Source organism: Streptomyces mesophilus, from assembly GCF_040300965.1.
Classification (GTDB): domain Bacteria; phylum Actinomycetota; class Actinomycetes; order Streptomycetales; family Streptomycetaceae; genus Streptomyces; species Streptomyces mesophilus_A.
This window is the reverse complement of sequence record NZ_JBEPEW010000061.1, coordinates 1-45,509: the sequence shown is the minus strand read 5'-3', so window position 1 is coordinate 45,509 and position 45,509 is coordinate 1. Positions and strand designations below refer to the sequence as shown.

Genomic DNA, 45,509 nt, shown 5'->3' with positions numbered 1-45,509 from the left:
GGGCCTGCCCTACTGGGCGGCGCTGCCGTGGGGGGTCTGCCCGTTGTCCGGGGGGGGCGGCCGCACCCCCGGGGGGGGGCGGGTGCCCACCCCCGGGCCCCGCCGCTCATGTATGTCTCGGCCCGCAGGCCCGTGTCCGGCCGCCTGGCTTGTGCCCCGGCCGACTCGCTCAGTTGCGCAGTGAGTGCTCGCCGACGCGCGACTCGATCCGCACCTCGGCCCCGGTGTGCATACGCGGCAACGGCACGCGCTCCGCGGGGACTTCAGGCGTGCGGGCGGCTGCCGGCGCCGGACGCGGCACGGGCACCGTCACCGCGACCAGGAGGCCGAGCCCCAGGGCTGCGACGGTGATGACGGCGACCCCGAGACCGGTACGGGTCTGGGAGAGCAGCAGCATGGCGAGCGTGGCGATCACGACCGTCACGGTTCCGTAGACGAGCTGTGCGGCAGTCGGACGCGGCATGGCGAACCGTCCTCTAAGAGGGTGCGGGGGTGTCGGTCGTGCGATCGGGCTGCTCGGGCAAAATCACCGTCAACTGACTCTATGACGACGGATTCCCTGCTGGAACGGCCAGTAAGCGTGACCTAACCCACGGTGCCGATGCATGGGGGGCGCACGGGCTCATTTCGTATCTCATGCGCTGAGATGGGCGCGCCGTACGGGCCCCGGGGAGTGTCCGGATAGTGCAACTCGCGCTGCAACTAACGTACTTGGGCATGTGAAGTCAAGGTCTGTCTTTTCTCCCGTAACTCCGGTCGAATGTCGTCACTTGTGACGCGACACTGCGCGCGGATCGTTCCGATTCCGGACCCCCCATCCGCAGACGCTGTCGCGGGGGAGGACAACACCCAAGTGAACAGTCAGACAGGCAGACGCCGTTCCATACGCGCGCTCGCCGTCGGTGTGGCCCTGGCCGCCACCGGAGCGATGTCGTACGGCACCGCTCAGGCCGAGGGCCATATGCCGAGCGCCCCGTCGGGCGTGGAGCGCCATGACCCGGCACCGGGCAAGGAGCATGTCGACCACGACCTCGAGGGCCCGTTCAGCGAGCAGCAGGCCGCCGAGCGCCAGGCCGCTCTGCAGGAGGTCGTCTCGGGCGAGGCCAAGGCCGAGACGCGCGGCGCCTCCAAGGTCGTGAAGCTGGACGACGGCAAGTACGTCGAGCTGGGCCGTCAGAAGACGGACAAGATCTTCACGATCCTGGTGGAGTTCGGCGACAAGGTCGACGACACCACGATGTTCGACCCGGACGGCGCGGGTCCCAAGCCGCCGGTCAAGAAGTTCGGCGGTACGCCGGGCCCGCAGCACAACGAGATCCCCGAGCCCGACCGTGGAGACGACAACTCCACGGACTGGATCGCGGACTTCAACCAGCAGCACTTCCAGGACCTGTACTTCGCGACCGACAAGGAGAAGGAGTCGGTCAAGAAGTACTACGAGAAGCAGTCCTCGGGCCGCTACTCGGTCGACGGCCAGGTGTCCGACTGGGTCAAGGTCGAGTACAACGAGGCCCGTTACGGCTCGAACTACTGCGGCTCCACCAACTGCGCCAACGTCTGGGACGTCGTCCGCGACGGCACCAACGCGTGGGCCGCGGACCAGAAGGCGGCCGGCAAGACCGACGCCGAGATCAAGGCCCTGCTCGCCGAGTACGACCAGTGGGACCGCTACGACTTCGACGCCGACGGCAACTTCAACGAGCGCGACGGCTACATCGACCACTTCCAGATCGTGCACGCCGGCGAGGACGAGTCCGCGGGCGGCGGCGCCGAGGGCACCAACGCCATCTGGGCGCACCGCTGGTACGCCTACGGCACGGACGCCGGCCGCACCGGCCCGTCCGAGAACAAGGCCGGCGGTACGCAGATCGGTGACACCGGGGTCTGGGTCGGCGACTACACCGTGCAGCCGGAGAACGGCGGACTCGGCGTCTTCGCCCACGAGTACGGCCACGACCTGGGCCTGCCGGACCTGTACGACACCTCCGGCGGCGGCGAGAACTCCACCGCGTACTGGTCGCTGATGTCGTCCGGTTCGTGGCTCGGCGAGGGCAAGGAGTCGATCGGCGATCTGCCGGGCGACATGACCGCCTGGGACAAGCTGCAGCTGGGCTGGCTGGACTACGACGTGGCCAAGGCCGGCACGAAGTCCACGCACAAGCTGGGGGTCGCGGAGTACAACACGGCCAACCCGCAGGCGCTGGTCGTCGAACTGCCGAAGAAGGAAGTCACGACCCCGGTCGTGAAGCCCGCCAACGGCGCCAAGCAGTGGTGGTCCGGTCGCGGTGACGACCTCAAGAACACCCTGACCCGTTCGGTCGACCTGACCGGCAAGTCCAAGGCGAGCCTGGAGCTTTCGGGCTGGTGGGACATCGAGCAGGACTACGACTACGCCTACGCCGAGGTCTCCACGGACGGCGGCACCAGCTACACGCCGATCGACGGCACCGCCGACGGCGCGGCGCTCCCGCGCGACGCCTCCGGCGCCCCGGCCCTGACCGGTGCTTCGGGTGCGTACAAGAAGCTGGTGTACTCGCTCGACGCGTACGCGGGCAAGAAGATCGACCTGCGCTTCCGCTACCAGACGGACGGCGGCGTCAACATGGTCGGCTTCGCGGCCGACGACATCTCCGTCGTGGCCGACGGCACCGCCCTGTTCACGGACGGCGCCGAGGGCGACGACAACGGCTGGACGCCCAAGGGCTTCTCGCGCGTCGGTGAGTCGATCACCAACGACTACGACCAGTTCTACATCGCCGAGAACCGCCAGTACGTGTCGTACGACAAGACCCTCAAGACCGGTCCGTACAACTTCGGCTGGCAGACCACCCGCGAGAACTGGGTCGAGCACTTCCCGTACCAGAAGGGCCTGTTGATCTGGAAGTGGGACACCTCGCAGCCGGACAACAACACCTCGGTGCACCCGGGTGAGGGTTTGATCCTGCCGGTGGACGCGCACCCGAAGGCCGAGCGGTGGACCGAGGACCTCGACACCACCCCGGGCAAGGACCTGATGCGCAACCGCATCCAGTCCTACGACTCGACCTTCAGCTGGCTCCCGACGCAGGGCTTCACGCTGCACCGCAACGGTGTCGCGGCGAAGATCAACTGGAAGCTGGGTGTCCCGGTCTTCGACGACGGGCGCCACTCGTACTACGACGAGGCGAACCCCTTCGGTGGCGTCAAGATCACTGACACCAACACGAAGATCACGATCGTCGACCAGCCGCTGAGCGGCACGACGATGACCGTGAAGGTTGGACCTTCCTCGAAGTAATCCGTTAAACCGCAGGTCACAGCATGTTCGGCCGTCGCCCTCTAGCGGGCGGCGGCCGAACGTGCTTATGTGCCTGCTGTGCGGTTCTTATTGACAGGGCGTCTCACGGGGGAGTGATTCTGGATGGCTGGTGGCGGATTCTGCAGACTTCCGGGCGGCGATGTGGTCGTGGCCCTGGACCTGCCGAACCCTTGTCCCAGCGGGGCTCCGGGGGTACGGGTCGTGGTCCACGCGGCGAACCGCGCCCGGGCCCTGACCCGGCTGCGCAACCTCGGGCTGCGCGCGATCTACCTGCGCGGGAACACCGCACCGCCCACGCCGGACGAGATCACGGCGGTCCTGCACCATCCGGACGGCCTGATATGGCGGGGCGCCCCCGACACGGCCGAGGAGCTGTGGCACCCGATCAGGGCGCTCCTGAGGACCATGACGCCGCAGACGACCCGGTACGTGGTCTAGCCGCGCGCCGGGCCCAGGGCCAGGTCCACGCCCGGCGGGCCGGCCCCGGGTCCACGCCCGGGCTCTAGACGACCGGCTTGCCCGACAGCTCCACACCGGCGGCGCGGAGCTCCTCCAGGGCCCGCTCCGTGCTGTCCTCCGCGACCCCGGCCGTGAGGTCGAGCAGGACGTGGGTGCGGAAGCCCTCGCGGGCGGCGTCGAGGGCCGTGGCCCGTACGCAGTGGTCCGTGGCGATCCCGACGACGTCGACCTCGGTGACCTCGCGGTCGCGCAGCCAGTCGGCGAGCGTCACACCGTTCTCGTCGGCACCTTCGAAGCCGCTGTACGCGGCCGCGTGGGCGCCCTTGTCGAAGACGGCGTCGACGGCGCCGGAGGCGACGGCCGGGGCGAAGTTCGGATGGAAGCCCACGCCCTCGGTGCCGGCCACGCAGTGCGCCGGCCAGGAGTCGCGGTAGTCGGGGTGCTCCGAGAAGTGGCCGCCCGGCTCGATGTGGTGGTCACGGGTGGCGACCACATGCTGGTAGCAGGGACCGCCGGTCTCGCCGATCAGGTCGGTGATCGCGGCGGCCACGTCCGCACCGCCGGCCACGGCGAGGCTGCCGCCCTCGCAGAAGTCGTTCTGCACATCCACGACGATCAAGGCGCGGCGCATGATCCCTGTCCTTCGTTTGTCGGCGGTCGTCGACTCGGCCGTTCTGACCGAGAGTAGAGACTTCAAGTCCGTTGCGGGAGAGGGCGTTTGGGGGTCCGTGCCCTCCGGGTCACCTGTCGGTCACACGTACTCGGTGGGAATGACCGCCTCGCCGCGCGACAGCTGGGTCGCGGACAGCGGCAGTCCCGCGCGGGCGGCCGTATGCCGGTCGCGTACGACATCGAGCGACTCGCGGCCGAGCACCTCGCCGCCCTTGACCAGCTCGACCTGCAGCTGCCGGCCGGCCAGTTCGGCGGGCACCGCACCCGTGCCGATCACCTCGGCCTCGGCGACACCGTCCTCGTCGACGCGGCGCGCGGCCCACTTGCGACCGCCCATCGAGGACTTGGCGCCGAGCGACTTCTTCGCGACGGGTACGAGCGGGGCGTTCGCGTCGGCGGACTCGGCGCGGGCGACCAGCTTGTAGACCATCGAGCAGGTGGGGTGCCCGGAGCCGGTGACGAGCTGGGTGCCGACCCCGTACGCGTCCACGGGCGCGGCGGCCAGCGAGGCGATCGCGTACTCGTCGAGGTCGCTGGTCACCACGATCTTCGTACGGGCGGCCCCGAGCTCGTCGAGCTGCTGGCGCACCCGGTGTGCGACGAGCAGCAGGTCGCCCGAGTCGATCCGGACGGCGCCGAGCTCGGGCCCGGCGATCTCCACCGCGAGCCGTACGGCCTCGGTCACGTCGTAGGTGTCGACGAGCAGCGTGGTGCCGCGCCCCAGCGAGTCCACCTGGGCGGTGAAGGCGTCGCGCTCGTTGTCGTGCAGGAGCGTGAAGGCGTGCGCGGAGGTGCCGACCGTGGGGATCCCGTAGCGGAAGCCGGCCGCGAGATCCGAGGTCGAGTTGAAGCCGCCGATGTACGCGGCCCGGGACGAGGCGACGGCGGCCAGCTCGTGCGTGCGGCGCGCGCCCATCTCGATCAGCGCCCGCTCACCGGCGGCCGCGGACATCCGCGAGGCTGCCGCGGCGATGGCGGAGTCGTGGTTGAGGATCGACAGGATCACGGTCTCGAGCAGCACGCACTCGGCGAAGGAGCCCTCGACCCGCAGGATGGGCGAGCCCGGGAAGTACACCTCGCCCTCGGGGTAGCCCCAGATGTCTCCGCGGAAGCGGTAGTCCGCGAGCCATTCGAGGGTCGGCCCGTCGACGATGTTCCGCTCCCGCAGGAAGTCCAGGACGCCCGCGTCGAACCGGAAGTTCTCCACGGCGTCAAGGACCCGCCCGGTCCCCGCGACGACGCCGTAGCGGCGCCCCTCGGGCAGCCTGCGCGTGAAGGCCTCGAAGACCGAGCGCCGCTCGGCCGTACCGGCCTTCAGCGCGGCCTGCAGCATCGTCAGCTCGTACTGGTCGGTGAAGAGTGCCGTCGAGGGAACATCCACCGGCAGCCCAAGGTCCGCTGTGTTCATGTGCGGGATCGTACTCCCATCTCGTCACTTTGACGATTTCGGCTGAGCCGTCGGTGGCCCTGCCCGGGTGGAGGGGCCCCTTTATGCACCGCGAGGCTCCAAGTGGCAGCATGGGACAAGTGAGTGTGGCTCCAGACGTGGCTCCAGCAGAGATCACCAACCCCGCCGACGAAAAGTCGGCGGTGGTCGAGCCCGACGTTCCCTGGGTGACGATCGTCCATAACGACCCCGTGAACCTGATGAGCTACGTCACGTACGTGTTCCAGGCCTACTTCGGCTACTCCAAGGACAAGGCCCACAAGCTGATGATGGACGTCCACCACAAGGGCCGCGCCGTCGTCTCCAGCGGTTCCCGCGAGGAGATGGAGCGCGATGTGCAGGCGATGCACGGCTACGGCCTGTGGGCGACGCTGAGCCAGGACCGCAACTGATGGCCGGCATGTTCGAACCCGTACCCGGCGGCGGCGCCGCCGTCGCGCTCGACGAGGTCGAGGTCTCCATTCTGCGCTCCCTCGCCGTGCAGCTCCTTGAGCTGATCGGCCCGGGCCCCGGTGGCGAGCAGGACCCCGACCCGCTGGCCGAGCTGTTCGCCGACGGCCCGAGCGAACCGCCGAGCGACCCCGTACTGCAACGGCTCTTCCCGGATGCGTACGGCGATCCCGAAGCCGTGCCGGACGATCAACTCAAGGCGTACTCCGCCGAGTTCCGGCGCTTCACCGAGAACGACCTGCGCGCCGGCAAGCGCGACAACGCCCTCGTGGTCGTCCGCGGCCTCGACGCGCTCTCCCTCGACGGCGAGGGCGGCGCGGTCCTCAAGCTCACCCCGGACGAGTCCAAGCAGTGGCTCGGCGCCCTGAACGATCTGCGGCTCGCGATCGCCTCGCGTCTCGACGTGATCAGCGAAGAGGACACCGACCTCCTCTACCGGCTCCCGGACAGCGATCCGCGCAAGCCGATGGTGATGGCGTATCTGTGGCTCGGGGGTCTGCAGGAGACGCTTGTCGAGACGTTGATGGCGTAAGGCCCACACTCCAGGGACAGTGCTGACGTCCGGATACCGGTGAGTGCTGTCCGAATAACGATCACGTCACGCCCGCTGCCGTTATGCCTGGTGGCGGGCGTCTTGGCACTTCAGGCCGTGATGCGCGTCACGTAAAGACCCCTTAAGGCCGTGGTAAAACTTCGGCACTTCGGTGGCGGCACCACCCCTCGCCGCCCTCGGAGACCTGGCGCACCGCCAGGCAGTCTGGCCCCAGCACGACCGCACGACCCGTACGACCAGGGCCGCGTGTTCCGCGTCCACGGACCGCCGCCCTCAAGTCGCCGACCGGACAACGGCGTTCGCTCCCTTCGTGCCCCCACCGCCCTGCCTGCCGCATCCCTCGCCGGATGCCGCCGTTCCGCACACCCCCCATGTGCCTGCCTTGAGGTGTCCGATGTCTCTTGAATCCCTGACGAACTCCATCGAGGAGAGCGTCAACAGCGTGGTCGACCCCGTGGCCGAATTCCTCACCAAGTGGGTCTTCTACGCCGTGCCCGTCGGCGACGCCGAGCTTCCGCTGATCGTCGCCTGGCTGGTCGTCGCCGGTCTGCTGTTCACCGGCCTCTTCGGCTTCATCCAGATACGCAAGTTCAAGCTCGCCCTCAAGGTCGTGCGCGGCAAGTACGACGAGAAGGGCGCGGTCGGCGAGGTCAACCACTTCGGCGCGCTGACCGCCGCCGTCTCCGCCACCGTCGGCCTCGGCAACATCGCCGGTGTCGCCGTCGCCATCACGATCGGTGGCGCGGGCGCCGCGTTCTGGATGGCGGTCTGCGGCCTGCTCGGCATGGCAACGAAGTTCGTCGAGGTCACCCTCGGTGTGAAGTACCGCAAGGTGCACGCCGACGGCACGGTCTCCGGCGGTCCCATGCAGTACCTGCCTGCCGGTCTCGCGGACCGCTTCGGCGCAGGTTCCGCCGGCCACAAGCTCGGCAAGGTGCTCGGCGTCTGTGCCGCGGTGTTCGTGCTGTTCTTCGGCCTCTTCGGAGGCAACCTGCTCCAGGTCAACCAGGCCTACAGCCAGCTCGCCAACACCACCGGCGGCGACAACGGCTTCATCGACTCCTCGGCCGGCGCGATGGTCTTCGGCGTCGTCGTCGCCCTGCTCATCGGTGTGGTGCTGATCGGCGGCATGAAGTCGATCGCCGGCGTGACCTCCAAGCTGGTCCCTGCCATGGCGATCATCTACATCCTCGGCTGCCTCGCGGTCCTCGCCGTCAACGCCGGCGCACTGCCGGGCGCCGTGACCGACATTTTCTCCTACGCGTTCAACCCGGAGGCCTTCGCCGGCGGCCTCATCGGCGCCCTGATCGCCGGCTTCCAGCGGGCCGCGTTCTCCAACGAGGCCGGCCTCGGCACCGCCCCGATCGCGCACTCCGCCGTGAAGACCAAGCACCCCGCGAGCGAGGGCCTGGTCGCGCTGCTCGAGCCGTTCATCGACACCGTCGTCATCTGCACCATGACCGCCCTGACGGTCGTGGTCGTCAGTCCGCCGTCTCTTGAGGCGGCGCGGACCGACCCGAACGCCCCCGGCGGTGTGGTCATCACCTCCGACGCCTTCGAGACGGTCCTGCCCTGGTTCCCGTACGTGCTGACCGTCGCGGTCATCCTGTTCGCGCTGTCGACCGCGCTGACCTACGGCTACTACGGCGAGAAGGCCTGGTCCCACCTCTTCGGCCGCTCGAAGCCCAGCCTCACGCTGTTCCGCGTCCTGTACACGGTGTGCGCCGCGGGCGGTTCGCTGCTCACGCTGACGGCGCTGTTCAGCCTGGCCGACGCGGTCCTGTTCATCCTCGCGGTGTTCAACATCATCGGTCTCTACCTGCTGTTCCCGGTGGTCAGGCGGGAGCTGAAGTCCTTCCTCGACTACGCGCAGCGCCGTGACAACGGCGAGCCGGAGCCGGAGGAGGAGAAGAAGGACCTCCTCAAGGTCTGACCGGACCCGTATCCGCCGACGGGCCCGCCCGCACCCTCAACGGTGCGGGCGGGCCCGTTCGTGTCTGCGGAACCGGGACGGCCGTACGAGGCACCGGAATCTGGGCGTCCGTTCGCTCAGAGGAGCCTCAATTCCGCATAAAGAACACTCAAAAACTGCCGCCTCACTTCGTCGCCTCGACGACTTATGTCCGCTTCTTCCTGTGGCGCCCGCCACATTGGCAGCGTTTCGCCCCACTTGTGCGCGTGATAAATGTTCACGACCACCTGCCGGGACGCCACCCATGTTCCGAGCAGGGGCGCCCCGCCGGCGGACCGCCGGTAGGCAACAGCTCCATCCACATCCGGGGGGATCGGGACCCGATCCGGGCACGTACACCGCACGTACTGCACGGGTCGGCATGGAGAAAGGCGCACCACCATGACCTCAGTGCAGGTCGACAAGCAGAACGACGGCAGTGAGGCCGGGGCGGACGGCGAGAGCACGTCCGCGGAGGGTTACCAGCGAGGTCTGGGAGCCCGGCAGATCCAGATGATCGCGATCGGCGGTGCCATCGGCACCGGCCTGTTCCTCGGCGCCGGCAAGGGCATCCACAAGGCGGGGCCCAGCCTGATCCTCGCGTACGCCATCGCGGGCCTGGTGATCTTCTTCATCATGCGCGCGCTCGGCGAGCTCCTCATGTACCGCCCGGTGTCGGGCTCCTTCTCGGAGTACGCACGCGAATTCATCGGCCCGTTCATGGGCTTCGTGACCGGCTGGACGTACTGGCTCTTCTGGGTCGTCACCGGTATCACCGAGGTGACCGCGGCCTCCGCGTATATGCAGTACTGGACCAAGAACACCGACGGCTGGCTCGATCAGCCGCAATGGGTGTTCGCGCTGCTGTTCACGGTCATCCTCTTCGGCGCGAACCTGATCTCGGTGAAGCTCTTCGGCGAGCTGGAGTTCTGGTTCTCGATGGTCAAGGTCACCGCCATCATCGGCATGATCCTGATCTGCGCCGGCATCCTCACCATCGGCTTCTCGGACGCCGGTGACACCGCTTCGGTCGGCATGCTCTGGAACCAGGGCGGCTTCTTCCCGAACGGCATCGGCTCCACCCTGATGACCCTGCAGATGGTCATGTTCGCCTTCCTCGCCGTCGAGCTGGTCGGTGTGACCGCGGGCGAGTCCAAGGACCCGAAGACCGTGCTGCCCAAGGCGATCAACACCGTGCCGTGGCGTATCGCCGTCTTCTACGTCGGCGCGCTGATCATGATCCTGTCGGTCGTGCCGTGGACCCACTTCCAGCCCGGAGTCAGCCCGTTCGTGGCCGCCTTCGAGAAGATGGGCCTGGGCGTCGGTGCCGCGATCGTGAACTTCGTGGTGCTCACCGCGGCCCTGTCCTCCTGCAACTCGGGCATGTACTCCACCGGCCGCATGCTGCGCGACCTCGCGCTCAACGGCCAGGGCCCGAAGTTCTTCACCAAGCTGACGAAGAACGGTCTGCCGCTCGCCGGCACCTCGTTCTCCGCCGCTCTGATGCTGGTCGGCGTCTACATCAACTACGAGTGGCCGGGCGAGGCGTTCAACTACGTCGTCTCCTTCGCGACCATCTCCGGCATGTGGGCCTGGATCATGATCCTGATCAGCCAGATCCGCTACCGCGCCAAGGCCGACCGCGGCGAGCTGCCGCAGTCCTCCTTCAAGGCCCCCGGCGCCCCGTACACCAGCTGGTTCGCGCTCGGCTTCATCTTCCTGGTGATCGTCCTGATGGGCATCGACAAGGACGCGCGGATCTCGCTGTACGCGGCTCCGCTCTGGGCGCTGATCCTCTTCATCGGCTACCAGTTCATCCAGCGCAAGAACGCCAAGCAGCTGGAGGACGTGAAGAGCTAGGCCCTTCCTGGGGACGGCCGTTTCCTGCCGGGCGGCCGTCCTCGGGCGGTGTCTTCCTCACGTGACGCACGGTCTCCAGTACGTGTCTCACGTACGCGTCTCACCAGGTGGGCCGGGGATCTCGAATCCCCGGCCCACCTGCTTATGCTCAGCGACATGCTGACCATCACCCAGGCCCTCTACGACCAGATCGTCGCGCACGCCCGCGAGGACCACCCCGACGAGGCCTGCGGTGTCGTCGCCGGGCCGGTCGGCGAAGGGCGCCCCGAGCGGTTCATCCCGATGCTGAACGCGGCCCGCTCGCCCACGTTCTACGAGTTCGACTCGGGCGATCTGCTCAAGCTCTACCGCGAGATGGACGACCGCGACGAGGAGCCGGTGATCGTCTACCACTCGCACACGGCGACCGAGGCCTACCCGTCCCGTACGGACATCACGTACGCGAACGAGCCCGGCGCCCACTACGTGCTGGTGTCCACGGCCGACGCCGACGGTGCGGGGGAGTTCCAGTTCCGCTCGTACCGGATCGTCGAGGGTGAGGTCACCGAGGAAGAGGTCGAGGTCGTACAGGCATACTGAGCCTCGACCTTGGGGCGGCAGGACCAGGAACCCGGTGTGAATCCGGGACGGTCCCGCCACTGTGACCGGTCAGGACGACGTGCACCCCGATGCACGCGCCCGGCCGGAGAGTCAGGAACTGACCTGCCGCCTTCTTTCCACCGACTGGGGACGCGGAAATCCCCGGAGGAGGCCTCGCCATGTCCTGGCTCACAGCCCCACGCGCATGTGTACGTACGCGGGCTCTCACCGCCCTCGCCCTGCTGGTCCCGCTCGCCGCCTGTGCCCCGGCCGCCGATTCCGCGAAGCCGCAGGCGACCGCCGCCGGATTCCCGTACACCGTGACGAACTGCGGAGTGAAGACCACCTTCACCGCACCGCCCGAGCGCGCCGTCACCATGAACCAGCACGTCACCGAGGTGCTCCTCGAACTCGGCCTCAAGGACCGGATCGCGGGCACCGCCTACCTCGACGACGCGGTCCTGCCCGAGTACGCGAAGGACTACGAGTCCCGCCCGGTCCTCGCCGACGAGTACCCCTCGTACGAGAAGCTCCTGTCCGTGAACCCGGACTTCGTCTACGGCGGGTACGCCAGCGCCTTCGCCGGGAACGAGGGCCGCTCGCGGGGCGCGCTCGCCAAGTCCGGCATCGGGACACGGCTCAACATCGAGGGCTGCGCGAAGTCCGCGGTCACCATGGACGACCTCTATCGCGAGGTGCGCGAGGTCGGCCGCACGTTCGGCGTGCGGGAGCGGGCGGATGACTGGGTGAGTGGCGCGGAGCGTGAACTCGCCGCCACCGCGAAGGAGTTGAAGGGCGCGAAGCCGCTCTCCGTCTTCGTGTACGACAGCGGCGACAAGACCGCCTTCACCGCCGGCGGCCAGGGCATCGGCAACGAGATCATCACCCGGGCCGGCGGCCGCAATGTCTTCGCCGACCTGGACAAGTCCTTCGGTGACGCCTCCTGGGAGAACGTCGTCGAGCGGGCCCCCGAGGTCATCGTGATCTACGACTACGGCGCGCAGACCGTCGCCCAGAAGAAGAAGCGGCTGCTCGAGGACCCGGCCCTCGCGGACGTACCGGCGATCAAGAACGAGCGCTTCGCCGTGCTGCCCCTGTCCGATGCGGTCCTCGGCGTCCGCGCCCCCGCCGCGGTGGAGAAGCTGGCCGCCCAGCTCCACCCGGACGTGGCGCGGTGAGGCGCGGCTACCTCGTGGTGGTGAGCGCGTTGGCGGCGGCACTCCTGGTGGCCGCCGTCGCCGGGCTCGCGCTCGGCCCCGTGCGGATCGCGCCGGCCGAGGTCGTACGGATCCTCACGGGCGGCGCCGAACCGAGCCCGCTGCGCACGATCGTGCTCGACGTACGGCTGCCCCGGGTGCTGCTCGGCGCGGTCATCGGAGCCGGGCTCGCGGTCATCGGCACCGTATTGCAGGCGCTGGTACGCAACCCGCTCGCCGACCCGTTCCTGCTCGGCGTCTCCTCGGGGGCGTCCGCGGGCGCGGTGGCCGTGATCGTGCTCGGGATCGGCGCGGGCGCCGCGATGACCGTGACGATCCCGGCCGCCGCCTTCGCGGGCGCGATGGCCTCGCTCGCCCTGGTCTACGTCCTGGCGCGCGGACGGGGAGGCGCCATGACCGGGGCGCGGCTCGTACTCGCCGGAGTCGCCGTCGCGTACATCCTGTCCGCCCTGACCAGCCTGCTCCTGGTCACATCCGCCGACGCCAACCACATCCAGGAGGTCCTGTACTGGACCCTCGGCGGTCTCGGCAGCGCCCGTTGGGACGTGCTCGCGCTGCCCGCCGCGACCCTGCTGATCGGCACCCTGATCATGCTCGCGCTCGCCCGGCCGCTCGATCTGCTGCTCGCGGGGGAGGAGGGCGCGACCGTGCTCGGCCTGGACACGAGCCGCTTCCGCGCCGCCGTGTTCGTGCTCACCTCGCTGCTCACCGGGGCGGCCGTCGCGTACAGCGGGGCCATCGGCTTCGTCGGCCTGATGGTGCCGCACGCCGCCCGCATGGTGGTCGGCGCGAGCCACCGCAGACTGCTGCCCGTGGCCGCGCTCGGCGGCGCGGTGTTCCTGGTCGCGGCCGACCTCGCGGCCCGTACGGTCGCGGCGCCCCAGGACATCCCGGTCGGCGTGCTCACCGCCCTGACCGGCGGACCGTTCTTCCTGTGGCTGCTGCACCGCGGCCGCTCCGCCGAAGGGGTGGGGGCGTAAATGCTCGACGTGGAGTCACTCTCGTACGAAACCGGCGGCCGCACCCTCGTCGACGCCGTCACCCTGCACGCGGCCGCGGGCGAGACCGTCGGGCTCGTCGGTCCGAACGGCAGCGGCAAGACGACCCTGCTCCGCTGTGTGTACGGAACGCTGCGGGCGAGCGCGGGGCGGGTGCTCGTCGACGGCGCGGAGCTCACCGGCGCCAAGGAGCGCGCCCGGCGGATCGCGACCGTCCCGCAGGACGGGCAGACCGGCTTCGAGCTGACCGTACGGGAGGTCGTCGCCATGGGCCGCTCCCCGCACAAGCGGTTCTGGGAGCCCGACACCGCCGCCGACGAACGGCTCGTCACCGAGGCGCTGGCCCGCGTGGGCGTACTCGGCCTGGCCGGGCGTGCCTTCCCCGGCCTGTCCGGCGGCGAACGCCAACGTGCCCTGGTCGCCCGGGCGTTGGTGCAGCAGCCCGGCCTGCTCGTGCTCGACGAGCCCACCAACCACCTCGACATCCGCTACCAGCTGGACATCCTCACGCTCGTCCGCGGCCTCGGCACCACCAACCTGCTCGCGCTGCACGACCTCAACCTGGCCGCGTACTTCTGCGACCGGCTGTACGTGCTGCAGGGCGGGGCGGTCGTGGCCTCGGGTCCGCCCGCCGACGTGCTCACCGCCGAGCTGCTCGCCGAGGTCTACGGAGTGAGCGCCGACGTGGGCGTGCACCCCGCGACGGGGGCGCCGACGGTCACGTATCTGCCGGGCCCGGGGACGGCCACCGCCGGACCTCGTCCAGTCGGTGAACGAAAATCATCCACTATCTGAGATCACACTCCGGGATCCGGGCCGGGAATCGATACGATGACCGCATGGTTCAACACGACGTGAGTGACAAGACGCCGGGCATGCTGCTCGTGGCGCGCCTTCACGTCGACCTGTGCAGGCTGAACAGCGCCATCTGTCCACGCTGACCCCTGCCGCCGACCCCTGCTCCAGTGGGGGGCCGCGAGCCGCCGCATGACAGGCGCGGCCCCGGCAGACGGCGACTCCTCCGCGTACCACCGCAGTCCGCGCGCATGCCCGCGCGCACCCACACTTCCGTATCCAACAGGAGCCGCAGCCATGGCCATCGAGGTCCGCATCCCGACCATCCTCCGCACCTACACCGACGGCGAGAAGGCCGTGGAGGGCAGCGGGGACACCCTCGCCGAGCTCTTCGCCGACCTCGATTCCCGGCACTCGGGAATCGAGGCCCGCATCGTGGACGAGGGCAAGCTGCGCCGCTTCGTGAACGTGTACCTGAACGACGAGGACGTGCGCTTCCTCGACGGCATCTCCACCAAGCTCGCCGACGGCGACAGCGTCACGATCCTCCCGGCGGTCGCCGGCGGCTCGGTCTGAGATGCGGTACGACTCCCCGCTGGCCGCGGTGGGCAACACCCCTCTGGTGCGCCTGCCGCGGCTCTCGCCGTCGGACGACGTCCGTATCTGGGCCAAGCTCGAGGACCGCAACCCGACCGGTTCCGTCAAGGACCGGCCCGCGCTGCACATGATCGAACAGGCCGAGAAGGACGGCCGGTTGACGCCCGGCTGCACCATCCTCGAGCCGACCAGCGGCAACACGGGCATCTCGCTCGCGATGGCGGCGCGACTCAAGGGCTACCGGATCGTCTGCGTGATGCCGGAGAACACCTCGTCCGAGCGTCGTGAACTGCTCGCCATGTGGGGCGCGGAGATCATCTCCTCGCCCGCCGCGGGCGGCTCCAACACGGCGGTACGGGTGGCCAAGGAGCTCTCCGCGGAGCACCCGGACTGGGTGATGCTCTACCAGTACGGCAACCCGGACAACGCGGGCGCGCACTACACGACGACCGGCCCGGAGATCCTCGCCGACCTCCCGTCCATCACGCACTTCGTCGCGGGCCTCGGCACCACGGGCACCCTCATGGGCGTCGGCCGCTACCTGCGCGAGAACAAGCCGGACGTCTCGATCGTCGCCGCCGAACCGCGCTACGACGACCTGGTCTACGGCCTGCGCAACCTCGACGAGGGCTTCATCCCCGAGCTCTACGACTCCTCGGTGCTCACCACGCGCTTCTCCGTCGGCTCGGCGGACGCGGTGACCCGCACCCGCGAACTCCTGCAGCAGGAGGGCATCTTCGCGGGCGTCTCCACGGGCGCGGCACTCCACGCGGCGATCGGCGTCGGCAGGAAGGCGGTCAAGGCGGGCCGGTCCGCGGACATCGCTTTCGTGGTCGCGGACGGCGGCTGGAAGTACCTGTCGACGGGCATCTACACGGCTTCCTCCACTGAGGAGGCCATCGAGCTGTTGCAGGGCCAGCTCTGGGCGTGATTCCAGCCCCTGCGGCGTTTGAGCAGATCCGAACGAAGTTCGGATGCAGGGGGCCCGGGGGCGGAGCCCCGGTTTCGGGAAGGGGCGGGGCGGGGGAGAAAGCCCGCCGCAGGCGCCACCGGCCCGCACCCAGCGACGAGAACGCACCGGGACGGAGCGGGGCCTCGACGGAGCGGGCCTCGACGGAGCCGTACCGCGACGGAGGCGCTTTCGACCGGCGCCTCAGCTGTGCAGGTGGCGGACCTGGTCCCACAGGATCGGGTCCACCACACCCACCCGGCGACGGAAAGCCCACACAGGAACCGACCGCAGCTCGTCCGTCTCCAGGAAGCTCGGCCGCCCCTGCGCATCACCCACCGAGCCGGGCGGCAGCGGGATCACCCCGGCCCGCTCGTCGTGGTACTTGCTCGTGATCTTGACGACGACGGCGTTCCTGCCGCGCAGCTCCAGGACCAGGCACGGCCGGTCCTTCGAGCCGGGCCCGTCCTCGTAGGGGACGTCCGCCCACCAGATCTCGCCCGGCTGCGGTGTGCGACCCGAAATCCAGCCCCGCGGCCGCCCGGGCGGCCGACGCTCGCCCCCGGGGCGCCGGCGCGACCGCGCCCGGCCGTCCACCACCGCGGCGACCAGCGCAATCGCGACCACGGCGGCCAGAGCGAGCCACCAGGACGTGTCCATGGGCATGAATCTACCGGCGCGGGCGGCGGGCGGCGCGCCGGGAGCGGATCCATCCGAACCGGTGACAGGGCAGGTGAGTTGCCCCACAACGGCCCATGACGCAGGGGCGACGCGCTCTTTTGCGCCTTACGCTCAACGAACCGCACGACCCCCGTCATGCCCCGCGTCATGCCCTGCCAGCACGGAGGTTCCCGTCTCCATGAAGCTCACCGTCGTCGGCTGCTCGGGGTCGTTTCCGTCCGCGGACTCGGCCTGCTCGAGCTACCTCGTCGAGGCCGACGGCTTCCGGCTGCTCCTCGACATGGGCAACGGTGCCCTGGGCGAGCTGCAGCGCCACTGCGGTCTGTACGACCTCGACGCCATCTTCCTCAGCCATCTGCACCCCGACCACTGCATCGACATGTGCGCGTACTTCGTCGCGCGCTACTACCGCCACGAAGGCGGCCGTTGCGATGCCATCCCCGTCCACGCCCCCGAGGGCGCCGAAGAGCGTCTGACCACGGCTTACGGCGACACCCCCGACTCCTCCGCGATGGGCGAGGTCTTCGACTTCCAGACGCTCAAGCCGGGTGCCGCGTTCGAGATCGGCCCCTTCTCCGTCCGTACGGAACGTGTCGCGCACCCCGTGGAGGCGTACGCGATCCGTCTCGAGCACGAGGGCCGCTCACTCGTCTACTCCGGCGACACCGGCGCCTGCGACCAGCTCGACGAGCTGGCCACCGGAACCGACCTCTACCTGTGCGAGGCCTCCTTCATCCACGGCAAGGAGGACATCCCCGACCTCCACCTCAACGGCCGCGAGGCGGGCGTGAGCGCCACGCGCGCGGGAGCGGGACGCCTGGTCCTGACCCACATCCCGCCGTGGACGGACGCGCAGGTCAACCTGAGGGACGCGCGGGAGTCGTTCGACGGCCCGGTCGAGCTCGCGCGCTCCGGGGCCGTCTACGAGATCTGATCCGCCAGGGCCGGACCGGGATCCGGACCGTCAGGACCCTGCCGGTCCGCCGCTCCTGGGGCGGCGGCCGGACAGGGCCATCCGGTTCCAGGTGTGCCGGCGGCCGCGGATCGCCACCGAGTACGCGTAGAGCAGCTCCGGGTCGCACATGCCGGGGATGTACGAGTCCCCGAAGTGGTGCGCGTCGAAGCCGATCTCCTTGGCGTTCAGGGCCAGTTGGGGCACCACGTTGGCATGACTGCCCTCCTGGCTCGTACCGATGGCGCCCATCACGATCGCGCCCGCGTCCTGCACGGCCGCGACCCCTTCGGCGGCCAGCTCCCTGGTGACCCCGGGCATCGTGCCGGGCAGCGGCATGACCACACCGTCGGCGCCCGCGTCGACCAGGGCGGTCAGCTTCGGGACGGTGACGCGCTCGATGTGTCCGGCGTGGTGCATCTTGCCGCTCCACAGCGCCGCGTCGTCGCCGAGCCCCTTGCGCAGCTCCTCGGTCACCCGGGCCATGCCCTCGAAGGTGCCGCCGGTGCCGGGGTTCGCGGTGATGCAGAGCATCGCGGCCCCCATGTCGATCAGACGCTTGGCGTACTCGGGCTTGGCGCGCCGGATCTCCGGTACGTCACCGGGCTCCAGGTTCACGCCGATCGGGCGCCCGACGACCTGCGCCAGCTCGGTGAACGAGGCGAACTCGCCGAGCCCGGGGAGCGTCAGCTTCTCGCCGTCCCAGGCGCGCTCGATGAGGTTCAGTACGACGATGTCGGCGCCGAACGCCGAGACGAGCTCCATGTTGTGCACACCGCGCCCGCCGGGGTTCGGGATCATCGCGGCGCGCTCGGCGAACACCTCGCCGACCATGGTGCGGCCCTCCGCGGCGGCTACGGCGGCGGTGAGTTCGCGGCCCTTGAGGGCGCAGAGCTGGTCGCGGTCGAGGTCGAGGATGCGTGTCGTCATACCACCGAACGTATCGGTAGGAAATGGGCAAAGCCCCCGACCGTTGGTAACAACGGCCGGGGGCTTTGGTCCCGTTCGGGTGAGGCTGAGGCTTACTTCGCCTCGGCCTTGAGGAGCTCCGCGAGCTCCTCGTCGGACTCGCGGCCCGGGGTCGGGATGTTGAACTTGGTGATCGCGAACCGGAAGATGAAGTAGTAGACCACCGCGAAGCAGAGGCCGATTCCGGCCAGACCCCACGGGTTGTCCGCGATGCCCAGGTTCAGGAAGAAGTCGACCGCACCGGCGGAGAAGCCGAAGCCGTCCCGCATGCCGAGCGCCCAGGTGAGCGCCATCGAGACACCGGTGAGGACCGCGTGGATCGCGTACAGGACCGGGGCGATGAACATGAAGGTGAACTCGATCGGCTCGGTGACACCGGTGACGAACGCGGTGAGGGCGAGCGAGAACATCATGCCGCCGACGACCTTGCGGCGCTCGGGGCGAGCGGCGTGGGTGATCGCGAGGCAGGCCGCCGGGAGGGCGAACATCATGATCGGGAAGAAGCCGGTCATGAACTGACCCGCGGTCGGGTCGCCGTGCAGGAAGCGGGCGATGTCGCCGGAGTAGGTGGCGCCGTCGACCTCGAAGCTGCCCGCCTGGAACCACGGGAAGGAGTTCAGCAGGTGGTGCATGCCGATCGGGATCAGCGCACGGTTGGCGACACCGAAGATGCCCGCGCCGACCGAACCGGAGCCGACCAGCCACTCACCGAAGTTGTGCAGACCGGTGCCGAGGACCGGCCAGATCAGACCGAAGACGATGCCGATGACCAGGCCCGCGAAGGCGGAAAGGATCGGGACGAGACGGCGGCCGCCGAAGAAGCCCGCCCAGTCGGGGAGCTTGGTGCGGTAGAACTTCTGGTACAGCAGGGCGACGACGACACCCATGATCACGCCGCCGAGCACACCGGCGTTGACCGGCGCCTCGTTCATGACGATCTTGCCGTCGACGACCGCGGCGACCTTCGGCAGGTTGCTGTCGGTGAAGGTGGCGAGCACCTTCTGGAAGACGAGGTAACCGGTGACGGCCGCGAGGGCCGTGGAGCCGTCCGACTTCTTGGCGAAGCCGATCGCGATACCGACGGCGAACAGCAGCGGCATGTTGTCGAGCAGCGCGCCACCGCCGGCGGCCATGTAGCTCGCGAGCTTGTTCCAGCCGAGGCCGTCAGCGCCGAGCATGTCGGCCTGACCGAACCGCAGCAGGAGCGCGGCGGCGGGCAGCACCGCAACGGGCAGCATCAGGCTGCGGCCGATGCGCTGCATGACAGCCATCGCGCCGGAGCCCTTCTTCGCCGCGGGGGCGGCAGCCGTGGACACAACTTCCTCCAGTGGGCATGACGCCGCCTTGGAACAGGAAGTTTGGGGACGGCGACGTCGCTCAGAAGACGCGGCCGATCGGCCGCGTGGTCTACACCAATTAGTGGTGTAGACCAGTTGTAACACGGTGAAGACCAGATAAGGAACCTCCGATTCCAGTGGCCTGGGACACAGCGGGACAGACATGACAAAAGACCCCTGAACCGAGCCGATTCAGGGGTCTTTCGTCAGTACAGCGGCCCTAGTTGGGCGCCCGAGGCTACCGATTTGTGAAGGTCAGCCCAGCAGTTCCTTCACCACCGGCACCAACGCACGGAACGCCTCCCCGCGGTGGCTGATCGCGTTCTTCTCCGCGGCCGTCAGCTGCGCGCACGTCCGCGTCTCGCCGTCCGGCTGAAGGATCGGGTCGTAGCCGAAGCCGCCGTCGCCGGCCGGCTCGTGGCGGAGCACCCCTCGCAGGCGGCCCTCGACGACGCGCTCCGTGCCGTCCGGCAGCGCGAGGGCCGCGGCGCAGGCGAAGTGCGCGGCGCGGTGGGGCCCATCGATGTCCGAGAGCTGGGCGAGGAGAAGGTCGAGGTTGGCCTTGTCGTCGCCGTGCCGCCCTGCCCAGCGGGCGGAGAAGATGCCGGGGGCGCCGCCGAGCACGTCCACGCAGAGGCCGGAGTCGTCGGCGACGGCGGGCAGTCCGGTGGCCTGGGCGAGGGCGTGCGCCTTGAGCAGCGCGTTCTCGGCGAAGGTGACGCCGGTTTCCTTGACGTCCGGAATCTCGGGGTAGGCGTCGGCACCGACGAGCTCGTGCGCGAGCCCGGCGTCGGCGAGGATCGCGCGCAGCTCGGTGATCTTTCCGGCATTGCGGGTGGCGAGGATGAGGCGGGTCATGGGGCGATTATCGCGTCCCCGGCGCCGGCCGTGAGGCACGCACCCGGCCATGACGCGCTCACCCGGCCATGAGGCGCACACCCGGATACGACGCGGGGCCGGGCGGCAGCAGCCACCCGGCCCCGCGTACGCGCTGGCACTTACGGCGAGCAGGCCTTCGTCAGCTCGCCCGTCGCGTCGACCACCGGACCGACATCCGGCGTCGGGTCGCCGTCCTTGATCGCCTGGCGGACGTTGTCCACCGCGGCCGAGATGTCGTCGACCGCCTTGCCGACATCCGTGTTGTCGGTCTTCTCGGTGATCTCGTCGAGGTTCTTGTCGATCTCGTCGAGCGCCTTGTCGGCCTCGAGCGGGTTCTCGGCCGCGTCCTGAACGGCCTGCTGCAGGTCGGAGGCGCTCTGGGCGATGGCGCTCGCGGTCTGGGCGCAGTCGAGCGCCTTGTCGATGGCGCTGCAGCCGATGACGAACGGCGTGAGCAGCGCGGCACTGGCGGCTGCCAGGGCGATACGGCGGTGGCGCGAGGCCATGGAACGGTTCCTCCCCTTTGGCGGACGGGTGCACGGCGGCTCGCCGTACACCCGTATCCCTTAGAACGCCCAGCAGGGCGTGCACGGTTGCGCGGCCGGTGTCAGCCGAGCGTCTGCTCGAGCGCCTTGCGCTGCAGCGCGGCGAGTTCGTCGCAGCCGGCGACCGCGAGGTCGAGCAGCGCGTTGAGCTCGTCGCGCGCGAAGGGCGCGGCCTCGGCGGTGCCCTGGACCTCGATGAAGCGGCCGTCGCCGGTGCAGACCACGTTCATGTCGGTCTCGGCGCGCACGTCCTCCTCGTAACAGAGGTCGAGCAGCGGGACGCCGTCCACGATGCCGACGGAGACGGCGGAGACCGTGTCGGTGAGCGGCTTGCGCCCGTGCTTGATCAGCTTCTTGCCCTGGGCCCAGGCGACCGCGTCGGCGAGTGCCACGTACGCACCGGTGATCGCGGCGGTACGGGTGCCGCCGTCGGCCTGCAGGACATCGCAGTCGAGGACGATGGTGTTCTCGCCGAGCGCCTTGTAGTCGACGACGGCGCGCAGCGAGCGGCCGATGAGGCGGGAGATCTCGTGGGTACGGCCGCCGATCTTGCCGCGGACGGACTCGCGGTCGCCGCGGGTGTTCGTGGAGCGCGGCAGCATCGAGTACTCGGCGGTGACCCAGCCCTCGCCGCTGCCCTTGCGCCAGCGCGGGACGCCTTCGGTGACGGAGGCGGTGCAGAAGACCTTGGTGTCGCCGAAGGAGACGAGTACGGAGCCTTCGGCGTGCTTGCTCCATCCGCGTTCGATGGTGACGGGGCGGAGGGATTCGGCGGTGCGGCCGTCGATACGAGACATGCGGTCGAGCCTAGCGGCATGCGCGAAGGCCCCGATCCGGTCGTCCGGAACGGGGCCTTCGGGTGAGCCCGGGGGCTCGGCGAGCTCGGTCGCTCACATCATGTCTTCGATGTCCGCGGCGATCGGGTCGGCGTCCGTTCCGATGACGACCTGGATCGCGGTGCCCATCTTCACGACACCGTGGGCGCCGGCGGCCTTGAGGGCGGCCTCGTCGACCTTGCTGGCGTCGACAACCTCGGTGCGCAGGCGCGTGATGCAGCCCTCGACCTCTTCGATGTTGTCGATACCGCCGAGGCCGGCAACGATCTTCTCAGCCTTCGTGGCCATGTCTTTCTCCCTGATCTTTCGCGCGCTCTCGCAAGCGACGGCCGGCCCACCATTGGTCCGTTTTGACACGGTAACGCACGGTTGGCCCATCTTCGCGGGCGGTCATTACCGGCGTACCGAATGATGTCGATCATCGGAGTACGCACGGGTTGTCCGCGCGAGCGCCGACGCCGGTCCCTCACTGGTCTACACCAATCTACAACGGCCGCCGAGCCAGGCCTATTCCGGAGGAAGCCCATGAGCGCGAACGCTGCAGCCGCACCGCGGCCGAGCCCCTGGAGCAACTTCTTCCAAGGGCTGCAGAAGATGGGACGCAGCCTGCAGCTGCCGATCGCCGTGCTCCCCGCGGCCGGCATTGTCAACCGGCTCGGCCAGCCGGACGTCTTCGGCGCCGACGGCCTCGGCTGGACCAACGTAGCCAAGGTCTTCGCCGGTGCCGGCGGCGCCCTCCTCGACGCCGACCTCGGCCTCCCGCTGCTCTTCTGCATCGGCGTCGCCATCGGCATGGCCAAGAAGGCCGACGGCTCCACCGCCCTCGCCGCGGTCGCCGGCTTCCTCGTCTACCGAGGGGTCCTGCGCCAGTTCCCGGTGGACTGCGCCGACGGGGCCACCGCTGTCGTCACCGGCTGCCAGGCCGCGGACGGCGCGGTCACCGCGTTCACGTACCAGAATCCAGGCGTCTTCGGCGGCATCATCATGGGCCTGCTCGCCTCATGGTTCTGGGTCCGCTACCACCGCACCAAGCTCGTCTCCTGGCTCGGCTTCTTCAACGGCCGCCGCCTCGTGCCGATCATCATGGCGTTCGTCGGCATCCTCTTCGCCGCACTGTGCCTGTGGATCTGGCCGGCGATCGGCGACGCGCTCGAAAGCTTCTCCAACTGGCTGGAGAGCCTCGGCGCCTGGGGCTCCGGCATCTTCGGCGTCGCCAACCGCGCCCTCCTGGTGATCGGCCTCCACCAGTTCCTGAACGTCCCGCTGTGGTTCCAGTTCGGCTCGTTCACCAAGCCCGACGGCACCGTCGTGCACGGCGACATCAACATGTTCCTCAGCGGCGACCCGAGCGCGGGCATCTATCAGACCGGCTTCTTCCCGATCATGATGTTCGCCCTCCCCGCGGCCTGCCTCGCGATGGTGCACTGCGCCCGGCCCGAACGCCGGAAGGTGGTCGGCGGCATGATGTTCTCCCTCGCCCTGACCTCGTTCGTCACCGGCATCACCGAACCGATCGAGTACTCCTTCGTCTTCCTCGCACCAGCCCTCTATGCGGTCCACGCACTGCTCACCGGTGTCTCGATGGCCGTCTCCTGGGCCCTCGGCGTCAAGGACGGCTTCAGCTTCTCGGCCGGCCTGATCGACTACGGCATCAACTGGAGCCTGGCGACGAAACCCTGGCTGATCATCCCGATCGGCCTGGCCTTCGCGGTCGTCTACTACGCGGTCTTCCGCTTCGCGATCACGAAGTTCGACATCAAGACGCCGGGGCGTGAGCCCGAGGAGGAGGCGGAGGCCTTGGAGCAGGAGAACACCAAGGCGTAGAGGCCGACCTACGGCGAAGGGCGCGACGTGTTGTACGTCGCGCCCTTTTCGCGTGGGCCCGGTGGGACTCGAACCCACGACACACCGGACCTAAACCGGCGTCCTCTGGCCAGCTGGGATACGGGCCCCTGGCGTCACTTTACTTGGTGGTGCGGCGTCGCTTCGAGAAGGTTGCCGTCTGGCTGTGGCAGGTGGGACAGAGGTAGCGCAGGTTCTCCTGGCGGTTGTCGAGCCGGTCACCGTTGATGTGGTCGATCTCCAGCACCAGCCTCCGACCTCTCCATTCGTCACCGAGCCCGCACCTGGCGCACTTGCGGACCCTGCCGGTGTCATCCAGGGCCCGGCGCAACATTGGGGTCGACGTGCGAGGTGTCCCGGGCGGCAGGAGGACAAGGACCGCGTCGCAGCTCATGCGGTAGGGCGACGGCTTGCCTGCTTGGTGTCCCTGCCCGGTGAAGTGCTCGGTCGACAGGCCGTACTCGTCAATGCTGCGTCTCGCCCTCGCTCGTGCGGTTCCGTTTAATTCCCCGTAGCCGATGTGTCGCATGACATCGGCCAGGCTGTGTGACGCGGCAACGGCCTCGATGAGTTCACGCTCAGGGAAGAGCGCGTCGCCCCGGCTCATGTGCTTCTCCTGCGGCGTCCGCGGTAAGTATCCGTCGTCGCATGGCAGTTGGGGCACAGGAGGCGCAGGTTGCCCGGGCGGTTGTCCCACCAGTCGCCGTTGATGTGGTCGACTTCCAATGGAATCTGCTGCTCGCACCAATACGTTCGCTCGCACATCGCGCATTGCTCTGGAACGCCGAGGCGCAGCAACTCCCGGCGGAGCCGCTTGCCCGGAATGCGCGGCTCTTCGCGTGGCCGCAACGTCAGTGGGTCGCCGAGTGCGCCCTTAGGTCGTCGCTTGGCTTGCGTGAAATGGGACGTATCAATCCCGTGTGCCGCGATACGGCGGCCGATATGCGCCTGGTTGCCGCCGACATTGCTGATTCCGAGATGGCGCACGACGTCTTGGATGCTGTTTGAGTTCGCGACAGCAGTCCTGAGCGCGTCCTCTGTGTGCCGCACCTGTCCAGACTGCAGATGCGAGAAGTCGATCTCCGCGTCAAGCAGTTTCTTGCGTAAGTAGCGACGGCTGTCACCCGTTGGGTCACCCCCGCAAAGCCGCACAGCCTCATCCCAGGTGCTCGCCTCACGTGCCGCCCGTTCCAGCAACTCCTGCGTAAAGCGCTGCCGCGTCATGGCCCACCCCTTCGGTCTCCCGTTCTCGTCCTCGCACGGACTAACGATCCGAAATCGGACAGTCACGCCCGGAATGCGGAACGGCCCGTACCGCTTGCCGAAGCAAGCGATACGGGCCGTCACAAGGCGCCGAACGGGAGCCTCAGACCCCCAGATCCCGCATGATCTTGGCGACGTGGCCCGTCGCCTTCACGTTGTAGAAGGCGTGCTCGACCTTGCCCGCCTCGTCGACCACGATCGTCGAGCGGATGACGCCCGTGACGACCTTGCCGTAGAGCTTCTTCTCGCCGAAGGCGCCGTAGGCCTGAAGGGTTTCCTTCGACGGGTCGCCGACCAGGGTGACCTTGAGGTTCTCCTTGTCGCGGAACTTCGCGAGCTTCTCCGGCTTGTCCGGCGAGACGCCGATGACGTCGTAGCCCGCGGTGGTGAGCGCGTCGAGGTTGTCCGTGAAGTCGCAGGCCTGCTTGGTGCAGCCGGGGGTCAGGGCCGCCGGGTAGAAGTAGACGATGACCTTGCGGCCCTTGTGCGCGGCGAGGGAGACCTCGTTGCCGTCCGCGTCGGGCAGGGTGAAGGCGGGGGCGGTGTCGCCGGGCTGCAGGCGCTCGCTCATCGGTCGGACTCCTCGATGCGGTCGGGATCGGTACGCAATGAGCGTAACGGGGCTGCCGTGAGGTACCGGGTCGTGGGAACTGACAGACTGTCTCTTCCCAGAGACGTACGACATTACGGAGGCGGCGCGGTGTCGGATGCCAGGACCCCCGCTGAGATCGAGGCGGACATCAAGCGGCGGCGCACCCAGCTGGCCGAAACCCTGGACGAGATCGGGGTGCGGATGCATCCGAAGACGATCGTCGGGGATGCGAAGGCCCGTTTCGTCGGCGGTGTCGACCAGACTCTCGGGCGCGCGTACGTGAGCGCGAACCGGGCGGTCAGCGAGGTGAAGTCGCAGTTCGTCGACGGTGACGGTGCACCGCGCATGGAACGGGTGGTGCCGGTGGCGCTGCTCGTCGTCGGGGTCGTGGGTCTGCTGGCCCTGGGATCCCGCCGCCGCAGGGGCTAGAAGGCCCTGACCCTGGGGCGTACGGCCGACATGGAGGCAGGTAGGTTCGGGGCGTGAGCGCGAACACCCATCACGACAAGTTGCCCATCCGGATGCTGCACGACCGGGTCCTCGTGCGGACGGACACCATCGAGGGCGAGCGGCGTTCGACCGGCGGGATCGTGATCCCCGCGACCGCGGCCGTGGGCCGGCGGCTCGCCTGGGCGGAGGTCGTCGCCGTCGGGCAGAACGTACGCGCGGTCGAACCGGGTGACCGCGTCCTGTACGACCCGGAGGACCGCGCCGAGGTCGAGGTCCGCGGGGTCGCCTATGTGCTGATGCGTGAGCGGGATCTGCATGCCGTCGCGGCCGACCGCTTCGAGGGCTCGGAGGACTCCACCGGCCTATACCTCTAGGCCCGGTTTTTCCGGCATACGGGGAGGGGCCGGCGAATCTTTTCGCCGGCCCCTCCCCGTATGCCGTCTGCAGGGCGTCCGCATGCCGTCCGGGCGCGCCGGCGCCTACGTACTCCCGGCGTCCGCGCCGCCGCCCTCGCTCCCGTCCTCGCCCTGTCCGCCGTCCTGCCCTGCGACATCGGCCCCGCCGTCGGTGCCTCCGTTGGTCTGGCCCTGGACCTGGCCCTGGGTCTGGCCCTGGGTCGGCCCTTGGTCGGCGCCCTGGGTCTGCCCCTGGTCCTGGCCTTGGTCGGTGCCCTGCGTCTGCCCCTGGTCCTGGCCCTGGGTCCGACCTTGGTCGGTGCCTTGGGTCTGCCCCTGGTCCTGCCCCTGGGTCCGGCCTTCGTCGGTGCCCTCGGTCCCGCCGTCCTGCGGCGGGATGGTGGGCGGCGGCGGCGGCGGTTCCTCGGAGCCGGACGGGATCTCCAGGTCGAAGTTCTGCACGGGCTTGCCCGCCAGTGCCGTGCGGGTGAACTGGGCCCAGATCCGTGCCGGATATGCGCCGCCGTTCATCCGTGGCTGGCCCAGCGCCCCGTACAGGGGGGTCTGGACGGCCGTGTCGGGGTCCTGGCCCATCACCGCGACGACGGTGGCGAGTTCGGGGGTGTAGCCCGCGAACCAGGCGGCCTTGTCCTCCTCCGCCGTGCCCGTCTTGCCCGCGGCCGGGCGGCCCGCGGCGAGTGCGGCGGAGCCGGTGCCGGCGTCGACCACCGACTGCAGTACGGAGGTGGTGGTGTCGGCGGCCGCGCGGGAGATGACCTGCTCGGTGTCCCGGGCGGGGAGCGCGATCTCCTTGCCGTTCTTCTCGAGCTTGTCGACGAGCGCGAAGGTGCCGTGCCGGCCGTGGTTGGCGAGGGTCGCGTACGCCTGGGCGACGTCGAGGACGCTGGCGGTCGGGGTGCCGAGCGAGATCGAGGGGTACGGGCCGAGGCCCGGGGTGGTCCTGGGGATGCCGAGGTCGATGGAGGTGTCCATCACCTTGTCCGAGCCGACGTCGACGGCCATTTGCGCGAACACCGAGTTGACGGACTTCTCGGCGGCGGTGCGCACGGTGATGTTCCCGTAGTCGACGTGGTCCTCGTTCTCGGGCGCGAACCGCTCGCCGTTCCACCCTTGTACGGGGCGGCCGCTGGTGCCGTCGTAGATGGTGTTCGGGGTGATCGGACGGCCGTCCTGGGTGGTGGAGTCGTTGTCGAACGCCGAGGCGAGGACGAAAGCCTTGAAGGTGGAGCCGGCCTGGTAGTCGCGCCGGGTGGCGTTGTTGGTGAACTGCTTGACGTAGTCGATCCCGCCGTAGAGCGCGGTGACCCGGCCGGTCGCGGGGTCGATGGCGGCGCCTCCCGCCCGAACCTTGCGGTCGATCTTGCGGGCGTCCTTGTCGAGCTTGGACATCAGCTGGTCGTCGACGGCCTTGACGAAGGCGTCCTGCTGGTCGGAGTCGATCGTGGTGGTGATGCGGTAGCCGCCGCTCTTGAGTTCGTCCTCGTCGACGATCTCGTTGGCCAGGAGGTAGTCCTTGACGGCGTTCACCAGGTAGCCGCGCTGCCCGGACAGACCCGATGACGTGCCCGCTTCGGCCTCGGGGTCGGGGAACTTCATCCGCGCACGGTCCGCGGGGGCCAGCCACTTCTCCTTGACCATGCCGTCGAGCACGTAGTTCCAGCGGGCCACGGCCCGCGGCTTGTTCTCGGGGTGCGCCGTCACGTCGTACGCACTGGGGGAGTTGAGGAGCGTCGCGAGGTACGCGCCCTCGGCGGTGGTCAGGTCCTCGGGCTTCTTGTCGTAGTACGCGTGGGCGGCGGCGGAGATGCCGTACGCGTTGCGCCCGAAGTAGCTGGTGTTGAGGTAGCCCTCGAGGATGTCGTCCTTGCTGACCTCGCGGCCCAGTTTGATCGCGATGAAGAACTCCTTCACCTTGCGGCCGATCGTCTGGTCCTGGTTGAGGTAGTAGTTCTTCACGTACTGCTGGGTGATCGTCGAACCGGACTGCTTGCCCTTGCCGGTGACGGTGTTCCAGGCCGCGCGCAGCATCGCCTTGGGGTCGACGGCGGACTCGGAGTAGAAGTCGCGGTCCTCGGCGGCGAGCACCGCCTGCCGTACGTTCTCGGGGACTTGGGCGAGCGGGATGTTCTCGCGGTTGACGTCGCCGTCACGGGCGAGCGGTTTGCCGTCGGCGTACAGGTAGACGTTGGTCTGGGCGGTCGCGGCGGCGTTGGCGGGCGGGATGTCGACGAGCATGTAGCCGGCGACGAGTGCGCCGCCGATCAGCAGGCACAGGAGCAGGAAGGTGCCGAGAACCATCCGCCAGGTGGGCAGGGCGCGGCGCCAGCCGGTGCGCTTGCGGTTCTTCCTGCCCTTGGGAGCCGGGGCCGATGCGGATTCGGGACCGGGCCCCGGAGCCCCGGCAGGCTCCGGCTCACGGGGGGCCCACCCCTGCTGTGGCCCCTCCTGCTCACGCGGCTCGTCGCTCATGTCAGACACCTTGGCATCAGGTCGTATGCGCCCCGTCTGCGCCGCGCGCCCCGGACGGCCGTGCGGTCGGCCGGATGAGTGAAAACGCGTGGCGCCCGGTTGCCGTGCGCGGCTAGGGTCGTCGTCTTTGGCTGCCGCCGGTCGGCCGGCGGCCTGTTGACGCGTGGCCGGGAGAGGGGCAGACACGTGCGCTTGTACGCGGCCGTGGCGGCCGGCGGGTTCCGGCGGCACTCGACGTACCGGGTGGCGACCGCCGCGGGCATCTTCACCAACACCGTCTTCGGTTTCGTTCTCGCGTTCACCTTCATCGCCCTGTGGGACGAGCGCCCGAACCTCGGCGGCTACGACAAGCCCGAGGCCCTGGCGTTCGTCTGGATCGGGCAGGCCCTGCTCGCGACCTGCGGTCTGATGGGCGGCGGCGGGTTCGCCGAGGAGCTGATCGAGCGGATCAAGACCGGCGACATCGCGATCGATCTGTACCGTCCTGCTGATCTTCAACTGTGGTGGCTGGCCGCCGACTTGGGGCGCGCCGCCTTCGAGCTGATCGGCCGCGGGATCGTGCCGATGGCCGTGGGCGCGTTCGCGTTCGATCTCGCGCTGCCCGACGCGGCCTGGCAGTGGCCGGCGTTCCTAGGCTCGGTCGCGCTGGGGGTCGTGGTCGGCTTCGCCATCTGGTTCCTGGTGGCGCTCAGTGCGTTCTGGCTGATGGACGGGGCGGGCGTGGTGCAGATCGCCTGGCTGTGCGGGCTGTTCTTCTCGGGGATGCTGCTGCCCCTCACCGTCTTTCCCGGAGCGCTCGGCGACGTGGCGCGCGTCCTGCCGTGGGCGTCGATGCTGCAGGTGCCGGCCGATGTGTTCCTCGGCAAGTACACCGGCTGGGGCCTGCTGAAGGCGTACGGATTCCAGGCCGGGTGGGCCGTGGTGCTGCTCGCGGCCGGGCGCGGGCTCCAACTGGTCGCGCGGCGCAGGGTGGTGGTCCAGGGTGGCTGAGTCGCGTCCGGTGGCCGGATCCGGGGTCTCCCGGGTGGCCGGTGGGCTCGCCTCGTTCCGGATGATCGCGGCGATGTGGATCCGGTCCACGATGACGTACCGCTTCTCGTTCGCGATGACGCTGCTCGCCAACTTCGTCGTGACGTTCTTCGACTTCGTCGTGATCCTGCTGATGTTCACGCACGTCGAGGGCCTCGGCGGCTTCGGATTCGCCGAGGTCGCTTTCCTGTACGGGGCGACCAGCACCGCTTTCGGTCTCGCCGACCTCGCGCTCGGCCAGGTCTCCCGGATCGGCCGGCGGGTACGCGACGGCACCCTCGACACCCTGCTCGTACGGCCCGCGCCGGTCCTCGCGCAGGTCGCCGCCGACCGGTTCGCGCTGCGCCGGCTCGGGCGCGTCACCCAGGGCCTTTTCGTCCTGGTGTGGGCGCTGGTCCTCGTGGACGTCGACTGGACGGTGCTCAAGGTCTGCGTCGTCCCGTTGATGGTGCTGTCCGGCGGGGTGATCTTCGGGGCGGTGATGGTGGCCGGGGCCGCGTTCCAGTTCTGGGCGCGCGATGCCGCGGAAGTGGTCAACTCCTTCACGTACGGCGGAAATACGCTCCTTCAGTACCCGCCGACCATCTTCGCCCAGGACCTCGTGCGCGGGGTGACCTTCGTGCTGCCGCTGGCCTTCGTCAACTGGCTGCCCGCGCTCTACGTCCTCGACAGGCCCTACCCGGTGGACCTTCCGTTCTCGCCGTCCTTCACGGCCTTCCTGCCGCCGCTCGTCGCCGTGGTGTGCGCGCTGCTCGCAGGGTTGTGCTGGCGGGCGGGGCTTCGTGCGTACCGCAGTACAGGGAGCTGATCTCGTCGTGGACGTGGAGACCATGGATTTCATCGAGCTCGAGGACGTACGGAAGGTGTTCGACGTCCGCAAGAAGAAGGGGTTCCTGCGGCGCGAACGCCATGAGGTGCGGGCGGTCGACGGCATCAGTTTCACCGTGCCGCGCGGCGAGATGGTCGGCTACATCGGACCGAACGGCGCCGGCAAGTCGACCACGATCAAGATGCTGACCGGGATCCTCACGCCGAGCGGCGGGCGCGTACGGGTCGCGGGCATCGACCCCTCCCGCGAACGCACCCGGCTCGCGCACCGCATCGGTGTGGTCTTCGGGCAGCGCACCACGCTGTGGTGGGACCTGCCGCTGATCGACTCGTACAAGCTGGCCCACCGCATGTACCGCATTCCCGACGCCCGCTTCCGTGCCAATCTCGACCGCTGCGTCGAACTCCTCGACCTCGCCGACCTGTTGGCCGTCCCCGTACGCCAGCTCTCCCTCGGCCAGCGGATGCGCGGCGATATCGCGGCGGCGCTCCTGCACGACCCGGAGGTGCTCTATCTCGACGAGCCGACGATCGGCCTCGACGTCGTCAGCAAGGCCAAAGTCCGTGAGTTCCTGCGGGACTTGAACGCCTCCGCCGGTACGACCGTCCTGCTCACCACCCACGATCTGCAGGACATCGAGCAGCTCTGCAAGCGCGTGATGGTCATCGACCATGGCCGTCTGATGTACGACGGGGCGCTCGCCGGACTCCACGAGATCGGCGAGAGCGAGCGCACCCTGGTGGTGGACCTGGAGCGCGAACTGCCCCCGCTGGATGTGCCCGGCGCGCGGGTCCTGCGGGTCGAAGGGCCCCGCCAGTGGCTCGCGTTCCCGGCCTCCGCGTCCGCCGCTCCGCTGGTCACCGAGATCGCCTCCGCGTATCCGCTGGTGGATCTCTCCGTACGGGAGCCCGATATCGAAGCGGTGATCGCGAAGATGTACGCGGACCGGGCCGAGCTGGGGTGACCGTCGCGGCAGGGGACCAGTGGGCGCGTCCCTTGCTGCACCCTGTGGGGGTGACCCTCGCGGCGGTCGCCCGGCTAGGCTGATTCATATGACCGACGACCTGCCCGAGCTGAGGGCATCAGACGCCGACCGAGAGCGGGTCGCCGAGGTGCTGCGGGACGCGCTGGCCGAGGGCCGCCTCGACATGGAGGAGTTCGAGGAGCGCCTCGATTCCGTCTACAAGGCGCGTACATACGGGGACTTGGAGCCCCTGACCCGCGATCTACCGGGCGCGGGACCGGCCGCGGCACCTATGCCGTTCGCCCCCGCACAGCCCGCCGGCAGCCCCGACTGGCCCGCGCGCATCGGCGGCGAGGCCACCTCGCGCGGCGGTGTGGCGATCATGGGCGGCTTCCAGCGCAAGGGCGTGTGGACCGCGCCGCGCCGCTTCAACTGCTTCGCGTTCTGGGGCGGCGGCGAGATCGATCTGCGCGAGGCCCGCTTCGAGGACCGCGAGATCGTCGTCAACTGCGTGGCGATCATGGGCGGGATGAGCGTGATCGTGCCGCCCGGCGTCGAGGTCGTGGTGCGCGGCTTCGGCATCATGGGCGGCTTCGACCACCGCGAGGAGGGCGTGCCGGGCGACCCCGGGGCGCCCCGGGTGGTGCTCACGGGCTTCGCGCTCATGGGCGGGGTCGGTGTCGAACGCAAAGTGACCCGCGCGGAGAAGCAGCGCCTCAAGGAGGAGCGACGCAGGGCGAAGCTGGAGAAGCGGGCCGAGCGCAAGGAGCTGGGGGACTGAGGGGCTGCGGGACTGAGGGGCTGAGGGGCTGGGGGGCCAGGGCTCTCGTCCGGCCCCCGCCGGCCTCGCGGTAGGGTCCGCTCCGGATCGGTCTTCGGTGGTACGGGGTGGGTTGCGGGTGCGACGGTGGGTGAAGCTCGCCTTGGTGGGCGTGGCTGTGTCGGGGCTGGTGGGCTACTGCGCCAAGCCGCACGTCAAGGACTGGTGGCTGGCGCGGGAGGCCTGCGGCGGGGTCTTCCCCGATCTCGTCGTCGATGTGCTCAACGCCGATGAGCGACCGCTCGCCGGCACGGACGAGCAGCTGATCGAAGAGCTGGGCTCGTACTCCTGCTCACTGGAGTACGAGACGGACAGCGGTCGCACCGAACGGCTGGTCGGCATCGATGCGTACACCGGCCGCGATCAGCAGGATGCCGGAATGCTCCGCAGCGCCGAACGGGGCCTGGACGCGATGACCGGGCTGCCCCATGGCCTGCCCGGCTTCTTCGACGGGGCGGGTCACGCCGTACTCCGACAGGAATGTCCCGCGCTCGGCAGGGACGACAAGGGCCGCCCGCGCACGATGCTGGTCGTGGCCCGTGGCGGGACGACCGGCGACCCCTCGGTCGCGCTGCTGCAGGCCGCGGTGACGGGGGCGAACCGCGCATCCGGTCAACTGGGCTGTGGCGCCAAGCCGTTGAAGGTGCCCGATGACGTACTGAGCAGGGATGCCAAGCCGAAGAAGGTGCCCGACGTACGGGACTCGGCCTGTGGCGCAGCCGCCGCGCAACTGCCGAAGGGCACCCGGGTCCGGGTGGTGGGTGGTGACACCACGCCGGTGGTCCACTGCGAGCTGTACCTGCAAACCCCTGGGGAGGAGCGGACCCCGTACGACGACGACAGGGACCGGACCGTCAATGCCGGCCTGGAGGCGTACTTCGGGGACTGGAGCACCAGCCTGGTCACCGCACTCGACGGCCGCCGTGACAGCAATACCGTCATGGCCCGCTGCGAGGGTGAGCTGGTCAATTTCCATGGCTGGGCGGACGACGACACAGAGGTCTCCGACCGCGAACTGCGCGAACTGGTGCTCACCTTCGCCAAGGACCAGGCGAAGCGGCGGGGTTGCACGGATGTGCGCCCGATGCCGGCCGGTTGATCAGAGGGAGCGCAGCGCTTGCAGATAGCCGTCGGCCACCACGTTGCGCAGTTGGGTGGCCGTCCGTTCGGGTACGGCACGGGACGCGATCCAGGTGTCGAGCACGCCGAGCAGCCGCGTACGGCCGTCGAACACGTCATCTGACAGCTCTGCGGCGGCCGGGCGGCGGGCGATGTCGCCCATGACGGGCCGGGTGCGGACCAGTTCCGGTGCCGTTCTGTACTCGCCCTTCAGATGGCGGCGCACTTCCCGGTCGAATGCGCCGAGATCGGCGATCTCACCATGACGGGCATAGGACAGGCGGTGCCCGAGCAGTCTGCCCACCCGCTCGGCCGTGTATGTGACCGCCCACCGGGTGGCGTAGTCCAGTACCTTCCTGGGCTTGCCGCCCCTGCCCTTCTTGCCGAGGTCCTCGGTGATGAGCAGAGATTTCGGGTCGACGCGTTCCAAGTGGTGCGTGAGCGATGCCAGTTCGGCGTCGTAGAGCAGTGCGAAGGCCTCCGGGTTACGCGCCGCGTTCTGTACGAGTCCCTCGATGGACGACTCATAGCGCCGGTAGGCGAAGGCGACATGCGCCTCTTGGGGATGGGGGAACTTCTCGGCGACGAGGTCCCTGCCCGGCTCGGTCGGTCCGGTGGCCTTGTCGATGAGGGAGTCCTTGCGGCCGACGTCCACGATGTAGTTCACCGCCATGCGGGCCACGAAGGGCTCCAGGCCGGACGGCATCGTCGAGTCCGCGTCGTAGGCGTCTTCGGGGTCGTCGTACACACCTGCCACGGCATACGCGGCTCGTGCCTGCGCATGCGTGTGCGCGGCACCGGGCCGGGACACTGTCGCCGCCTCGATCACCGACCCGAGTTCCGCGGGATCGCACAGCTCCTCATGGGCGAGGATCTTCGTCACGGCATCGAGGCGGGACAGATCCTCACCCGGGTCCAACGCCCTGGTCGCGGCCGCCGGATCGTCGGCGAGCCGCGTCACCGACTCCGGCGCCGACCAGCAGGGCTTCTCGGACTCGGCCAGCATGACCGGCACCACCACCCCGGCCGCCACGACCACCACCGCGGCCCCGATCACGTAAAGCCGCCGCCCCCTCCACCACGTACGCATCCGCGAAGACTAACGACCGCCCAGGCGCAGGGAGCGGGCAGGCTCAGAGCTCCGCCGGGGCCGAACCGCGCAGATGCGAAAGGTTGAAGGCCTCCGCCATCTTCCGGTATCCCGCGTCGCTCGGGTGCAGATGGTCACCCGAGTCGTACGGCTCGCGCAGCCGGTCCGGTGCGTACGGATCGCGCAGCGCGCGGTCGAAGTCGACGACCGAGTCGAAGACGCGGCCGCTGCGGATCTCCGCGTTGATCGTGCGGCGCAGCTGGTCCAGGTGCGGACGGTAGCCGCGGTGGCCGTTGAAGGGCATCAACGTGGCGCCCGTGACCCGCAGTCCGCGGGCGTGTGCCTGGCGGGTGAGTTCGCGCATCGCGTCCAGGAGCCGGCCGGCGTCGGCGTACCGGGGGTTGCGCAGCAGGTCGTTGACGCCCAGGACGACGACCACGGACTTCACACCCGTACGGGACAGGACGTCGCGCTCGAAGCGGCTCACCCCGCTGGGGCCCGCGGCCTTGAACTGCCCGCCGGGAATCAGCTGGTTGCCGCTGATGCCCTCGTTCAGCACGCCGAGCCGGGGCGCGCCCGCCTCCTCGCGCAGCCGGTCCGCGAGGACGTCGGTCCAGCGGGCGTTGGCGCCGAGCGTGGAGGTGACGCCGTCGGTGAGCGAGTCGCCGATGACCACCACGGAGCCGGACGCCTCGCGGGTCAGCACGTCCACGGCGGTCAGATAGCGCCAGTACGGGCTCTGCTCGGTGTACGTGTCGCCGCGCGGGTTCTGGGTCTGGTCGCCATTCGCCACGTACGAGATCTGGCGTGCGTGCGGGTGGTAGGTGACCGGTCCGGACGGCGTCGGCGAGTACGTGCTGACCAGCAGGTCCGCATCCGCCGGTACGTCGAGCCGGACCGAGTCCGAGACGATCTGGCCGCCCGCCGGGATCACGGCTTGGCGCTGGCCGCCGAACGTGAGGCGGCGCAGGCTGTCCGGCCGCGCGGTCGGGTTGCTCGGCGCGGAGGCCAGCGCGATCGAGGCGTGGCTGATCGTCAGAGGGCTGGTGCCGAAGAGGTTGGAGAGCGTGATGCGGGCACTCGTGCCGCCGACGCTGGTGTGCACCACATTGCGCAGGGTGCGGCCCGCGAAGCCCGCGCCCGTGCGCGGTTCGGCGCCGGCCGGGGCCGTGGACCACGTACCGACCCAGGAGCCGGCGGCCGCGCGGTCGGCGGAACCTTGCGGCGAAGGGCCCGCGCTGATGGTGGTGTCCCGGCTGTCACCGCCCGAGAAGGCGAGGTAGATGACGGTGGAGATCAGCACCACCACGGCTGCGAGCGTGGCGACAAGGGCATAACCATGACGCTTGGTCATGCGCGGTGTGCTCCTCGGGCAGGGGAGCCCGAGGCTCCGGTTGGACAATCCCATTTTGCGGTATGCGGCCCGAGGTCGCGCACGGTACCCCCCGTGTCGTGCCCTGCCGTCTTCCCGTACGCGACGTCGGGGGCATCCCTGAGATTCCCCGGGTTCCGCGTCGACATGGAGGACGCCGGGAACTCCTGATGCGTTCCAGGAGTCGGTCAGATGTGATGCGTTCGAGGAACGGGCAAGCAGGGACAATTCGAAGAACGGGCAAACAGGGACAATTCGAAGAACGGTTCAGGCGGGGACAATAGGTGCGTGACCCCGGGGGCCGGCCGGCGGATGGAGCGGTAGGGCGGATGGAGCAGACGAACGTGAAGGATGCGGAAGAAACCGGACCAGATCCGGAGGAATCCGGACCGCCTTCCCGCGGGCAGCATTCCCCGGGTTCCGGCTTCTCATTCAATGCGGCCGACGAGGAGCGCCGCCGCGGAGTGCGCCGTATGAAGGCCACCGCGACCGGTCTGCTCGTCTTCGTCGCGATCGTCTATGTCCTGGCCAAGTGGGCGCAGAACTCCGGGTTCGGGCCCTGGACCGGCTATGTCGCGGCCGCCGCGGAGGCGGGCATGGTGGGCGCGATGGCGGACTGGTTCGCGGTCACGGCCCTGTTCCGGCACCCCCTCGGCCTGCCCATTCCGCACACCGCGATCATCCCCACGAAGAAGGACCAACTGGGCGCGTCGCTCGGCGAGTTCGTCGGCGAGAACTTCCTCTCCGAGGATGTCGTACGCCGCCGTCTGCGCGCCGTGAACATCGGCGCCCGGCTCGGCGACTGGCTCGCCGAACCCGCCAACGCGGACCGTGTCACGGCCGAACTCTCCACGGCCCTGCGTGGCGCCCTCACCGTCCTGCGCGACTCCGATGTCCAGGCCGTGGTCGGCGAGGCCATCACGCGGCGCGCGGACGCCGCCGAGATCGCGCCCGGGATCGGCAAGACCCTGGACAAGATCGTGGCGGACGGCGGCCATCGCAAGGTCGTCGACCTGGTCTGCGTACGGGCGCATGACTGGCTGATCCTGCACAGCGACCAAGTGATGGACGCGGTCCAGGGCGGTGCGCCGGGCTGGACGCCCCGCTTCGTGGACAAGCGGGTCGGCGAGCGGGTCTACAAGGAGCTGCTGCGCTTCGTCACCGAGATGCGCGATATGCCCGAGCATCCGGCGCGCGGCGCCATCGACCGCTTCCTCACGGACTTCGCGGCCGACCTGCAGTCCGACACGGATACGCGGATGCGCGTGGAGCGCCTCAAGTCCGAGGTGCTCGGCCGCGGCGAGGTGCAGGACATCATCGCCTCGGCCTGGTCCTCCGTACGCCAGATGATCGTGGCGGCGGCGGAGGACGAGCGCAGCGAACTGCGGCTTCGGGTACGTGCCGGACTGCTCTCGCTGGGCGCACGGCTGTCCTCCGACGGCCGGCTGCAGAACAAGGTCGAGGGCTGGGTCGAGGATGTCGCGGTGCATGTGGTCAACACGTACCGCCGCGAGATCACCTCACTGATCACGGACACCGTGGCGGGCTGGGACGCCGGGCAGACGACGCAGAAGATCGAGGCGCACATCGGCCGCGACCTGCAGTTCATCCGGATCAACGGCACGGTGGTGGGGTCGTTGGTGGGGCTGCTGATCTACACGCTGGCGCATGCGTTGGGGGCGTAGGCGTGCGGGCTGGCGCATCCGCTCGGGGGCGTAAACCCGCAGGCCGGGGGGACTCGGACGGCACCGTCTCCAGGAGGTGCCGTATGTCCACCGGATCCGCCGCCCCCAGCGGCACGGTCACCACGTCCGTGCCCGCCCGACTCGACCGGCTGCCCTGGTCGCGCTGGCATTGGATGGTGGTGATCGGACTCGGCACTGTATGGATCCTCGACGGCCTCGAAGTCACCATCGTCGGCAATATCGCGGGCCGCCTCTCGGAGGAGGGCAGTGGTCTGCCGATCTCGTCCGCGCAGGTCACCGGCATCGCGGCCGCGCTCTATGTGGCCGGAGCGTGCAGCGGAGCCCTCTTCTTCGGGTGGCTGACCGACCGTTTCGGCCGCAAGAAGCTCTTCATCATCACGCTCGCCGTCTACTTGGCGGCGACGGCCCTGACCGCGGTCTCCTTCAGCTCCTGGTGGTTCTTCGTCTTCCGCTTCCTCACCGGCTTCGGCATCGGCGGCGAATACGCGGCGATCAACTCGGCCATCGACGAACTCATCCCGTCCCTCTACCGGGGCCGGGTCGATCTGATCATCAACGGCAGCTTCTGGCTGGGCGCGATCGGCGGTTCGCTGCTTTCGATCGTCGCCCTGGACACCTCGCTCTTCGCCATGGACGTCGGCTGGCGGCTGACCTTCGCGCTCGGTGTGGTCCTGGGCCTGGTGATCCTTCTCGTACGGCGCAATGTGCCCGAATCCCCACGCTGGATGTTCATCCACGGCAGGGGCCAGGAGGCGGAGGATCTCGTCGGCTCGATCGAGGACCGCGTACGGGCCGAGAAGGGCATCGAACTGCCGCCGCCCGCCTCGGAGATGACCATCCGGCAGCGCAAGTCGATCGGCTTCCTGACCGTGGCCCGCACCGTCTTCACCGCCTACCCGAAGCGCACGGTCCTCGGCCTCTCCCTCTTCATCGGTCAGGCCTTCCTCTACAACGCGATCACCTTCGGCTTCGGCGCGATCCTGACCAAGTTCTTCGACGTGCCCACCGGCAGCACCGGCTACTACTTCGCGGTGATCGCGGCCGGCAACTTCCTGGGCCCGCTGCTGCTCGGCCGGCTCTTCGACACGATCGGCCGCAAGGTCATGATCACGTCCACGTATGTCCTGTCCGGCCTGCTGCTGTTCGGCACGGCGTATCTCTTCGACCGGGGTTCGCTGACCGCGACGTCGTTGACCGCCTGCTGGTCGGTGGTCCTCTTCTTCGCCTCGGCCGGCGCGAGCAGCGCGTATCTCACCGTCTCCGAGATCTTCCCGATGGAGACCCGCGCGATGGCGATCGCCTTCTTCTACGCGGTCGGCACCGCGGCCGGCGGCATCAGCGGCCCGCTCCTGTTCGCCAAGCTCACGGAGTCGGGCGTGGTCGCGGACACGGTGCTCGCGTTCCAGATCGGGGCCGGGCTGATGATGGCGGCGGGTCTGGTCGCGGCGGTGTTCGCGGTACGGGCCGAACGGCGGTCGCTCGAGGACATCGCGGCGCCGCTGTCGGCGGCGACCGGGACGTCGGCCGCGGGGGCGCCGGCGACCACCGGGTGTGGGTGGTCGCCGGCGGGGCTGCCGGGCGGTCGACGGTGGGCCTTCGGTGGGTGAGTCGGTGGGCCTCAGTGGGTGAGCTGGTGCGCGCCCTCAGTGAGTGAGCCGGTGGGCCTTCAGTGGGTGAGCCGGCGGGCCGTGTGGGCCGCCCAGTCCTGCGCACTGCGGCCGTCCGTGCCCGTGAGGCGCTGGAGGGTGTCGGCGACGGGCGCCGGGCTCTTGGTGTGGCGCTCCCAGGTGCCCAGGAGCAGGTCGGCCGGAGCGTACGGGCTGATCGCCGCACGGGCCGCCTCCGGCGCCAACTCCTCGTACCGCAAAGGCCTGTTCAGGGCCTCGCCCAGGAGCCGCACCTGCTCGCGCAGGCTCAGCCGATGCGGTCCGGTGACGGGGTACACGCGGTTGGCATGCGCGCCGTCGTCCGTGAGCGCGGCGATGATGACGGCGGCGAAGTCGGCCGGGTGGACGGGGGTTTCGAGGGCCTCGGCGTACGGTCCGGAGACCACGTCGCCGCGTGACAGCTGGCCCGCCAGGTCGAAGGACCACTCCAGCGAGCCGGACGACTCGACGGCCAGGCGCAGGAACGTGTAGCCGACGGCCGAGCCGCGCAGCGCCTGCTCGATGGCGTGGTGGAAGGCGGCGACGGGGTCGGGCTGCTCGGCCTCGCCGTCCACGACGGCGCCGGACGACTGGAAGACGATCCGCCGTACGCCGGCCTCCTCGGCCAGCGCCGCGAAGCCGGCCGCGTCGAAGTCCGGCGAGGCGGCGAGCAGGAACACCGCGTCGACCCCCTCGAGGGCTGCCTTGAGGCTGCCCGCGTCCCCGAGGTCACCCGCGACGACCTCGGCCTGCGGCGGCAGCCCGGCCCGCTCGGGGTCGCGCGTGAGGGCGCGGACGGCGACACCGTCGGCGGCCAACTGCTCGACCACGGAGCGGCCTACGGGGGCGGTGGCGGCGGTGACGAGGATCATGACTTCTCCCTGGGGCGTCGGTGGGTGATTCCGTACTCCTAAGGTAGAGAGGCATGAGGACAGCTTCTGTCCTCAATACTTCGACGCCGCAGCCCGCCCAATGCCCGCCTCTCGTACGGGAGTTCAGTGGCGACCAGTTCAGGGATGGGGCGTACGGGGAGGGCTCGGTGTTCGTACCGTAGGAACGGTGGCCGGGCGCGACACGCCCGTACTCGGAGGCCATTTGTGGGGTATTCCAGTGCGCCGAGGGAGCACCCTCCCAGAGGCCCTGAACGCACATGTTCCATGCTCATCTCGGCTTTACGGTACGGAAGTTGATGATCCTCGCCGACCAACCTCTTCTGCATCAGAGGGTGTTCTAGCGGACTTGGCGCTCAATACCGGCTCGTAACGCCTACATTCGGTCATAGCGCATGCAGGTACGCGGCTCTGTAGTGGCCGTCACCTTCGTCCTCGCCTCCGCCGCATGCGGGGGCACCCAGTGGATCAACCGGGATCAGCGAGACCTCGCGGGAGCGAGTCCGGGATCCAAGGAGCGGAGCAAGGAGCAGTTCAGGTGATCTGTTACGGACCCACCGTCCTCGACCTCGTGGAAGACCTGGTCGACGCGTACGCCGAGGTCTTCTCGGCCCCGCCGTGGAACGAGAACGAAGAATCGATCCAGCGTTTCCACTACCGCCTGTGCAACGAAGCCGACCGCCCCGGCTTCCGCGCCGTACTCGCCCAGTCGGGCCAGGGCATCGACGGCTTCGCCATCGCCTGGCTGACCCCTACGTCTCTGCCCGACACACGCACGTACGCGAAGGTCGCGTCGCAGCTGGGCCCGGACCGTGTGCGCTCACTCCTGGTCGGCGCCCTGGAACTCGACGAACTGGCGGTCCGCCAGCGCGCCCGGCCGGCGGGGGTGGGCCGCTCGCTCCTGTCGGAGTTCGTCAAGGACGCACCGTCGGGCCGCGCGTGGGTCCCGATGTCCCGCCGCGCCACATCGGCTGTGGCCAGCTACCGGCGGCTGGGCTGGCACGAGGTGCGCCCCCTGCCGGAGGCGGACAACGACGTGGTCGTCTTCCTGGCACCGGGGCATCCTCGGGCGGAGTTGGCGGCTTAGGGGTGGCGTGCGGGCGTGTGGGTGATTCACCTGGGGCTTGCCGGCGAGGTGAGTTTCTCCGGGCGGATTGCCCGCACCTATTGCTAGACGGCTCTTCCTTGGCGCCCCAGCGCGACGCTTAGGTTGAAGTCTTGTGCTCTTGGAACGATTCTCCGTCGGCCCAAATAGCGGTGATCGAGAGCGCTGCGCAGAGATCGAGCATGTCCGTGCGTGGTTGGTCTGGCAAGAGCAGGCCAAGGGTTGGGCGAGGGTGAATGTAGCGCTGATAGTCGAAGAGTTGCCCTATCGCGGTTCTGATGGCCTCGCGCGTGACGGTTCCCTTGGCTTCAATGAGGAAGTTTTCTTGCGCCACGTAAACATCGGTACGCAGGACGGTGCGCTCGTCTGCGAGGGTTATCTTCTTGCGGGTAGCTGATATTCCGCGTCGTCGCAGGTGGTGCAGATACTTCTCAACAAGGAGTGATTCGCGACGCTCTGCCTCGCGCTCGCCTTGTGCGCGGACTCGTGCTGTCGAAACGTTTCGCTGCTCGACCTCAACATCTTCAACTGTCGTTTCGACGTGATGTGGTGGTCCGGCTGGTGCCAGCGGCGTACCTGCTTCGATCACCGGCCTGAGGCGGAACGTGATGACGCTACGCATGTCGCCGTTTCTGTCCGGGCGATCTGCCCTGTACCAGGGCTTCTCCTCGGCGAGTGTGAACTGGCCCAAATGTTGCACGACGCCGGGGCTGACCGGGCGGAAGACATGGATGGGGCGACCATCGAGTCTGTGGTTCAGGATGTTGCGATTTCCGCCGGTCATGTCCTGATCGCCGACGAGTCCTTCGCCGGTGTAGTGGTAGTGACCGTCCGGCCCCCAGTCGTCAATGTAGCCGTATAGGCGTGAGCCTTTAAGGCTACTGAAGAGCATCAGCTCGTTATCGGCTTTGGTGGCGGGGGTGATTCCTTGCTGCCTATTTCCGCCGAACTTGTCGTGTATGAGGCTTCGGCGCAGCTGTTCGTTTCTTGGTAGGTCAAGCATGAGGTCCCGTTCTCGCCAATCCCTGACACAAGGAACTACTAAGGCCTTCCGTGGCAATCGCTATACGCCGTCCCCGACCCACACCAACACTCCCCCCGAGGCGGCCACCCCACCGCGCGCCCCCGTGCTGCCAAGGTCGTCGCGTACTGGGGGAGCAAGGAGGTGTCCGTAGGGGAGGTGCCCTCTGAGGCGGCGAAGGCCTCGTAGGAGGGGACCGTGGCTGTCACGATGCCGAGGTTTTCCGTGCCGGAGGCGGCCAGCTCCCGGAGGGAGGACTCTATGGTCGACAGGTGTTCCTCGTGCGAGGGGTATTCCGCAGCCAACGAGGGGTACGCCGCCAGGAGTTCCGAGAGTTCCGACGCCGGCCAGTGGAGGACTGCCACTGGGAACGGGCGGGACAGGGCCGCGCGGAATGTGCCGAGTTCTGCGCGGAGGCGGGCGATTTCCGCGCTCAGTTCCTCCGGGTCCGATGAGCCGAGTGCCCAGGTGCGCTTCGGGTCGTGGAGTTCGTCCAGGGAGATGGGGGACGAGGACGAGTGGGCGTCGTCCGCGAGGACGTCCCAGACGTCGTGGGGGAGGGCGAGCAGGCGGCGGACGCGGTGGCGGCCCAGGAGCAGCGGGCGGCAGTCGTAGGGGACTTCCTCGCCCTGGACGGTCAGGAGCTCCACCCCCTCGGTGAAGACCTCCTGCGCTGTGGTCAGTTCGTCGTGGGATTCCAGGGATTCCGCGGCGATGACCCATGCTTCGGGGGAGCGAGGGGCCGTGGTGCGGAGGCCCTCGATGATGGCCCGGGCCTCGGCCTCGTGGCCGTACTCCCAGAGGTTGGCGGCCTTCAGGGCGCGGACCAGGGACGCATCCTCCAGCTCACCGGCCAGGAGCCGGTCGTAGAGCGTCGTGGCCTGGGGGCGGTCGCCGGCCAGCTCCAGATGGGCGGCGGCGTGCAGCAGCAGGTGCTCGGCGTCCTCGGGGTACTGCGCCGCGGTGCGCAGCAGACGCTCGGCTTCGGCGGTGTGATCCGTGGAATCGGCAGGCGTGTCGGGGCGCATGGGGTTCACCGTACTGCCCGGGCCGGCTCTTTCGGCAGGACCCATCGGTACGACGTTCGGTCCGTGCCCGCGTCCATGGCCGTCTCGCCGCATGCTCCCGCGCCGGTCCGGTGGTCCGTCCCAACCTCCGCACCGGCCTGGTCACTTGTCCGCTTCCGACCTACCCTGCAGCCCTGCGAGGAGGGGAGGCGCCGTGCGGGTGCGGAGTCGGGAGCGGATTCCGGTGGTCGTGCAGGGCGGCCGCGGGAGCCGGCAGTCCCCTCGGATGCGGCGGAATGCCCCCTGGCTGCGAGGGCTGTGGACCGGCGCCGAGGTCACCGTGACCGTGGGAGTCGTGCTGCTGCTGCTCGTCGTGCATCAGCTGTGGTGGACCAACCGGCAGGCCAGGGAGGGGGCCGAGCGGAAGGTCGAGGCGCTGGAGAGGGAATGGGAGAGCGGCGAGGCGGCAGAGGCGGGCGACGGTGACGCGGACGAGCAGGCCGCGGCGCCCGAGGACCTCGGTGAGCTGGCCGAGCCTCCGCCCGACGAGGGCAACCACCGGCCCACGACCGAGCGGAAACCCGCCGCCCCCCGCACCCCCGACTACGAGCAGGCCTACGCCGTGCTCTCCATCCCCAAGCTCGGCGTACGCGTCCCCGTCGCCCAGGGCGTGAGCAAGCAGGGAGTGCTCAACAAGGGATACGTGGGCCACTACCCCGGCAGCGCGCAGCCCGGCGGCGCCGGGAACTTCGCGCTGGCCGGGCACCGCAACACCCATGGCGAGCCGTTCCGTTACATCAACCGGCTCGGCAAGGGGGACCGCCTCACCGTGGACACCAAGGCCGCGACCTTCACGTACACCGTGGACCGCACGCTGCCGCAGACCAGCGCGCGCGACAGCGGGGTGATCGCGAAGGTGCCGCGCAGCATCGTGAAGCCCTCGTACGGCTACAGCGAGCCCGGTCTCTACATCACGCTGACCACCTGCACCCCGGAGTACACCTCCAAGTACCGGCTGATCGTCTGGGGCAAGCTGACCGCCATCAAGAAACGCTGAGGGCAGCCTCGCGTCGCCAGTCCTGTCAGCCCTTGGGCAGGCCCGGCTCGTAGTTCTTGTCCTGGTCCGAGTCGTATATCTGCTTCCCCTTCGCGTCATACCCCTTGATGCGCGGAGCCGTCGTCGGCTGCTCCTCGACGACGCCCGTCGCCGCGAACCAGCCGTGGTCCACGGCCGCTTCGACGGTTTCGCCGCCGTACGTCACCGTGACACGGTCGACCTCGGACGTGACCTGGCCGATGTTTCCCCAGCGGAAAGGCAGTCGCCAGCCGTCGCTGGTGAAGATGTTCTGCTTGTAGAGCTTGCCGCCGTTCAGATCCGAGTAGACGGGGCCTTCCTCGGGAAGCAGAGGGCCCGCGCCGCTGTTGATGGCGGTCACCTCGCCGCCCTTTATCCCGCAGATGACGCGATTGGGCCGGGGCACGGGCTTCTCCGTCGTGGCGACCACCCAGATGCCGTCGTCGGGTGCATTGTCGTCACCGGTCTTCCGGTGCGCGAGCAGGATGCGGTAGTCCTCCGGCGCGCCCAGATCGGTGGCCATGGAGTCCTCGGGGCGCGCACGCTCCTCCTCCGCGGAGCGGCCCAGACACTTCTCAAGGCCGTCCGCCGCCTCCTCGAAGGTGATCCCGTCGACCAACTGGCCAGGTGAGGCCGGTGGTTGCGGACCGGGCGGAGTCGGCTCCGGCGTGGTGCGCGCGGGGGGCGCGGCGACCTTCGTGGGGGAGGGCCCCTCCGCGGCCGGGGCATCGTCGCCCGAGCCAGGTCCGACCGCGTACGCACCGACCGGCACCGCGACCG

General features: G+C 69.2%; 46 protein-coding genes, 1 tRNA gene and 1 riboswitch. Of the genes, 26 read left to right on the top strand and 21 right to left on the bottom strand.

Annotated elements, in window-relative coordinates; translation table 11 throughout:
- Positions 1 to 169: 169 nt before the first annotated feature.
- Complete coding sequence (locus tag ABT367_RS21790) at positions 170 to 463, bottom strand: hypothetical protein (protein WP_352254731.1); 294 nt, start codon at positions 461 to 463, stop codon at positions 170 to 172.
- A gap of 390 nt (positions 464 to 853) precedes the next feature.
- On the opposite strand from ABT367_RS21790, the gene ABT367_RS21785 reads away from it, so the two are divergent.
- Positions 854 to 3,277 (top strand): immune inhibitor A domain-containing protein, encoded by a 2,424-nt coding sequence (locus ABT367_RS21785; protein WP_434975508.1) that lies wholly within the window; start codon positions 854 to 856, stop codon positions 3,275 to 3,277.
- Positions 3,278 to 3,400: 123 nt separating this feature from the next.
- Entirely contained in the window at positions 3,401 to 3,736 is a 336-nt protein-coding gene (locus ABT367_RS21780; protein ID WP_165330700.1) for a hypothetical protein, read from the top strand.
- A gap of 64 nt (positions 3,737 to 3,800) precedes the next feature.
- Here ABT367_RS21780 and ABT367_RS21775 read toward each other — a convergent pair whose 3' ends face one another.
- A complete protein-coding gene (locus ABT367_RS21775) occupies positions 3,801 to 4,388 on the bottom strand; it encodes an isochorismatase family protein (RefSeq protein ID WP_352254730.1) in 588 nt (195 codons plus the stop codon).
- 120 nt (positions 4,389 to 4,508) lie between these two features.
- Positions 4,509 to 5,837, bottom strand: coding sequence for a nicotinate phosphoribosyltransferase (locus ABT367_RS21770; protein WP_352254729.1), 1,329 nt, complete (start codon positions 5,835 to 5,837; stop codon positions 4,509 to 4,511).
- A 110-nt stretch (positions 5,838 to 5,947) separates the two neighbouring features.
- Here ABT367_RS21770 and clpS point away from each other — a divergent pair, with 110 nt between their 5' ends.
- The 11 genes from clpS (at position 5,948) to ABT367_RS21715 (ending at position 15,807) form a co-directional block, all read left to right on the top strand.
- Entirely contained in the window at positions 5,948 to 6,268 is a 321-nt protein-coding gene (gene clpS, locus ABT367_RS21765) for an ATP-dependent Clp protease adapter ClpS (protein WP_165330697.1), read from the top strand.
- Positions 6,268 to 6,858 (top strand): DUF2017 domain-containing protein, encoded by a 591-nt coding sequence (locus ABT367_RS21760; RefSeq protein ID WP_352254728.1) that lies wholly within the window; start codon positions 6,268 to 6,270, stop codon positions 6,856 to 6,858. The genes clpS and ABT367_RS21760 overlap by 1 nt, the downstream gene beginning before the upstream one ends.
- Positions 6,859 to 7,273: 415 nt before the next feature.
- Positions 7,274 to 8,812: an alanine/glycine:cation symporter family protein gene (locus tag ABT367_RS21755; protein ID WP_352254727.1), complete on the top strand. Its 1,539-nt coding sequence runs from the start codon at positions 7,274 to 7,276 to the stop codon at positions 8,810 to 8,812.
- A gap of 420 nt (positions 8,813 to 9,232) precedes the next feature.
- Positions 9,233 to 10,690, top strand: coding sequence for an amino acid permease (locus ABT367_RS21750; RefSeq protein ID WP_352254726.1), 1,458 nt, complete (start codon positions 9,233 to 9,235; stop codon positions 10,688 to 10,690).
- Positions 10,691 to 10,846: 156 nt separating this feature from the next.
- Positions 10,847 to 11,269, top strand: coding sequence for a Mov34/MPN/PAD-1 family protein (locus tag ABT367_RS21745; RefSeq protein WP_165330694.1), 423 nt, complete (start codon positions 10,847 to 10,849; stop codon positions 11,267 to 11,269).
- Positions 11,241 to 11,410, top strand: a riboswitch (cobalamin riboswitch). It overlaps the preceding gene by 29 nt.
- 38 nt (positions 11,411 to 11,448) lie before the next feature.
- Entirely contained in the window at positions 11,449 to 12,447 is a 999-nt protein-coding gene (locus ABT367_RS21740; RefSeq protein WP_352254725.1) for an ABC transporter substrate-binding protein, read from the top strand.
- A complete protein-coding gene (locus ABT367_RS21735) occupies positions 12,444 to 13,466 on the top strand; it encodes a FecCD family ABC transporter permease (RefSeq protein WP_352254724.1) in 1,023 nt (340 codons plus the stop codon). Before ABT367_RS21740 ends, ABT367_RS21735 begins: the two co-directional genes overlap by 4 nt.
- Positions 13,467 to 14,279, top strand: a complete 813-nt coding sequence (locus ABT367_RS21730; RefSeq protein WP_352254723.1) for an ABC transporter ATP-binding protein — start codon at positions 13,467 to 13,469, stop codon at positions 14,277 to 14,279.
- A gap of 44 nt (positions 14,280 to 14,323) precedes the next feature.
- A complete protein-coding gene (locus tag ABT367_RS21725; protein WP_328707661.1) occupies positions 14,324 to 14,425 on the top strand; it encodes a putative leader peptide in 102 nt (33 codons plus the stop codon).
- A gap of 151 nt (positions 14,426 to 14,576) precedes the next feature.
- On the top strand, positions 14,577 to 14,855 hold the full coding sequence (locus ABT367_RS21720) for a MoaD/ThiS family protein (RefSeq protein ID WP_352254722.1): 279 nt from the start codon (positions 14,577 to 14,579) through the stop codon (positions 14,853 to 14,855).
- A 1-nt stretch (position 14,856) separates the two neighbouring features.
- On the top strand, positions 14,857 to 15,807 hold the full coding sequence (locus ABT367_RS21715) for a PLP-dependent cysteine synthase family protein (protein WP_352254721.1): 951 nt from the start codon (positions 14,857 to 14,859) through the stop codon (positions 15,805 to 15,807).
- Positions 15,808 to 16,029: 222 nt separating this feature from the next.
- Here the strand turns inward: ABT367_RS21715 and ABT367_RS21710 are convergent, their stop codons facing one another.
- Positions 16,030 to 16,485: a type II toxin-antitoxin system PemK/MazF family toxin gene (locus ABT367_RS21710; RefSeq protein WP_352254720.1), complete on the bottom strand. Its 456-nt coding sequence runs from the start codon at positions 16,483 to 16,485 to the stop codon at positions 16,030 to 16,032.
- 199 nt (positions 16,486 to 16,684) lie between these two features.
- On the opposite strand from ABT367_RS21710, the gene ABT367_RS21705 reads away from it, so the two are divergent.
- Positions 16,685 to 17,440, top strand: coding sequence for an MBL fold metallo-hydrolase (locus ABT367_RS21705; RefSeq protein WP_352254719.1), 756 nt, complete (start codon positions 16,685 to 16,687; stop codon positions 17,438 to 17,440).
- Positions 17,441 to 17,470: 30 nt separating this feature from the next.
- Here ABT367_RS21705 and ABT367_RS21700 read toward each other — a convergent pair whose 3' ends face one another.
- The 6 genes from ABT367_RS21700 to ABT367_RS21675 all read right to left on the bottom strand — a co-directional run bounded on the left by ABT367_RS21700 (position 17,471) and on the right by ABT367_RS21675 (position 22,402).
- The gene (locus tag ABT367_RS21700) at positions 17,471 to 18,388 is read right to left on the bottom strand and encodes a hypothetical protein (RefSeq protein WP_352254718.1); all 918 of its coding nucleotides are present in this window, start codon (positions 18,386 to 18,388) and stop codon (positions 17,471 to 17,473) included.
- 92 nt (positions 18,389 to 18,480) lie between these two features.
- Positions 18,481 to 19,698, bottom strand: a complete 1,218-nt coding sequence (locus ABT367_RS21695) for a PTS transporter subunit EIIC (RefSeq protein WP_352254734.1) — start codon at positions 19,696 to 19,698, stop codon at positions 18,481 to 18,483.
- Positions 19,699 to 20,019: 321 nt separating this feature from the next.
- Positions 20,020 to 20,622 carry an RdgB/HAM1 family non-canonical purine NTP pyrophosphatase gene (gene rdgB / locus ABT367_RS21690; protein ID WP_352254717.1) on the bottom strand — a complete coding sequence of 201 codons (603 nt, stop codon included), beginning with the start codon at positions 20,620 to 20,622 and terminating at the stop codon, positions 20,020 to 20,022.
- A gap of 140 nt (positions 20,623 to 20,762) precedes the next feature.
- Entirely contained in the window at positions 20,763 to 21,149 is a 387-nt protein-coding gene (locus tag ABT367_RS21685; protein ID WP_352254716.1) for a hypothetical protein, read from the bottom strand.
- A 101-nt stretch (positions 21,150 to 21,250) separates the two neighbouring features.
- Positions 21,251 to 21,985 carry a ribonuclease PH gene (rph, locus tag ABT367_RS21680; protein ID WP_352254715.1) on the bottom strand — a complete coding sequence of 245 codons (735 nt, stop codon included), beginning with the start codon at positions 21,983 to 21,985 and terminating at the stop codon, positions 21,251 to 21,253.
- Positions 21,986 to 22,078: 93 nt separating this feature from the next.
- Complete coding sequence (locus ABT367_RS21675) at positions 22,079 to 22,402, bottom strand: PTS glucose/sucrose transporter subunit IIB (protein ID WP_267913050.1); 324 nt, start codon at positions 22,400 to 22,402, stop codon at positions 22,079 to 22,081.
- A 147-nt stretch (positions 22,403 to 22,549) separates the two neighbouring features.
- Between ABT367_RS21675 and ABT367_RS21670 the strand changes: the two genes are divergently transcribed.
- Positions 22,550 to 23,848, top strand: a complete 1,299-nt coding sequence (locus tag ABT367_RS21670) for a PTS transporter subunit EIIC (protein WP_352254714.1) — start codon at positions 22,550 to 22,552, stop codon at positions 23,846 to 23,848.
- A 53-nt stretch (positions 23,849 to 23,901) separates the two neighbouring features.
- On the opposite strand, the gene ABT367_RS21665 is transcribed toward ABT367_RS21670, so the two are convergent.
- The 4 genes from ABT367_RS21665 to bcp form a co-directional block, all read right to left on the bottom strand.
- Positions 23,902 to 23,976: transfer RNA gene (locus ABT367_RS21665), tRNA-Leu, on the bottom strand.
- An 11-nt stretch (positions 23,977 to 23,987) separates the two neighbouring features.
- Positions 23,988 to 24,473, bottom strand: a complete 486-nt coding sequence (locus ABT367_RS21660) for an HNH endonuclease signature motif containing protein (protein WP_352254713.1) — start codon at positions 24,471 to 24,473, stop codon at positions 23,988 to 23,990.
- Positions 24,470 to 25,090 carry an HNH endonuclease signature motif containing protein gene (locus ABT367_RS21655; RefSeq protein ID WP_352254712.1) on the bottom strand — a complete coding sequence of 207 codons (621 nt, stop codon included), beginning with the start codon at positions 25,088 to 25,090 and terminating at the stop codon, positions 24,470 to 24,472. Before ABT367_RS21655 ends, ABT367_RS21660 begins: the two co-directional genes overlap by 4 nt.
- Positions 25,091 to 25,232: 142 nt before the next feature.
- Positions 25,233 to 25,700 (bottom strand): thioredoxin-dependent thiol peroxidase, encoded by a 468-nt coding sequence (gene bcp, locus ABT367_RS21650; RefSeq protein ID WP_352254711.1) that lies wholly within the window; start codon positions 25,698 to 25,700, stop codon positions 25,233 to 25,235.
- A 129-nt stretch (positions 25,701 to 25,829) separates the two neighbouring features.
- Here bcp and ABT367_RS21645 point away from each other — a divergent pair, with 129 nt between their 5' ends.
- Positions 25,830 to 26,150 carry a DUF3618 domain-containing protein gene (locus tag ABT367_RS21645; RefSeq protein WP_352254710.1) on the top strand — a complete coding sequence of 107 codons (321 nt, stop codon included), beginning with the start codon at positions 25,830 to 25,832 and terminating at the stop codon, positions 26,148 to 26,150.
- Between the two features lie 53 nt (positions 26,151 to 26,203).
- A complete protein-coding gene (locus ABT367_RS21640) occupies positions 26,204 to 26,545 on the top strand; it encodes a GroES family chaperonin (RefSeq protein WP_199549543.1) in 342 nt (113 codons plus the stop codon).
- A gap of 105 nt (positions 26,546 to 26,650) precedes the next feature.
- On the opposite strand, the gene ABT367_RS21635 is transcribed toward ABT367_RS21640, so the two are convergent.
- A complete protein-coding gene (locus ABT367_RS21635) occupies positions 26,651 to 29,056 on the bottom strand; it encodes a transglycosylase domain-containing protein (protein ID WP_352254709.1) in 2,406 nt (801 codons plus the stop codon).
- 186 nt (positions 29,057 to 29,242) lie between these two features.
- Between ABT367_RS21635 and ABT367_RS21630 the strand changes: the two genes are divergently transcribed.
- The 5 genes from ABT367_RS21630 to ABT367_RS21610 all read left to right on the top strand — a co-directional run bounded on the left by ABT367_RS21630 (position 29,243) and on the right by ABT367_RS21610 (position 33,797).
- A complete protein-coding gene (locus tag ABT367_RS21630; protein ID WP_352254708.1) occupies positions 29,243 to 30,046 on the top strand; it encodes an ABC transporter permease in 804 nt (267 codons plus the stop codon).
- Positions 30,039 to 30,893, top strand: coding sequence for an ABC transporter permease (locus ABT367_RS21625; protein ID WP_352254707.1), 855 nt, complete (start codon positions 30,039 to 30,041; stop codon positions 30,891 to 30,893). The genes ABT367_RS21630 and ABT367_RS21625 overlap by 8 nt, the downstream gene beginning before the upstream one ends.
- 22 nt (positions 30,894 to 30,915) lie before the next feature.
- Positions 30,916 to 31,878: an ABC transporter ATP-binding protein gene (locus ABT367_RS21620; protein WP_352254733.1), complete on the top strand. Its 963-nt coding sequence runs from the start codon at positions 30,916 to 30,918 to the stop codon at positions 31,876 to 31,878.
- An 88-nt stretch (positions 31,879 to 31,966) separates the two neighbouring features.
- Positions 31,967 to 32,659: a DUF1707 SHOCT-like domain-containing protein gene (locus tag ABT367_RS21615; RefSeq protein ID WP_352254706.1), complete on the top strand. Its 693-nt coding sequence runs from the start codon at positions 31,967 to 31,969 to the stop codon at positions 32,657 to 32,659.
- A 130-nt stretch (positions 32,660 to 32,789) separates the two neighbouring features.
- Positions 32,790 to 33,797 (top strand): hypothetical protein, encoded by a 1,008-nt coding sequence (locus ABT367_RS21610; RefSeq protein ID WP_352254705.1) that lies wholly within the window; start codon positions 32,790 to 32,792, stop codon positions 33,795 to 33,797.
- Here ABT367_RS21610 and ABT367_RS21605 read toward each other — a convergent pair whose 3' ends face one another.
- Together ABT367_RS21605 and ABT367_RS21600 are read right to left on the bottom strand one after the other, a co-directional pair.
- The gene (locus tag ABT367_RS21605; RefSeq protein WP_352254704.1) at positions 33,798 to 34,907 is read right to left on the bottom strand and encodes a hypothetical protein; all 1,110 of its coding nucleotides are present in this window, start codon (positions 34,905 to 34,907) and stop codon (positions 33,798 to 33,800) included.
- 43 nt (positions 34,908 to 34,950) lie between these two features.
- Positions 34,951 to 36,261: an SGNH/GDSL hydrolase family protein gene (locus tag ABT367_RS21600; RefSeq protein WP_352254703.1), complete on the bottom strand. Its 1,311-nt coding sequence runs from the start codon at positions 36,259 to 36,261 to the stop codon at positions 34,951 to 34,953.
- Between the two features lie 491 nt (positions 36,262 to 36,752).
- Here ABT367_RS21600 and ABT367_RS21595 point away from each other — a divergent pair, with 491 nt between their 5' ends.
- The gene (locus ABT367_RS21595; protein ID WP_352254702.1) at positions 36,753 to 37,964 is read left to right on the top strand and encodes a DUF445 domain-containing protein; all 1,212 of its coding nucleotides are present in this window, start codon (positions 36,753 to 36,755) and stop codon (positions 37,962 to 37,964) included.
- 83 nt (positions 37,965 to 38,047) lie between these two features.
- On the top strand, positions 38,048 to 39,592 hold the full coding sequence (locus tag ABT367_RS21590; protein WP_352254701.1) for an MFS transporter: 1,545 nt from the start codon (positions 38,048 to 38,050) through the stop codon (positions 39,590 to 39,592).
- A 59-nt stretch (positions 39,593 to 39,651) separates the two neighbouring features.
- On the opposite strand, the gene ABT367_RS21585 is transcribed toward ABT367_RS21590, so the two are convergent.
- Positions 39,652 to 40,503 carry an SDR family oxidoreductase gene (locus ABT367_RS21585; protein WP_352254700.1) on the bottom strand — a complete coding sequence of 284 codons (852 nt, stop codon included), beginning with the start codon at positions 40,501 to 40,503 and terminating at the stop codon, positions 39,652 to 39,654.
- A gap of 556 nt (positions 40,504 to 41,059) precedes the next feature.
- On the opposite strand from ABT367_RS21585, the gene ABT367_RS21580 reads away from it, so the two are divergent.
- Complete coding sequence (locus ABT367_RS21580; protein ID WP_352254699.1) at positions 41,060 to 41,608, top strand: N-acetyltransferase; 549 nt, start codon at positions 41,060 to 41,062, stop codon at positions 41,606 to 41,608.
- A 118-nt stretch (positions 41,609 to 41,726) separates the two neighbouring features.
- On the opposite strand, the gene ABT367_RS21575 is transcribed toward ABT367_RS21580, so the two are convergent.
- Both ABT367_RS21575 and ABT367_RS21570 read right to left on the bottom strand, forming a co-directional pair.
- Positions 41,727 to 42,629, bottom strand: coding sequence for a restriction endonuclease (locus tag ABT367_RS21575; RefSeq protein ID WP_352254698.1), 903 nt, complete (start codon positions 42,627 to 42,629; stop codon positions 41,727 to 41,729).
- Between the two features lie 38 nt (positions 42,630 to 42,667).
- Positions 42,668 to 43,675 (bottom strand): SEC-C domain-containing protein, encoded by a 1,008-nt coding sequence (locus tag ABT367_RS21570; protein WP_352254697.1) that lies wholly within the window; start codon positions 43,673 to 43,675, stop codon positions 42,668 to 42,670.
- Between the two features lie 265 nt (positions 43,676 to 43,940).
- On the opposite strand from ABT367_RS21570, the gene ABT367_RS21565 reads away from it, so the two are divergent.
- Positions 43,941 to 44,711, top strand: coding sequence for a class E sortase (locus ABT367_RS21565; RefSeq protein ID WP_352254732.1), 771 nt, complete (start codon positions 43,941 to 43,943; stop codon positions 44,709 to 44,711).
- Between the two features lie 25 nt (positions 44,712 to 44,736).
- Here ABT367_RS21565 and ABT367_RS21560 read toward each other — a convergent pair.
- A partial coding sequence (locus ABT367_RS21560) for a hypothetical protein (protein ID WP_352254696.1) occupies positions 44,737 to 45,509 on the bottom strand: 773 nt, incomplete at its 5' end.

Bases quoted from the DNA above. Each gene is read 5' to 3' on its own strand.
- ABT367_RS21595 (WP_352254702.1), top strand. From the start codon at position 36,753: ATGAAGGCCACCGCGACCGGTCTGCTCGTCTTCGTCGCGATCGTCTAT.
- ABT367_RS21570 (WP_352254697.1), bottom strand. From the start codon at position 43,675: ATGCGCCCCGACACGCCTGCCGATTCCACGGATCACACCGCCGAAGCC.
- ABT367_RS21780 (WP_165330700.1), top strand. From the start codon at position 3,401: ATGGCTGGTGGCGGATTCTGCAGACTTCCGGGCGGCGATGTGGTCGTG.
- ABT367_RS21740 (WP_352254725.1), top strand. From the start codon at position 11,449: ATGTCCTGGCTCACAGCCCCACGCGCATGTGTACGTACGCGGGCTCTC.
- ABT367_RS21710 (WP_352254720.1), bottom strand. From the start codon at position 16,485: ATGGACACGTCCTGGTGGCTCGCTCTGGCCGCCGTGGTCGCGATTGCG.
- bcp (WP_352254711.1), bottom strand. From the start codon at position 25,700: ATGAGCGAGCGCCTGCAGCCCGGCGACACCGCCCCCGCCTTCACCCTG.
- ABT367_RS21615 (WP_352254706.1), top strand. From the start codon at position 31,967: ATGACCGACGACCTGCCCGAGCTGAGGGCATCAGACGCCGACCGAGAG.
- ABT367_RS21775 (WP_352254730.1), bottom strand. From the start codon at position 4,388: ATGCGCCGCGCCTTGATCGTCGTGGATGTGCAGAACGACTTCTGCGAG.
- ABT367_RS21600 (WP_352254703.1), bottom strand. From the start codon at position 36,261: ATGACCAAGCGTCATGGTTATGCCCTTGTCGCCACGCTCGCAGCCGTG.
- ABT367_RS21695 (WP_352254734.1), bottom strand. From the start codon at position 19,698: ATGGCTGTCATGCAGCGCATCGGCCGCAGCCTGATGCTGCCCGTTGCG.
- ABT367_RS21670 (WP_352254714.1), top strand. From the start codon at position 22,550: ATGAGCGCGAACGCTGCAGCCGCACCGCGGCCGAGCCCCTGGAGCAAC.
- ABT367_RS21715 (WP_352254721.1), top strand. From the start codon at position 14,857: ATGCGGTACGACTCCCCGCTGGCCGCGGTGGGCAACACCCCTCTGGTG.
- ABT367_RS21790 (WP_352254731.1), bottom strand. From the start codon at position 463: ATGCCGCGTCCGACTGCCGCACAGCTCGTCTACGGAACCGTGACGGTC.
- ABT367_RS21725 (WP_328707661.1), top strand. From the start codon at position 14,324: ATGGTTCAACACGACGTGAGTGACAAGACGCCGGGCATGCTGCTCGTG.
- ABT367_RS21620 (WP_352254733.1), top strand. From the start codon at position 30,916: ATGGATTTCATCGAGCTCGAGGACGTACGGAAGGTGTTCGACGTCCGC.
- ABT367_RS21605 (WP_352254704.1), bottom strand. From the start codon at position 34,907: ATGCGTACGTGGTGGAGGGGGCGGCGGCTTTACGTGATCGGGGCCGCG.
- ABT367_RS21720 (WP_352254722.1), top strand. From the start codon at position 14,577: ATGGCCATCGAGGTCCGCATCCCGACCATCCTCCGCACCTACACCGAC.
- ABT367_RS21760 (WP_352254728.1), top strand. From the start codon at position 6,268: ATGGCCGGCATGTTCGAACCCGTACCCGGCGGCGGCGCCGCCGTCGCG.
- ABT367_RS21585 (WP_352254700.1), bottom strand. From the start codon at position 40,503: ATGATCCTCGTCACCGCCGCCACCGCCCCCGTAGGCCGCTCCGTGGTC.
- ABT367_RS21685 (WP_352254716.1), bottom strand. From the start codon at position 21,149: ATGGCCTCGCGCCACCGCCGTATCGCCCTGGCAGCCGCCAGTGCCGCG.
- ABT367_RS21660 (WP_352254713.1), bottom strand. From the start codon at position 24,473: ATGAGCCGGGGCGACGCGCTCTTCCCTGAGCGTGAACTCATCGAGGCC.
- ABT367_RS21770 (WP_352254729.1), bottom strand. From the start codon at position 5,837: ATGAACACAGCGGACCTTGGGCTGCCGGTGGATGTTCCCTCGACGGCA.
- ABT367_RS21590 (WP_352254701.1), top strand. From the start codon at position 38,048: ATGTCCACCGGATCCGCCGCCCCCAGCGGCACGGTCACCACGTCCGTG.
- ABT367_RS21655 (WP_352254712.1), bottom strand. From the start codon at position 25,090: ATGACGCGGCAGCGCTTTACGCAGGAGTTGCTGGAACGGGCGGCACGT.
- ABT367_RS21575 (WP_352254698.1), bottom strand. From the start codon at position 42,629: ATGCTTGACCTACCAAGAAACGAACAGCTGCGCCGAAGCCTCATACAC.
- ABT367_RS21730 (WP_352254723.1), top strand. From the start codon at position 13,467: ATGCTCGACGTGGAGTCACTCTCGTACGAAACCGGCGGCCGCACCCTC.
- ABT367_RS21675 (WP_267913050.1), bottom strand. From the start codon at position 22,402: ATGGGCCAACCGTGCGTTACCGTGTCAAAACGGACCAATGGTGGGCCG.
- ABT367_RS21705 (WP_352254719.1), top strand. From the start codon at position 16,685: ATGAAGCTCACCGTCGTCGGCTGCTCGGGGTCGTTTCCGTCCGCGGAC.
- ABT367_RS21750 (WP_352254726.1), top strand. From the start codon at position 9,233: ATGACCTCAGTGCAGGTCGACAAGCAGAACGACGGCAGTGAGGCCGGG.
- rdgB (WP_352254717.1), bottom strand. From the start codon at position 20,622: ATGACCCGCCTCATCCTCGCCACCCGCAATGCCGGAAAGATCACCGAG.
- clpS (WP_165330697.1), top strand. From the start codon at position 5,948: ATGGGACAAGTGAGTGTGGCTCCAGACGTGGCTCCAGCAGAGATCACC.
- ABT367_RS21565 (WP_352254732.1), top strand. From the start codon at position 43,941: ATGCGGCGGAATGCCCCCTGGCTGCGAGGGCTGTGGACCGGCGCCGAG.
- ABT367_RS21700 (WP_352254718.1), bottom strand. From the start codon at position 18,388: ATGACGACACGCATCCTCGACCTCGACCGCGACCAGCTCTGCGCCCTC.
- ABT367_RS21635 (WP_352254709.1), bottom strand. From the start codon at position 29,056: ATGAGCGACGAGCCGCGTGAGCAGGAGGGGCCACAGCAGGGGTGGGCC.
- rph (WP_352254715.1), bottom strand. From the start codon at position 21,985: ATGTCTCGTATCGACGGCCGCACCGCCGAATCCCTCCGCCCCGTCACC.
- ABT367_RS21755 (WP_352254727.1), top strand. From the start codon at position 7,274: ATGTCTCTTGAATCCCTGACGAACTCCATCGAGGAGAGCGTCAACAGC.
- ABT367_RS21745 (WP_165330694.1), top strand. From the start codon at position 10,847: ATGCTGACCATCACCCAGGCCCTCTACGACCAGATCGTCGCGCACGCC.